At 67.1% G+C, this 53,674-nt stretch carries 44 protein-coding genes and 3 tRNA genes; 30 read left to right on the top strand and 17 right to left on the bottom strand.

Features of this window, described 5'->3' with window-relative positions:
• Positions 1 to 277: winged helix-turn-helix domain-containing protein (locus IHV25_RS09975; protein ID WP_192534979.1), on the top strand; the 277-nt coding region annotated here is incomplete at its 5' end.
• 358 nt (positions 278 to 635) lie between these two features.
• On the opposite strand, the gene IHV25_RS09970 is transcribed toward IHV25_RS09975, so the two are convergent.
• On the bottom strand, positions 636 to 1,334 hold the full coding sequence (locus tag IHV25_RS09970) for an SDR family NAD(P)-dependent oxidoreductase (protein ID WP_192534978.1): 699 nt from the start codon (positions 1,332 to 1,334) through the stop codon (positions 636 to 638).
• A gap of 96 nt (positions 1,335 to 1,430) precedes the next feature.
• On the opposite strand from IHV25_RS09970, the gene IHV25_RS09965 reads away from it, so the two are divergent.
• The gene (locus IHV25_RS09965; RefSeq protein ID WP_192534977.1) at positions 1,431 to 2,018 is read left to right on the top strand and encodes a TetR/AcrR family transcriptional regulator; all 588 of its coding nucleotides are present in this window, start codon (positions 1,431 to 1,433) and stop codon (positions 2,016 to 2,018) included.
• 284 nt (positions 2,019 to 2,302) lie between these two features.
• On the opposite strand, the gene IHV25_RS09960 is transcribed toward IHV25_RS09965, so the two are convergent.
• Positions 2,303 to 2,378, bottom strand: a tRNA-Ala gene (locus IHV25_RS09960).
• 224 nt (positions 2,379 to 2,602) lie between these two features.
• On the opposite strand from IHV25_RS09960, the gene thrC reads away from it, so the two are divergent.
• Positions 2,603 to 4,003, top strand: a complete 1,401-nt coding sequence (thrC, locus tag IHV25_RS09955; protein WP_192534976.1) for a threonine synthase — start codon at positions 2,603 to 2,605, stop codon at positions 4,001 to 4,003.
• A 12-nt stretch (positions 4,004 to 4,015) separates the two neighbouring features.
• Positions 4,016 to 5,293: a M16 family metallopeptidase gene (locus tag IHV25_RS09950; RefSeq protein WP_192534975.1), complete on the top strand. Its 1,278-nt coding sequence runs from the start codon at positions 4,016 to 4,018 to the stop codon at positions 5,291 to 5,293.
• Positions 5,294 to 6,059: 766 nt separating this feature from the next.
• Here IHV25_RS09950 and IHV25_RS09945 read toward each other — a convergent pair.
• From IHV25_RS09945 to IHV25_RS09935, 3 genes are all read right to left on the bottom strand, one after another.
• Positions 6,060 to 7,376, bottom strand: a complete 1,317-nt coding sequence (locus IHV25_RS09945) for a C4-dicarboxylate transporter DctA (RefSeq protein WP_192534982.1) — start codon at positions 7,374 to 7,376, stop codon at positions 6,060 to 6,062.
• A 1,017-nt stretch (positions 7,377 to 8,393) separates the two neighbouring features.
• Complete coding sequence (locus tag IHV25_RS09940; protein ID WP_197975031.1) at positions 8,394 to 9,668, bottom strand: DUF4910 domain-containing protein; 1,275 nt, start codon at positions 9,666 to 9,668, stop codon at positions 8,394 to 8,396.
• Entirely contained in the window at positions 9,658 to 10,449 is a 792-nt protein-coding gene (locus IHV25_RS09935; RefSeq protein ID WP_192534974.1) for an AAC(3) family N-acetyltransferase, read from the bottom strand. The genes IHV25_RS09940 and IHV25_RS09935 overlap by 11 nt, the downstream gene beginning before the upstream one ends.
• 456 nt (positions 10,450 to 10,905) lie before the next feature.
• On the opposite strand from IHV25_RS09935, the gene IHV25_RS09930 reads away from it, so the two are divergent.
• The 5 genes from IHV25_RS09930 (at position 10,906) to IHV25_RS09910 (ending at position 15,628) form a co-directional block, all read left to right on the top strand.
• Positions 10,906 to 10,982, top strand: a tRNA-Pro gene (locus tag IHV25_RS09930).
• An 81-nt stretch (positions 10,983 to 11,063) separates the two neighbouring features.
• Entirely contained in the window at positions 11,064 to 11,654 is a 591-nt protein-coding gene (locus tag IHV25_RS10585; RefSeq protein ID WP_274605268.1) for a methylated-DNA--[protein]-cysteine S-methyltransferase, read from the top strand.
• Between the two features lie 583 nt (positions 11,655 to 12,237).
• Complete coding sequence (locus IHV25_RS09920) at positions 12,238 to 13,878, top strand: S41 family peptidase (protein WP_192534973.1); 1,641 nt, start codon at positions 12,238 to 12,240, stop codon at positions 13,876 to 13,878.
• A gap of 121 nt (positions 13,879 to 13,999) precedes the next feature.
• Positions 14,000 to 14,167, top strand: coding sequence for a 50S ribosomal protein L33 (gene rpmG, locus IHV25_RS09915; RefSeq protein WP_192534972.1), 168 nt, complete (start codon positions 14,000 to 14,002; stop codon positions 14,165 to 14,167).
• A 249-nt stretch (positions 14,168 to 14,416) separates the two neighbouring features.
• Positions 14,417 to 15,628 (top strand): MFS transporter, encoded by a 1,212-nt coding sequence (locus IHV25_RS09910; protein ID WP_192534971.1) that lies wholly within the window; start codon positions 14,417 to 14,419, stop codon positions 15,626 to 15,628.
• A 338-nt stretch (positions 15,629 to 15,966) separates the two neighbouring features.
• Here the strand turns inward: IHV25_RS09910 and IHV25_RS09905 are convergent, their stop codons facing one another.
• Positions 15,967 to 16,383, bottom strand: coding sequence for a GcrA family cell cycle regulator (locus IHV25_RS09905; RefSeq protein WP_192534970.1), 417 nt, complete (start codon positions 16,381 to 16,383; stop codon positions 15,967 to 15,969).
• 547 nt (positions 16,384 to 16,930) lie between these two features.
• On the opposite strand from IHV25_RS09905, the gene IHV25_RS09900 reads away from it, so the two are divergent.
• The 3 genes from IHV25_RS09900 to IHV25_RS09890 all read left to right on the top strand — a co-directional run bounded on the left by IHV25_RS09900 (position 16,931) and on the right by IHV25_RS09890 (position 21,362).
• Positions 16,931 to 18,859 (top strand): peptidyl-prolyl cis-trans isomerase, encoded by a 1,929-nt coding sequence (locus IHV25_RS09900; protein WP_192534969.1) that lies wholly within the window; start codon positions 16,931 to 16,933, stop codon positions 18,857 to 18,859.
• Positions 18,860 to 19,068: 209 nt separating this feature from the next.
• Entirely contained in the window at positions 19,069 to 20,583 is a 1,515-nt protein-coding gene (locus IHV25_RS09895) for an anthranilate synthase component I family protein (protein ID WP_192534968.1), read from the top strand.
• A gap of 254 nt (positions 20,584 to 20,837) precedes the next feature.
• Entirely contained in the window at positions 20,838 to 21,362 is a 525-nt protein-coding gene (locus IHV25_RS09890; protein ID WP_192534967.1) for a DUF1178 family protein, read from the top strand.
• Between the two features lie 349 nt (positions 21,363 to 21,711).
• Here IHV25_RS09890 and ahcY read toward each other — a convergent pair whose 3' ends face one another.
• The 3 genes from ahcY to IHV25_RS09875 form a co-directional block, all read right to left on the bottom strand.
• Positions 21,712 to 23,115: an adenosylhomocysteinase gene (gene ahcY / locus IHV25_RS09885; RefSeq protein ID WP_192534966.1), complete on the bottom strand. Its 1,404-nt coding sequence runs from the start codon at positions 23,113 to 23,115 to the stop codon at positions 21,712 to 21,714.
• A gap of 196 nt (positions 23,116 to 23,311) precedes the next feature.
• Positions 23,312 to 23,794, bottom strand: coding sequence for a Dps family protein (locus tag IHV25_RS09880; protein ID WP_192534965.1), 483 nt, complete (start codon positions 23,792 to 23,794; stop codon positions 23,312 to 23,314).
• Between the two features lie 208 nt (positions 23,795 to 24,002).
• Positions 24,003 to 24,587, bottom strand: a complete 585-nt coding sequence (locus IHV25_RS09875) for an META domain-containing protein (protein ID WP_192534964.1) — start codon at positions 24,585 to 24,587, stop codon at positions 24,003 to 24,005.
• Between the two features lie 345 nt (positions 24,588 to 24,932).
• Between IHV25_RS09875 and IHV25_RS09870 the strand changes: the two genes are divergently transcribed.
• From IHV25_RS09870 to IHV25_RS09830, 9 genes are all read left to right on the top strand, one after another.
• Complete coding sequence (locus IHV25_RS09870) at positions 24,933 to 25,682, top strand: electron transfer flavoprotein subunit beta/FixA family protein (protein WP_192534963.1); 750 nt, start codon at positions 24,933 to 24,935, stop codon at positions 25,680 to 25,682.
• A gap of 2 nt (positions 25,683 to 25,684) precedes the next feature.
• Complete coding sequence (locus tag IHV25_RS09865; RefSeq protein ID WP_192534962.1) at positions 25,685 to 26,620, top strand: electron transfer flavoprotein subunit alpha/FixB family protein; 936 nt, start codon at positions 25,685 to 25,687, stop codon at positions 26,618 to 26,620.
• A 231-nt stretch (positions 26,621 to 26,851) separates the two neighbouring features.
• Entirely contained in the window at positions 26,852 to 28,489 is a 1,638-nt protein-coding gene (locus IHV25_RS09860; protein ID WP_192534961.1) for an electron transfer flavoprotein-ubiquinone oxidoreductase, read from the top strand.
• 139 nt (positions 28,490 to 28,628) lie between these two features.
• Positions 28,629 to 29,471: a 3-hydroxybutyryl-CoA dehydrogenase gene (locus IHV25_RS09855; RefSeq protein WP_192534960.1), complete on the top strand. Its 843-nt coding sequence runs from the start codon at positions 28,629 to 28,631 to the stop codon at positions 29,469 to 29,471.
• A gap of 215 nt (positions 29,472 to 29,686) precedes the next feature.
• The gene (locus IHV25_RS09850; protein WP_192534959.1) at positions 29,687 to 30,868 is read left to right on the top strand and encodes an acetyl-CoA C-acetyltransferase; all 1,182 of its coding nucleotides are present in this window, start codon (positions 29,687 to 29,689) and stop codon (positions 30,866 to 30,868) included.
• Between the two features lie 337 nt (positions 30,869 to 31,205).
• Positions 31,206 to 31,997: a type I methionyl aminopeptidase gene (gene map / locus IHV25_RS09845; RefSeq protein ID WP_192534958.1), complete on the top strand. Its 792-nt coding sequence runs from the start codon at positions 31,206 to 31,208 to the stop codon at positions 31,995 to 31,997.
• 43 nt (positions 31,998 to 32,040) lie between these two features.
• Complete coding sequence (radC, locus tag IHV25_RS09840) at positions 32,041 to 32,790, top strand: RadC family protein (RefSeq protein ID WP_192534957.1); 750 nt, start codon at positions 32,041 to 32,043, stop codon at positions 32,788 to 32,790.
• Between the two features lie 23 nt (positions 32,791 to 32,813).
• A complete protein-coding gene (locus tag IHV25_RS09835; RefSeq protein ID WP_192534956.1) occupies positions 32,814 to 33,200 on the top strand; it encodes a hypothetical protein in 387 nt (128 codons plus the stop codon).
• Positions 33,201 to 33,358: 158 nt separating this feature from the next.
• Positions 33,359 to 33,433, top strand: a tRNA-Thr gene (locus IHV25_RS09830).
• 517 nt (positions 33,434 to 33,950) lie between these two features.
• Here the strand turns inward: IHV25_RS09830 and IHV25_RS09825 are convergent.
• The 3 genes from IHV25_RS09825 to rpoH all read right to left on the bottom strand — a co-directional run bounded on the left by IHV25_RS09825 (position 33,951) and on the right by rpoH (position 36,129).
• Positions 33,951 to 34,637: a DUF6304 family protein gene (locus tag IHV25_RS09825; RefSeq protein ID WP_192534955.1), complete on the bottom strand. Its 687-nt coding sequence runs from the start codon at positions 34,635 to 34,637 to the stop codon at positions 33,951 to 33,953.
• Positions 34,638 to 34,650: 13 nt separating this feature from the next.
• On the bottom strand, positions 34,651 to 35,034 hold the full coding sequence (gene panD / locus IHV25_RS09820) for an aspartate 1-decarboxylase (RefSeq protein WP_192534954.1): 384 nt from the start codon (positions 35,032 to 35,034) through the stop codon (positions 34,651 to 34,653).
• Positions 35,035 to 35,214: 180 nt separating this feature from the next.
• Entirely contained in the window at positions 35,215 to 36,129 is a 915-nt protein-coding gene (gene rpoH / locus IHV25_RS09815; RefSeq protein WP_192534953.1) for an RNA polymerase sigma factor RpoH, read from the bottom strand.
• Positions 36,130 to 36,815: 686 nt separating this feature from the next.
• On the opposite strand from rpoH, the gene IHV25_RS09810 reads away from it, so the two are divergent.
• The 5 genes from IHV25_RS09810 to IHV25_RS09790 all read left to right on the top strand — a co-directional run bounded on the left by IHV25_RS09810 (position 36,816) and on the right by IHV25_RS09790 (position 42,538).
• Positions 36,816 to 37,265 carry a c-type cytochrome gene (locus IHV25_RS09810; protein ID WP_192534952.1) on the top strand — a complete coding sequence of 150 codons (450 nt, stop codon included), beginning with the start codon at positions 36,816 to 36,818 and terminating at the stop codon, positions 37,263 to 37,265.
• Positions 37,266 to 37,519: 254 nt separating this feature from the next.
• Positions 37,520 to 38,668, top strand: a complete 1,149-nt coding sequence (locus tag IHV25_RS09805) for a Ppx/GppA phosphatase family protein (RefSeq protein ID WP_338048626.1) — start codon at positions 37,520 to 37,522, stop codon at positions 38,666 to 38,668.
• Positions 38,655 to 39,413, top strand: coding sequence for an RlmE family RNA methyltransferase (locus tag IHV25_RS09800; RefSeq protein ID WP_192534950.1), 759 nt, complete (start codon positions 38,655 to 38,657; stop codon positions 39,411 to 39,413). The genes IHV25_RS09805 and IHV25_RS09800 overlap by 14 nt, the downstream gene beginning before the upstream one ends.
• A 239-nt stretch (positions 39,414 to 39,652) precedes the next feature.
• A complete protein-coding gene (locus tag IHV25_RS09795) occupies positions 39,653 to 40,423 on the top strand; it encodes a glycosyltransferase family 25 protein (protein ID WP_192534949.1) in 771 nt (256 codons plus the stop codon).
• Positions 40,424 to 40,663: 240 nt separating this feature from the next.
• Positions 40,664 to 42,538: an acyltransferase family protein gene (locus IHV25_RS09790; RefSeq protein WP_192534948.1), complete on the top strand. Its 1,875-nt coding sequence runs from the start codon at positions 40,664 to 40,666 to the stop codon at positions 42,536 to 42,538.
• Positions 42,539 to 42,929: 391 nt separating this feature from the next.
• Here the strand turns inward: IHV25_RS09790 and IHV25_RS09785 are convergent, their stop codons facing one another.
• Entirely contained in the window at positions 42,930 to 43,997 is a 1,068-nt protein-coding gene (locus tag IHV25_RS09785; protein WP_192534947.1) for a glycosyltransferase family 9 protein, read from the bottom strand.
• A 773-nt stretch (positions 43,998 to 44,770) separates the two neighbouring features.
• Between IHV25_RS09785 and IHV25_RS09780 the strand changes: the two genes are divergently transcribed.
• From IHV25_RS09780 to IHV25_RS09770, 3 genes are read left to right on the top strand one after another with little or no spacing between them, the layout of a single operon-like run.
• A complete protein-coding gene (locus tag IHV25_RS09780) occupies positions 44,771 to 45,466 on the top strand; it encodes an SCO family protein (RefSeq protein ID WP_192534946.1) in 696 nt (231 codons plus the stop codon).
• Complete coding sequence (locus IHV25_RS09775; RefSeq protein WP_192534945.1) at positions 45,463 to 46,860, top strand: cobyrinic acid a,c-diamide synthase CobB; 1,398 nt, start codon at positions 45,463 to 45,465, stop codon at positions 46,858 to 46,860. The genes IHV25_RS09780 and IHV25_RS09775 overlap by 4 nt, the downstream gene beginning before the upstream one ends.
• 3 nt (positions 46,861 to 46,863) lie before the next feature.
• Positions 46,864 to 47,424: a YcgN family cysteine cluster protein gene (locus IHV25_RS09770; protein WP_192534944.1), complete on the top strand. Its 561-nt coding sequence runs from the start codon at positions 46,864 to 46,866 to the stop codon at positions 47,422 to 47,424.
• A 353-nt stretch (positions 47,425 to 47,777) separates the two neighbouring features.
• Here the strand turns inward: IHV25_RS09770 and IHV25_RS10685 are convergent, their stop codons facing one another.
• The 4 genes from IHV25_RS10685 to IHV25_RS09750 form a co-directional block, all read right to left on the bottom strand.
• Positions 47,778 to 48,242, bottom strand: coding sequence for an SH3 domain-containing protein (locus IHV25_RS10685; RefSeq protein WP_192534943.1), 465 nt, complete (start codon positions 48,240 to 48,242; stop codon positions 47,778 to 47,780).
• A 327-nt stretch (positions 48,243 to 48,569) separates the two neighbouring features.
• Complete coding sequence (locus tag IHV25_RS09760; RefSeq protein ID WP_192534942.1) at positions 48,570 to 48,887, bottom strand: ATPase inhibitor subunit zeta; 318 nt, start codon at positions 48,885 to 48,887, stop codon at positions 48,570 to 48,572.
• Positions 48,888 to 50,022: 1,135 nt separating this feature from the next.
• Positions 50,023 to 50,412: a hypothetical protein gene (locus IHV25_RS09755; protein ID WP_192534941.1), complete on the bottom strand. Its 390-nt coding sequence runs from the start codon at positions 50,410 to 50,412 to the stop codon at positions 50,023 to 50,025.
• A gap of 76 nt (positions 50,413 to 50,488) precedes the next feature.
• Positions 50,489 to 50,728 carry a zinc-finger domain-containing protein gene (locus IHV25_RS09750; RefSeq protein ID WP_192534940.1) on the bottom strand — a complete coding sequence of 80 codons (240 nt, stop codon included), beginning with the start codon at positions 50,726 to 50,728 and terminating at the stop codon, positions 50,489 to 50,491.
• Positions 50,729 to 51,541: 813 nt separating this feature from the next.
• Between IHV25_RS09750 and IHV25_RS09745 the strand changes: the two genes are divergently transcribed.
• Positions 51,542 to 53,674, top strand: a 2,133-nt coding sequence (locus tag IHV25_RS09745) for an autotransporter outer membrane beta-barrel domain-containing protein (protein ID WP_192534939.1), incomplete at its 3' end; no start/stop codon positions are given.

Here is a 53,674-nt window from a genome sequence, read left to right as displayed (position 1 = left end):
AACACTCACCAAGGAGCAGTTCCTCAACCATCTGTATGGCGGCATGGACGAGCCGGACCTGAAGATCATCGACGTGTTCGTCTGCAAGCTGCGCAAGAAGCTGGCGGCGTTCCTGGACGGCGAGACCTGTATCGAGACGGTCTGGGGCCGGGGGTACATGATCCGCGATCCGGAGCCGTCCGCGTCCCCGGAGGCCCCGGTGGCGGGAACCGCGAAGGCCGGAGCCGCAAAGGCCGCCTCCGCCGGGTCTGACGCCCGGCTTGCCGCCACCCCCTGAGGCCTCCCCTTCCGGGCCTGACGTTCGGGTATGTCCCGGGGCCTCCCCTCCGCACCCGGAACCTCCGCCTGCCGGGCGCGGTGCGCTGGCTCACCCTGAGGGCTCCCTCTCCCACACCCGGATGCCTTCTTCTTTGACGTGTTGCCTGGCGCGGTGATCCCGGGACCATCCCTTCCGAGGCCCGGCTTGCCGTCGCGTCCTTATGCCCCTCCCGGAGTCCGCCGACCTCCCGCACCCTTTATCCGGTTCGCCGCGCCCCCTGCAGGCTCCCGGGCGGCTGCGCGGCGACCACCACGGGGCGAGACAGCCCCTCCCCGTGGCAACGTCGCCGCGCGCGCCTGTATCATGCGGCGTCTTCTTACACCGCAACGGCCTCACCGATGATGACGGAATGCTCCCGACGGGCCTCATACAGCTCCCGGAACGCCTCCGCGATAGCCGCCGGCGCCACCGTGGGGCTCTTGCCAACACCCCCCGGGGTTCCCTCGATAAATCCGTTCACGATCACCTCACCCACGTACACACCCCGGGGCGCGAGCGTCTGAGCGAGAATGCCGGTGGCCTTGTGCTGAGCCGCGACGCCAATCGCCAGAGCGCCATAGCCGATGGCGAAGGCATCAACCCGGGGATCGTCCAACAGCATAATCCCACAGGTCGCCAGGACCGCACCCCTGCTGGCCTCCAGATCCGGAAGGCACGCCCGGACGGCAGCGATGTAGGCCGTCACCCGCAACTCGAAGCTCCCGGTCAGGTCCGAAAGAGGCGCCTCCAGCAGGCCACCCTCCACATCAAGGAACGCGTTCCAATGCAAAATGCCGATGGGCCCCAGCGCGGCGCGCACATCCTCCACCACACGCCCAAGGGACGTGATGTCGGCCAAATCGGCCGGAAAGGCGCGCACCTGCAGTCCCTCGCCGGACAGCTCCTCGACAGCCCCCTCAAGACGCTGCGGATTTCGGGCAACAAGCGCTACGGGATGCCCCGCCCGGCCAAAACGGCGCGCAACTGCCCGAGACACCCCGGGACCGGCTCCACAAACAAGGATCGTCTGTGCCATCACCCACCTCCCATTAAATCCAACTGCAACGTTGGAGTTGACTTTGACACGGTCCGGGGCTACGCACAAGCAAATTGGCACCGGAGAACATTAACAATGGCGTGGGACACCGAAGGAACGAAACGCCGGATTCTGGAGGCGGCAGCGGCAGAGTTCGCCCGCCGCGGACCCGATGGCACCACAATCGAGACGATTGCGAAATCGGCGGGAGCGAACAAAGAGCGCATCTACAACTACTTCGGAAACAAGCGCGACCTGTTCCATGCAGTCCTGCGCAGCGAGTTGGCCAAAGCCGCCCAGGCCATTCCGCTCGCGTCCCCTGCCGTCGAGGACATCGGCGACTACGCGGGCCGGGCCTACGACTACCACCGCGAACACCCCGAACTGAGCCGGCTGATGCGCTGGGAAGGCCTGGTTTTCGAGGGCGAGGTGCCGGACGAGACGCTCCGGAGTCACTACTACGCCGACAAGATCCGGGCCGTGGCCGAGGGACAGAGTCGGGGCGCCCTCACCCGCGCCCTGGAGGCGGACCACCTGGCGTTTCTGATTCTGGCGCTGGCGGGGTGGTGGTCGGCGGTGCCACAGGTGGCCCGCATGTTCACCGGATGTGACGACGATGCGGAGCATGTCCGGCGTCGCGCCTCCGTTGTCGAGGCCGCCCGACGCCTGGCGTCTCCCCCGTGATGCCCGACACACTCCTGTGACGCGCCCGGAGGCTCCGGCCCGAAGAACCAGCCTCACGAAGGGGACGGACCCAATGATGGCCGGGCTTGGGGTCCACCGCCCGGCCGACGCGGGGTCACGGGCCAGGAACCTCCCACGGCGCGGCCGCACGTATCCGACCGCCCTGAATCGTAAGCCACAGAAGGCGAAGGTTCAGAGCTCCGGCGGGACGACCCGAACAACAGCAACAAAAAACCCGCCGTCCGGACAATCGCTCCGAAGCGGCGGGTTTTTCTCTATCTGGCTGGTGGAGCCGAGGGGAATCGAACCCCTGGCCTCAACATTGCGAACGTTGCGCTCTCCCAACTGAGCTACGGCCCCAGACCATGTGTGCGGCGGAATATGACCGCTCGCCCTTCCGGTGTCAAGCGCCTAAAGCGGCTTTTTTTTCACTCCCGCGAAGGCGGCCGCCCGCCCCGCTCCGGCGGTCAAAAAAGACCGCCCCGCGGCCCTTGCTGGCGACGCGCGGGCGCGTTACTTTTAACCTCCCGCACCTTCTTTCGTCTTCCGGTCCCCAAGGAGGGCCGGCCACAGGAGTTTCCGCCTTGAGATATGTCAGCACCCGGGGGAACGCCCCCGAACTCTCGTTCGACGATGTCCTTCTGGCCGGGCTGGCCGAGGACGGTGGACTGTACGTCCCCACCCACTGGCCCACCTTTTCGGACGACGAGCTGCGGGACATGCGGGCCCTGAGCTACCAGGACCTGGCGGTCCGCCTCATGGGCCCCTTTGTTGCGGGCTCGCTGACGGACGACGAGCTGGCCTCCATTGTGAACCGGGCGTGCGAGTCCTTCCACCACCCGGCGATTGCTCCCCTGCGCCAGATTGACCGGGACGACTGGGTGATGGAGCTGTTCCACGGCCCGACCCTGGCGTTCAAGGACTACGCCCTTCAGATGGTGGGCCTGTTCTTTGACACCGTCCTGGAGCGGCGGGGCGAGCGGGTTCTTGTGGTCGGGGCCACCTCGGGAGACACGGGAAGCGCCGCCATTGCCGCGCTGCAGGGCCGCAAGGCGGCGGATGTGGTGATCCTCCTGCCGCGAGGACGGGTGTCCGAGGTCCAGCGCCGCCAGATGACCACCGTGGACAGCCCGAACGTCGAGGTGATCGCCATCGACGGCACCTTCGACGACTGTCAGGCCCTGGTGAAGGCCCTGTTCGCCGACATCCCCCTGCGCGACGACCTGAACCTGGCAGCGGTGAACTCCATCAACTGGGCCCGGGTGATGGCCCAGACCGTCTACTACTTCTGGGCCGGGCTGCGCCTGGGCGCTCCGGACACGCCGATTGGCTTCTCGGTGCCCACCGGGAACTTCGGGAACGTGTTCGCAGGCTGGGTGGCCCGCCAGATGGGCCTGCCCATCGACCGGCTTGTGGTGGCCTCCAACCGCAACGACATCCTGACCCGGTTCTTCGAGACCGGCGCCATGCGCAAGGGGATTGTCCACCAGACCCTGAGCCCGTCCATGGACATCCAGGTGTCCTCGAACTTCGAGCGGCTCCTGTTCGAGGTGCTGGACCGGGACGGCGACGAGGTCGCCCGCCTGATGACCCGCTTCCAGGAAACGGGCGAGTACAGCATCGACAACGACCTGCACCAGGAGCTTCTGGGGCTTTTCCGCGCCTTCCGCCTGGACGACGCCCGAACGAAGGACGCCATGCGCGAGCTGTACGACGCGACCGGCGAGATCCTGGACCCCCACTCGGCCATTGGCGTCATGGCGGGCCGGGAGGTCGGGCACCGGGACGAGGGCACGCCCATGGTGGCCCTGGCCACGGCCCATCCCGCCAAGTTCCCGGACGCGGTGCGCGAGGCCCTGGGCTTCGAGCCCGAGGTGCCCCGGGTCATCCGCGACATCATGGACCGTCCGGAGCGCATCACCGAGCTGCCCAATGACCTCGACGCCCTGAAGTCCCACCTGCGCGCCCGTCGCGCTGCCCAGTAAGGCCGAGCTGACATGATTGAAAACGTGAGGACGACCCGCCTTCCCTCCGGTCTTGTGGTGGCCACCGACCGGCTGGACACCGTGGAAAGCGTCACCGTCAATGTCTGGGTCAACGCGGGAGCCCGCCACGAGCCGGCCGAGATCAACGGCATCTCCCACTTTCTGGAGCACATGGCCTTCAAGGGCACCCACACCCGCTCGGCCCGGCAGATCGCCGAGGAGATCGAGGCGGTGGGCGGCTCGCTGAACGCCTACACCAGCCGGGAGAACACCGCCTACTACGCCAAGGTCCTGAAGGCGGACCAGGGGCTGGCGCTCGAGCTTCTGGCGGACATCCTGCGCAACTCCACCTTCGACGAGGAGGAGCTGGCCCGGGAACGCGAGGTGGTGGTCCAGGAAATCCTCTGGGCCATCGACACCCCGGACGACATCGTCTTTGACTACTTCCAGGAAACCGCCTTCCCCAACCAGGCGCTGGGGCGGCCGGTCCTGGGAACCGTCCCCGTGGTGCGTTCCTTCACGCAGGACACCGTGCGCGACTACATGCGCAACACCTACAGCGCGGACCGGATGATCATCTCCGCCTGCGGCCCCGTGGACCACGACGCCTTTGTGGCCCGGGTGGCGGAGCAGTTCGGCGACTTCCCCGTGACCGCGGCTCCGTCCATCGAGCCCCCCGCGTTCCACAGCGGCGACTGGCGCGAGGAACGGGACATCGAGCAGGTCCACATGGTCATGGGCTTCGAGGGCGTGTCCTACACGGACCCGGACTACTACACCGCGGCGGTCCTCTCCACCCTGCACGGGGGCGGCATGTCCTCGCGGCTCTTCCAGGAGATCCGGGAAAAGCGCGGGCTGGTCTATTCGATCTACAGCTACGTCTCCAGCCACCTGGACTCGGGGATCTACGCGGTCTACGCGGGCACCGGACAGAACGAGGTCAGCGAGCTCATCCCCGTGCTGTGCGAGGAAACGGTCCGGGTGGCCGACACCCTCGAGGACGGCGAGGTGGAGCGCGCCAAGGCCCAGCTGAAGGCGTCGGTGCTCATGGGGCTGGAAAGCCCGTCCTCACGGGCGGAAACCCTGGGCCGCCAGATCCAGATCTACGGACACCCGGTGTCCTCGAAGGAAATGGTCGAAAAGGTCGAGGCCGTCACCCGCGAGAGCGTGGCCGCCTGCGCCCGGCGGATCTTCTCCACCAAACCCGTGACGGCCTTCGTGGGCCCCCTGTCCCGGGTGGAAAGCCACGACAGCATTCTCGCACGCCTGGGGCACACGGCGGGAGCCTGAGCCCCGCCCCACACGCCGCCCCACAGACAACGGGGAGCGCGAGCCGGTGAGGATCCGGCTTTCGCTCCCCCTTTCTTTTGCCTGCGGGGCGGCGGGATGCACCAGTCCCCAGCCGCTGGTTCTGCGGACGCCTGTCCGCGATCCGCCCGCCGGCCGGGCACACCCCGGCCCCCTATGACCGGGCACAGCGCGGGCTCGTATCCCTGCCACACAGCAGGCTCGCAGCAGGGGCGTGCCCCAACGTCTGAGACCTTCCCCCGTCAGTGTTCATGAAGGGGACGAAAAGCGGGCAGAAGGGGGCAACGGTTCCTCCAGCCGGCCAGAGGCGGCGGAGGAACCGGCCACTGATCACGCCCGGGGTGCGCACACCCCGCACGACAGAGCCATGCGCGGGTGCGCCGCCCACCCTGCCCTCAAAGGGCCGGATGCGGCTGCGGGCATCGGCAGCCCCAGCGGACGCCCCGGTGCGCCACAGAAATCGCTCACGGAAACGGGACGTGGGAAGCCCATCCGGGACAGGCACCCCCGTTGGCCATGGACACGACCTGGGCAACCCGGGCGGACCACCGCCCCGGGCTTGCAACGCCGTGGCGGACGGATGCTGCCCGCCCCTGCCCATGCCCCCAGACCAGTTGCCCCTCACCCGGCCCGCGCAGCCCACCCCCGCGTGACACCCTGCATCGCACACCCCCGCGAACCGCCGGCGCCGGGCACAAAAAAAAGGCCCGGAGACATCCCCGGGCCCTCGCTTTCAGGTCTCCAGTCCTCAGACCGGGAGCTTCCGCAGCTTGTGGAACAGCGGCTTGCACGCATGCTTGCCCATAACCGCGTCCAGCTTCTTCTGGTCAAGCTCGCCTTCCCAGCGGGCCACCACCAGAGCGGCCACCGCGTTGCCGGTCACGTTGGTCAGTGCGCGGCACTCGGACATGAAGCGGTCAATACCCAGGATCAGCGCCATGCCCGCGATGGGAATGGAGGGGACCACCGCCAGGGTCGCCGCCAGGGTCACGAACCCGGCGCCGGTCACACCGGCCGCACCCTTGGACGAGATCATGGCCACCAGCAGGAGCGTGATCTGCTCCCCGAGGCTGAGATCATAGCCCACGGCCTGCGCAATGAAGAGAGCCGCAAGGGACATGTAGATGTTCGTGCCGTCGAGGTTGAACGAGTAGCCCGTGGGGACCACCAGACCGACGACCGAGGACTTGGCGCCCGCCGCCTCCATCTTCTGCATGATGACCGGCAGAACCGGCTCGGAGGACGAGGTGCCCAGGACAAGAAGGAGTTCCTCCTTGATGTACTTTAGCAGGCCCGTGATCGTGAAGCCGTTGTAGCGGCACACCAGACCCAGGATCACCAGGACGAACAGAAGCGACGTGATGTAGAAGGTCGCGATCAGGAAGAACAGGCTCCCCAGCGACGCCACGCCGTACTTGCCGATGGTGAACGCCATGGCTCCGAACGCGCCGATGGGGGCGGTGCGCATCAGGATGGACACCAGCTTGAACACCGGCGCCGTCAGGGCATTGAAGAAGTCGACGATGGGCTTGCCCCGCTCGCCAACGAGCCCGAGGGAAACACCAAACAGGATCGAGACCGCAAGAACCTGGAGAATGTTCCCGTCAGCAAAGGCCGAGAACAGGGTCTTGGGGATAATGTTCAGAAGGAACTCGACAATGGTCGCCTTCTGGGCGCCCTCGACGTAGCTGCTGACCCGGCTCGGGTCCAGGGTGGCGGGGTCCACGTTCATGCCCGCACCCGGCTGCAGTATGTTGGCCACAGCCATACCGAGGATCAGCGCCAGAGTGGAGAAGGTCAGGAAGTAGGCCATGGCCTTGCCGGCAACGCGACCGATCTTTTTCAGATCGCTCATTCCGGCAATGCCCGTCACGATCGTCAGGAAGATGACCGGGGCAATGATCATCTTGACCAGCTTGATGAACCCGTCGCCCAGGGGCTTCATTTTCTCGCCGACATCCGGGAAGAAGTACCCCAGAAGGATACCCAGAATGATCGCGAGGATCACGTAGAAGTACAGAAGCGTGTAAAAAGGTCGGCGCTTCTCGGGTAGTTCCGTATCAATGTGTTCTGCAACGGCCACGTCTTCACCTCAGTGTTTTTCACCCCGTCAGCCCCGGCATCATGGACGCCGTGACAACGAAAAATCCCGGGAAAACACGGGATCCTTGGACCCGCGCGGGTGATTTGTCGAAAAAACACCCCTGAAAAAGCCTGCGACCAGTCGCTGCGCGCGGTTTATCGGAGCCGCCGCCCTATGGACGCTCGAACAGGACTTTTCTCCCGAAGACGCCCCGGGTCAAAGGCCGGCATCCGTAGCGAGGGGGTCTTTGCCGCCAGGGTATGCGCGGCAGCCTGGAACAGCGCTGCAACGGGATCCTGCCAGCTCTCCCCTCCAGCCCGAAAGACCGGCAGGTGACGCCAGGTTCTGCTCTCCCCCGCCTCCGTCCCGCCGAACGGGTTGTCCGTTCCGGACCCAACCCCTGTGGCGTGAGCCGGGACACCGGCTTGTCCGGAACGTTTTCCGGGAGTGCAGATTGGAAACCTGCTCGAATGGGGGGACTGTGTCAATCAGCATTATTCTGAAATGACCGGAAAAATCGAAAACACGACAAAAATAACAACGAAAGTGCGGAGACAGCGCCACCAGCGGAATTATCTTTTTAAAACCATTAGATAGTACGGGGTCTGGAATGCATTTCAAGAGGGCGCCAAAGCCCGGCCACGCCAGCGCAAAATCCGTTGGCGAGTCTGCATCCCTGGGGCGGAAGACGGGGTTTCACGGCCGTCCCGGTCGTCTCCCGGACACCCGTCCGGGGCGATCCGGCGGGACCATACCTCCCGTGCGGGCCCCACGCAACATTTCCGTGCGCACCCCGCGCAATACCTCCGTGCGCACCCTGCGCACCCCGTCCAGACACTCGGGGGCATGTGCCTGTAGCCGGAAGGCCAGACCCGGCCCCTCCCAGGGCCCCATGCACACCCTCAGGCCCCACGCTCGCGGCGCTGCCCTGTCGCCCCGCGTCCCCAATACGCGGGGCACACGTCCTTATAGAGCCCGACCCGGACGGGGGACGCGTGCTCACGCCGGGCGCAGAACGCCGTTTTCGGCCAGGACCTCCGCCACCCGGGCAGCGGTGAACACATCCAGACCAATTGTCTCCGCGATATCCAGAAGATCGGTCTGCCCGTCCGCAAACGCCAGAAGGTTCATCATGCTGGCCACGGACTCATCGGTGCTCCCGACAAAGCTCAACGTCGAGTACAGGCCACGCTTGCCCATCTGGGGCTCACACAGGATATCGGTGCCCCACACCCGATTGACCTCGAGCGCCTCCAGGCAACGGCGCAGAACATCGAAACCGCCCTCCAATCCGGCAGGGGTCACAAGGCTCATGTCATCAAGCGAGGTGTGGTATTCCGGGTACACGGCGTACTTCGAGCGCATGACCGAACACACGGGCAGATCCACGCCCGGCGCGCAGTACTGGCGCTCGTCCGACCCCCGGTCCAGAAATGTGTAGCGGGCGAAATCCGGATGGGAATGATTGAGGACATGCAAAGCCACCCGGTCCGCCAGAGTGCCCCCCTTGCGGGACGGAAGGTAGGAGTAGGCCCGTTCATCCCCAAGACAGGTCAGGACGAACCCGGCGACGGTCCGGGGCTTCATAACCTCAAGATTCCTGGAGAGATAGGTGATGGCTCCGATGGTCTCGGGCACAAACACGATCCGGTAGGTGTAGCGCCGTGGGGCCTCTTTCAGCCACTGTACAAGAGCCGCCGCCACCACCGGACCGGACAGCTCGTTGTTCGCCATGGACGGGTGACACACGTAGGTCGAAAGGAGGATCTCCTCGTCGCTCTCGCCCGGCAAAATGACCTCGCCGTAGGTCAGGGATCCGGGCACGAGGGTTGAGTCGATCCGGGCGTGGTAGAGACCGGGCTTGAGGGTCTCTCTTTGCCGGTGCGTCAGGCAGAACCCCCAGCGGCGCTTGTAGTAGGACGTCACATAGGGGATCGCGTCGGGAAGGTCGGCACGGGAGTAGAGGTGCTCCTGAAGCTCCTCCAGCGGCAGGATGATGTCCACCGGTTCAGAGTACCCCATGAGGTGAAGGGTGTGATCGGCGAAATCCACCACAGTTTCGCCATCCGGCCCTGTCAGACGGGCGCCGGTGACATTCCACTCGTCGGGGATGGTCCAGTCAAAGACTGCGGTTCCGCTCGGAACCTCGTGGACCGTCATCTCCGGAACCGTCTCTTTCAGGATGGCGAGGGTCTCGCGGACCCCGTTCCCGGTCAGGGACCGGTTGATCCCCCACAAACGCCCCATAAGGGCATGCATATCGTTACCGTTCACCCGTGTTCTCCAGAACGTAAAGGGTTCCCAACGCCTGGCCCCCGTCAATCAGGGCCGCGACAAAATCAAACATCTCCCGGGCGCGAATGACCCGAAGCCCCGATCCGGTCCCGGGCCTCGCCCCCGCATACAGACCGCGCTTCCACATCAGTTCGCCCGCAGGATTGACGTGGGTCGCGACTCCCTTGTCCAGGTCGCGTACAAAAAGCGTGTAGGTCCGCGACGTGGTCACACCGTTGCGGTCGGTACAGTCTCCGGTGAAGGCCTTGTGATAGCGGTAGTCAACCGCCCGGACCTCCTCGACGTGGTGATAGAACGTCATGCTGCCCTGGTCATCGAGATCCAGAACGCCAATCTTGCCGTCCATGGTTTTCAGGAGACCGAACGGGGAATCGTCGGCGTATCCGCTTGTGTTGTCCACGCCCTCGAACTCCCGCGCCCGGTATCCGAGGGCTGCAAACGAGTAGATCGGATGCCCGGTTCGCACAGCGCCGTCGCGCAGACGCCCCGCCTCGGTGAGGGCCCCCATCCGGGAGGGCGTACTGCGAATGTCAAAAGGAACCCCCGTCGTAAAATCAAAATTGAACAGGGGCAGAAGAAGAGTTCCGCGCGGACCCAGAGCCTCCAGGAAACTGTCGAGGATATCCTGTACCTCAAGGCGATCGCCCTGCCGTCGGGCCTGGACAAGAGTGCGCCGGATACTGCTGTGAAGAAGAAGCGTATCGCCCGGCTCGACGCCAGAGCGTCGCCAGGCGTCTGTGAGCGTCTGAACCATGCCCATGATTTTTCATCCTTGTGGAGTGCACAGCCGGACGGGGTCTGCGGTGTCCCGTTCGGCCGGGTGCACGAGACCAGATTCCAGCCTCCCTGCAATCGATTCTTAACACCGGAAAGCTCCGGATGCAGCATTTTCGTCCCTGCCGCAGGCGTCTTCATCGTTGCCGCAGGCGTCGCCGGGATGACCTCCCACCCGGCCGGCAACGTCGGGCAAACCGGGACACCGACGCCCCTCCCGAACACCGGTCACACTGCAACCGGAACCACGGCACAGCCGAAACCGCAACGCACCGAATCATTCCCGCCCCGGATGAGCACCGTGTTAATTTCCCCTGTTTTCCGGGCTCCGGGAGCACACGCGGAGGGATCTTCCGCCCCGGTTTCAGGAAAAACGACGGGCACGCGCGTTTTCGCTTGCACCCCCGAAGCGGGCGGAGTATACACCGCTTCGCTGGAGGGACGGAGTGTAGCTCAGCCTGGTAGAGCACTGTCTTCGGGAGGCAGGGGCCGGAGGTTCGAATCCTCTCACTCCGACCAGCATACGGTGATAAAAAGGACGATCGGCGGTGCCCTGCACTCCGGTCGTCTTTTTTTTCCGGCTCCGCAGAGGGAGGGACCATGACCCCCACCACCCATGTGCCCGCCACCCATGCGCCCGCCACCCATGTGCCCGCCACCCATGCGCCCGCCACCTGTACCCCTGTCACCTATGCGATTGTGGCCCTGCCCCGGGACCGGGTGCTCGTGGCAATGTCCCCCGCCGGCGTGTGTGCCCTGCTTCTCGGGGACACGGACGAGGTCCTGGAGCAGAACCTCCGGGACCGCTTCGGGCGAACCTGCACCCTGACACGGCTGACCGACTGCCCCGACACGATCCTGGACATCGCCCGGCTGGTGGAGACACCGGCCCGCCCGGTCCGCGTGCCCCTGGACCTCCGGGGCACCGACTTCCAGAAGACGGTATGGGCGGCCCTGCAAACCATCCCCGCCGGAGAAACCCGGACCTACGGCGAGATTGCCGCGCTGATCGGGCGCCCCCGCTCCGCCCGGGCGGTGGGCCAGGCCTGCGGGGCCAACCCGGTCTCCATCATCGTGCCCTGCCACCGGGTCGTGGGGGCGGGCGGACACCCCGGCGGCTACGGCTGGGGACTGGAGCGCAAGCGGAGGCTTCTGGATCTGGAGCGCGAGGCCTCGGGCCGGCCCCGGTAGTCCGGCGGAAGACCCGGGACGTCCGCCCCGACAGCGGAAAGGGCCTGACATCGCAGCCGGCCGCCCGAACGAACGGCCGCCCCCGGCGTGCTGGAGCGACAGACGGCCCCGGGGGCAAGGCCGCCCCCAGCGGGCCCGGCCCCATCACCCCGGATCCACCCGCCCGCACGGGCTCCCTGCACACCCGGACACACCCGCCCGGACGACCCCACACCCCCGAAGGCCCCCGGGAGAACCACCGGCCGGGAGCACGCCGGAGGGGGTTGCGGCACCCCGCTGGCGCCCCGAAGCGCCCAGCCGGAGGCGGAAACCGCACAGCCGGAGGCGGAAACCGCACAGCCGGAGGCGGAAACCGCACCGCCGGGCCCATGGACAGCGCCCGCCCGGGCCGAACACCCCGAACGCCACTCGCCCCGCGCGATTTTCCGGGCCACGCACCCAAAAAGCGGCTCGCGGAGAGGGAAAATAGTGTAAAGTCTGGAAGGATCCTGATCGTCATCGCACCCTCCGGGGAGAGCGGTCGGAGCCCCGGCCTGCTGCGGGCCGGTTTCTCCCTGTCGCCTCCGTTTTGAAAGCCTCGGGCATGATTTCCGCGCTGCATTTCCTCCGCCGCTCTTCCGGACCGCTGGTCCTGCTCTGCGCCGCCCTGGCGTTTCAGCTGTCGGGATGCACGGGAACGGGCTCGGGCAGCGGACCGGGGGCCCCCGGTGGCCCGGACGGCGCCCCGGCCGCCGGCACGCCCTTTTCCCTGTCCGAGGCCCGCGACGTGTTCCGCACCGGACTGCGCGCCATCGACGAGCGCTACATTGAGGCCGTGGATCTGGAAGCCCTGTCCTGCGCCGGGCTCGAGGGCCTGAAAACCCTGGACCGGACCCTGGACGCCCGGTGCGAGCACGGGGATCTGGTCCTGACCCGCACGGACCAGCCCTTCTGGCAGGCTCCGCTCCCCGTGGGGCAGGACGCCACAAGCTGGGCCAACCTGATTGCGGACGGCCTTCAGGCCACCAGCGACACGGACCCGGCCGGTCCGGGACAGACCGAACCCGAAAAATACTACAAGGCCGTTTTCAACGCCCTTCTCGCCCGGCTCGACACCTTCTCGCGCTATGCCTCCCCCCAGGAGGCCCGCATGAGCCGCGGACAGAAGACCCCGAGGGCGGGCATCGGCCTGACCTTCGACGTGTCGAACGGCGGCGCCCGGGTGATCCGGGTCTACCCGGACACACCGGCCGCGAACGCGGGCCTGACGGCGGGGGACGTCCTGCTGATGGTGGACGGCCAGTCCCTGGCGCCCCTGACCAAGCCCCGGATCAAGGATCTTCTTGAGGGCGAGGCCGAGACCCCGGTCACCCTCTACTACCGGCCCGCGGGCGGCGGGGCTCTGCGCACCGTAATCCTGCCCCGGACGGTCACCTCCCTGCCCACCGTGGACGTCCGCTATGAGGACGGCATGGCGGTGCTGACCATTCCCGGCTTCAGCCAGAACACCACCACCGCCGTGGCCCAGGCCATCGCCACCACCTTCCGGGCGCTCCCGGGACAGCCCATCCGGGGATTCGTCCTCGACCTGCGCGGAAACCCGGGCGGCCTTCTGGACCAGGCCGTGGCGCTTTCGGACCTGTTCATGGAGAGCGGCCCCATTGTCTCGACCCGGGGACGCCACCCGGATGCCCGGCAGTTCTACAGCGCCCGCCCCGGCGACCTGCTCAGCGGCGCGCCCCTAGTGGTCCTGATCGACGGGGACAGCGCCTCGTCGGCCGAGATCGTGGCGGCGGCGCTCCAGGACAGCGGCCGGGCCGTGGTGATCGGCACGGCCTCCTACGGCAAGGGGACGGTCCAGACCCTCGTGCCCCTGCCCGACGGCGGCGAGATCTTCCTGACCTGGTCGCGCTACTACAGCCCCTCGGGCTACGTGCCCGACGGCCTGGGCGTCCTGCCGACCCTGTGCACCAGCGGACACGAGAACACCGCCGACGCGGCGCTCATCCTGGACGAGGCCCGGGACCACCCGGACCGGGCCACGGCGGAGGGACTCCGCTGGCGGGCCTCGGTCCCGGGGGACAAGGGGACACGCCGGGCGCTGCGGGAACTCTGCCCGCCCGAGCCCCACGCCATGTCCCGGGTGGAACTCCTGCTGGCGCGCACCTTGCTGGACGACCCATGGTTGTACCGCAGCCTTCTGCGCCCGGACACGGGAGCCCACCACAGCGCCCTTGCTCCGTGAGCGGGGCCTTTTCCGCCGGGATCGGCCCAAAAGGCAAAGGATGTGCTTGACACGGGCGCTTGGATCGCTATTCTCCCGGCTTCCCGACTGGTCCACCACTTAACACATGGGGTTCAAGGCCATGGCCAAACCTGCCACCATTCTGGTCAAGCTGGAAAGCACCGCGGACACCGGTTACTTCTACGTGGTCAAGAAGAACCCCCGCAAGACGACCAACAAGCTCGAGTTCAAGAAGTACGATCCCAAGGTGCGCAAGCACGTCGTGTTTCGCGAGACGAAGCTGAAATAAGGGCTCGGGGGTCATACCCCCGCGTTCAAAAAGAGCAAAACCGCCCCCATCGGGGCGGTTTTTGCGTTCCGGCCCTTGCCTCTGGCGGTCGGGAGGGGGCACTCTGGGAGGGGACGCCGCCCGGTTCGGGGGCGTCCTGGTGCGCCCCTGCCCGCGACGTCTGTTCCGCACCGGAAGACCGGGAGACCGGAGACGATCCGCCAGCCCCCCACCCGCACCGGTCCACCGCAAGCCGCCTGGAGGCACTCCGTGTCCGCACGCTCACTTCCCCTGTCCGTTCACTACGCCCTGCTGTTCGGCTTTCTGGGGGTCTTCACCCCCTTCGGACCGGTCTGGCTGGAGTCCCGGGGGCTCACGCCCTCGCAGATCGCCCTGATCACCAGCGCCACCATCTGGGCGCGCCTGTTCTTTGTCCCCTTCGCAGGCGAGATCGCGGATTCCACCGGGCGCCTGAGGCTGATCATTGCGGTTCTGGCCGTGGGGGCCATCGCGGCCCTTCTGCCCCTGCCCTTCCAGACCTCGTTCTGGCCGATTCTGGCCCTGGGGGCGCTTGCGCTGGGCTTCCACTCGGCCATCACGCCGATTTCCGAGACCATCACCCTCAGCCACACCCGCACGGGACAGATCGACTACGGCCGGGTGCGCCTGTGGGGCTCCCTCGGCTTCTGCGGCGTGGCGGCGGCCATGGGCCCGGTGATCGACACCCTGGGACCGGACGCCATCCCCTGGGCCATGCTGGCCCTGGTCACGGCGCTCCTTCTGGGAGTGGTCACCCTGCCGGCCCGCAGCAGCCCCGCAGGCCGCCTGGCCCAGAAGCCCACCAAGCGGGTGCACCCGACCGGCACCACCCGGGCTCTGCTGACCTCGCCGTTCATGCTTGTGTTCCTGGTTACGTCCGGGTGCCTTCTGGCGAGCCACGCCACCTACTTCGGCTTCTCCACCATCCACTGGAGCCGCACGGGCTCGGACGCGCTGACCAGCGGCCTGCTCTGGAGCGAGGCCCTTCTGGCCGAGGGGGTGCTGTTCTTCTTCGGTGCCGCCATCGTGCGCCGGTTCGCCCCCCTGGGGCTTCTGGGGATCTCGGCGCTGACGGGGGTCATGCGCTGGGTTCTGATGGCCGCCACCAGCGACCCGCTTGTTCTGATGTTCTCCCAGCTGCTCCAGGCCGGCACCTTCGCCTGCGCCCACCTGGGCGCCATGTACATCCTGGTGCGCAACGTGAAGCCCGAGATGTCCGCCCGGGCCCAGGCCATCTACTTCATGGTCTGCCCGTGCCTGTTCCTGGGGGGGAGCATTGTGCTGTCCGGACCGCTTTACGACACCTTCGGACAGAAGGCCTATCTGGCGGACGTGATCTGGAGTGCGGCCGGAGGGCTGGGGGTCATGGTGCTGGCGGTCATGATGCGCCGTCTTCCGACCCAGAGCCGGGCCCTGAGCCACGAGCCCATGGTGCGCAGTTGAGGAAAGGATCCCCCGGACCCGACAAGGAATTGCCTTGGGGCCAGCGGTTAAACGCTTGCGAGCTGTAGTTTGGAGGCTTGACGCCAGGGCCCGGATTTTTGGGGCCGGCGGTTCGGCCCCTGTGTCCCTGGGAGTGGATCCTGAAGAGCCGGGGCCAGGACCGGATGAGGCGGCTGTTCGGACCGGAAGAAACCGGAAACGCCGATGGTACCGGACTGGGAAACCGAGGCCTCGCGCCGGACCTGCCGCTGGCTTCAACCCGCCCCGGAGAGCCGGTGTACCGGGTGCGGCCCGGACTCAGTGGGCGCCCCGGATCCGTCGGGCGCCCCGCAAGCGGATCAGGACTCGGATGCGGGCTCAGCCCCCTGGGCGGGAGCGGTTGCGGCCGGGGCCGCCGGAGCGGGCTCCTCCTCGCGCACACGGCTGGAGCTGACGTAGGCAATCTGGGCATGCTCGGAACAGTACGGCTTGCCGGGAATGGCCGTCTTTCCACAGAAATGGAAGTTCGGGTGACGGGGATCCCCGATGGGCCAGCGGCACGAATCCGCCTTCAGGTCCACGACCGAGCGGATCTTCTCGTCCTTTTCCTTCTTGGTGCGCTTGATGGGGGACGGCCGGGCCTTCAGGCCCAGACGATGGGCCTTGCCCACCACGGCGTTCTTCGAGACCCCAAGCTGCTTGCCGATATCACCGGTCGTCAGCCCGTCGGCCCAAAGCTTTTTCAGCCGCTCAACGGTATCATCGTTCCAAACCATGGCCCCAATCCTTCCCTGTACACCCCACCCGCCCCAAGGGGCAGCGACGATCCGCGCCCGCCCGGTTCCGGGCAGCTTTCCATGAATACCACTCTCAACGAGACGTGCGAAGCATGCTCACGCGACGGCGCGGTTTTTTAATGCATCCGCGAGGGGAGAGATTAAACTCTGCCCACACTCAAATGTAAAGGGCACGAATCCGCAGTTTCTTTCGGGACAGCGGGTGAAGCGAGGCCCGACTCGACCGGAAGTGGACGTCCGCGGGAGACCGACCCGCGCCAGCCGGCAGAGCCCGGGGCCAGCGGCACGGGCCCGCAGAGGCCGGGGCCAGCAGCACCAGCCCCCGCCACACGCCCGCGCCCAACCGGGGAAAACCGGTCCCACCCCTTTGGCTGTTGCGAGCTTGCCCCGGCGCCCGTATTATTGTCGCGCCCGCGCGCCCGCGCGCCGGCTCCCCTGACCGGATGCCCTGTCCTGCGGCGATTCGTGTTCCCCCAGCCCCGGAGCCTGTCCCGGAGCGCTTCCCTGAAGAAAGACGGTTTCTGCCATGCTTGAAGCGATGCGCAACGCCTCCAAAACCTGGCTTGCCAAACTCCTCCTTGCCGTTCTTGTCCTTGCGTTCGCATCCTGGGGTATCACCGACTATCTGAGCCCATCCGGGCGCGCCCCGGCCATCACCGTGGGCAAGGTCGCCTATCCGGACCAGATGATCCGCGACCAGTTCGTGACGCAGCTGAACGCCCTGCGCGCCCAGGGGCTGGAGATGACAACCGAGCAGGCGGTCCAGGCCGGTCTGATGGACCAGGTGGCGGTGAACATCGTGCGCGACCTGGTCTACTCGCAGGCCATCGACCTGCTGGGGCTGCGGGCCAGTGACGAGATCGTCCGTCGCTCCATCACCATGAACCCGGACTTCTTCGGGCCCGAGGGCCGCTATGACCGCGGCACCCTTCAGAACTACCTGCGCCAGCGGGGCCTGTCCGAGGGCGCGTTCGTCGAGAACGTCCGCAACCAGCACGCCCGCGAGTACCTTCTTGCGCCCCTGGCGGCCCGGGTCCAGTACCCGGACATGGGCGTGCGCTCCTACAGCACCTTCCTGTCCGAGCGCCGGGCGGGCGAGGTTCTTCTGGTGGATGCGGCCCGCCTGCCGGCGCCGAAAACCTCCGAGGCCTCGGATGCGGACCTGCGCGCGATCTACGAGCGCAACATCGAGGCCTTCACCACCCCCGAGCTTCGCCGGGCGTCCCTGCTGTTCGTCTCCGGTAAAGACGTGGAGGGCGAGATCGAGGTGACCGAGGCCGACCTTCGGGACTTCTACGACGCCCACCAGGACAGCTTTGCCTCGCCCCAGCGCCGCAAGGTCCGCCAGTCCCTGTTCCCCAGCCGGGAGCAGGCCGAGGCAGCCCGCAGCGCCATCGCGGGCGGCCAGCGCCTGGAGGCCGCCACCACCGGCGCCGGAGGCAGCGGCCCCTTCCTTCTGGGCGCCCTGAGCTTCGCGGACCTGCCCGATTCGGTGGCCCGCCCGGTCTTCTCCCAGCCGGTGGGCGTGGTGGGCGATCCCCTGCGCTCCGAGATGGGCTGGCACCTGTTCCTGGTGGAGTCCGAGACCCCGGCCCGCCAGCGCTCCTTTGACGAGGCGAAGGCCGACGTCCGCGTGGCCGTCGTTGAGACCCGCATCCCGGAGCTGATGCGTGAGCGCGCCATGGCCATCGAGAACGAGCTGGGCGGCGGCGCCTCCCTGGAAGAGGCGGGCGCCCTGTTCAAGGCCCCCGTGATCTCGGTCGTGACCGACATCCAGGGCCGGGACCGGGACGGAAAGCCCGTCACCGCCCTGCCCGAGGATGCGGGCCTGCTGCGTGACCTCTTCGCCATGAGCGAGCAGGACACGGGCATGCTCACCGAGTTCGACGGCGGCTATTACGCCATCAGCCTGACCGACGTCACCCCGGCCACGCCGAAGCCCCTCGAGGCCGTCCGCGACCAGGTTCTGGCCCTGTGGGCCGCCGAGACCCGCGTGACCCGGGCCCGTGCCCTGGGCGAGGCGCTGCTGGAGAAGGCCCGGGCCGGCGAGAGCTTTGCGCGTATCTCCCGCTCCAGCCCGGAAACCCGGGACATCGCCTTCGGCCCCGCCTCCCGCCTGTCGGTCCGCCCGGGCGCGGAGACGTCGACGAACTCGGTTCTCGAAACCCGGGGCGCGACCCCGGACTCCCTGCCGATCCTGGATGCGGTCTTCGAGACCAAACCGGGAGAAATCGCCCTTGTCCAGCTCCCCCAGGGCGCGGCCCTTGTGCGGGTGAGCGAGGTTCTGCCTCCCGACCCCACTCAGGCAAGGGTTGAAAGGGAGACCGTTCGTTCCTATCTGGATGGCTCGTTTGCCCGGGACATCGCCCGTCAGTTTGACGAGAGCCTGGCGCGGACCGTGGGCTACTCCATTAGCCGGGACCGACTGGAAAAGATTGTTCTCCAAGAGTTCTAGCGTCGAGGCCGGGCCCACTGCCCGGCCTTGTCTCTGATTCCCGGATATGGAGCGGGTATCCCCGCTCCAACTCTGTTGGCCCGCCCGGTACAGGCGGCCCGCAGCGGGATTCCCGGTGTCCCCTCACCCGGACCCCGCAGGCGGGTCACCGGCAATATCCGGTGCGGGCGAGCACCACAGACCCCAACGCCCAGAGGGAGACTCAAGGCATGTCCGCGACCTTTCCGGAATTTAACGACGCTTTTGTGCACACTTACAACTCGGGGAAACCTCAACTGCTTCGGACCCGTGTCCCGGCAGACCTGGAAACCCCGGTGTCGGCATTTCTGAAGCTCGCGGAGGGGCAGCGCTGGTCGTTCCTGTTTGACTCGATCGAGGGCGGCGCCCTTCTGGGACGCTACTCCTTCATCGGCCTGAAGCCCGATCTCGTGTGGAAAGCCTGCGGGACCGAGGCCTTCGTGAACCGCCGTCCCCGCATTGATCCCGAGGCCTTCGAGCCCGATGGCGAGGCCCAGGCCTCCTTGCGCCGGCACCTGAAGGACAGCGCCCTCGACATCCCCGAGGATCTGCCCCCCATGGCGGCCCTGATGGCCGGATACCTCGGCTGGGGCGCGGCCCGGTTCACGGACCCCGGCACTCCGGACACCAAGCCCGATCCTTTGGGCGTGCCCGACGGGATTTTCATGCGCCCGACCCTGATCGCCATCTTTGACAACGTCTCCCAGAGACTGTCACTGGTGACGCCTGTTCGCCCGCAGAAGGACATCCCCGCCGCCCGCGCCTATGAGCTGGCCCAGGAACGGCTGTCGGATGCGGTGGCGGACTTCCAGCGCTCGATCCCGCTCCAGCGCGAGTATGCCCGCTCCAGCATGCCCGCCCCGGAGCCCGTCCCGGTCACCCCGCGGGAGACGTTCCTGGAAACCGTCCGCGAGGCCATCAAACATATCAAGGCCGGGGAGATCACCCAGATCGTGCCCTCCCAGCGGTTCAGCCTGCCCTTCCGGCTGCCGCCGTTCCTGCTGTACCGCTCGTTGCGCCGGACCAACCCCTCGCCGTTCATGTTCTACATGGACTTCGGGGATTTCCACCTGGTGGGCTCCAGCCCGGAAATCCTGGTGCGCCTGCGCGGCGACGAGGTCACCATCCGTCCCATCGCCGGAACCCGCCCCCGGGGCGCGACGCCAGAGGAGGACCGCGCCCTTGCCCGGGATCTTCTGGACGACCCCAAGGAGCGAGCCGAGCACATCATGCTTCTGGACCTGGCGAGGGACGATGTGGGCAGCATCGCCGAGCCCGGCTCGGTGAACGTGACCGCCGAGGGCACCATGTTCGTGGAGTACTACAGCCACGTGATGCACATCGTCTCGAACGTGACGGGGCGGCTGCGCAAGGGGCTGGACGCTCTCGACGCCCTGTTCGCAGGCTTCCCGGCAGGCACCGTGTCCGGCGCCCCGCGCGCCCGGGCCATGGAGCTGATCGACCAGATGGAGCCGGTGCGCCGCAGCTTCTATGCGGGCGCCGTGGGCTACTTCAGCGCCGGAGGCTCCATGGACACCTGCATCACGCTGCGAACCTGCCTGATCAAGGACGGGGTTCTCCACGTCCAGTCGGGCGCGGGCGTGGTCGCGGACTCGGTCCCCGAGAAGGAGCACGAGGAGTGCGTCAACAAGGCGCGGGCCATGATCCGGGCCGCCGAGGAGGCCGTCTCGCTCGCCGGCCGCTGAGCCCATCCGTCGGGATCCGGAGCGAGACCGCCCCGGATCCCCTTTTGCCGCCGCTGTCCTGGCCCCGGCCCGGTACGCCCCGGCGCGCGCGTGCCCCCGGTTTCCCCCGCCCCCGGCGGACCCGGACAGGGGCCGGGACGGGGGCCGGGCGCCCCGGTTTTTTAGCCCTTGTGCCGGACGGGGCGTTGCTGCATTTTGGTTTGAAGAACTCTGGGTTCCGATTCGGGACACAACGGGTTGTTCAGGACAGAATCATGATTCGCTACACTTTGATTTGCGAACGGGATCACGAATTCGAGGCCTGGTTTCAGAACTCGGCCTCCTGCGACGAGCAGCTCGGGAGGGGGCTGGTCTCGTGCCCGTTCTGCGACAGCGCGCAGGTGTCCAAGGCGCTGATGACCCCCAGCGTGGTCTCGTCGCGCAGCCGCGAGGCCCGCGCCAGCCACCCGGGTCCGGCGCCGGACAGCGCGCCCGGGCCATCCGCAACCGGAGGCTCTTCCGGACGCGCGCCCGAGGCGCCCGCCGCGGCCGGGTCCTCCGGTGCCCTGGAGCAGCGGATGCAGGATCTCGCCCGGGTCATCAAGGAAATCCGCACCCAGGTCGAGGCCAACTGCGAGAACGTGGGCGAGCGCTTTGCCTCGGAGGCACGCCAGATTCACTACGGCGAGCGTGAGGCCCGCCCCATCTATGGCCAGGCGACCGCCACGGAAGCCTCGGAACTGGCAGACGAGGGCATTGCCTTCGCCGTGCTCCCCTGGAGCGCCGGTCCCCGGAACTGAGGGACCGGGCCCGGTTCGGGCCAGGGCGGGAGCCATCCCCTCCCCTATTCCCGGGGACCGGGCGGCAGTGGCATCGGGAGCACTCCCCGACCCGCGCACCCGGTAGCACTGCGGGCCGCGCCCCGGGCTTCCCAGACCCCACGCCCCCAGGCCCCACGACCCGCGCCCCCGTCCGATCCGCCCCCGACCAGCGCACCCGGCCAGGGCGCATCCCATCTCCCCCTCCTCCCGGGCACCGGCCCTCTCTCCCTCTCCCATCGCCCCGCTGCTCCCGCGCAGACGCCCTGCAACAAAAATGGCCCGCCAACGGGGGCGGGCCATGTCTCTGCGTTCGCGCGGATCCGGGGGATCAGTAGCGGTAGGCGTCCGTCTTGAACGGGCCGCTCACCGGCACACCGATGTAGTCGGCCTGCTTCTGGCTCAGCTGGGACAGCTGGACGCCAAGCTTGGCCAGGTGCAGGGCGGCAACCTTCTCGTCCAGGTGCTTGGGCAGCACGTAGACGTGGTTTCCGTACTTGCCGTCGGCGTTGTTGGCGAACAGCTCAATCTGGGCCAGCGTCTGGTTGGTGAACGAGGCGCTCATCACGAACGAGGGGTGGCCGGTGGCGCAGCCCAGGTTCACAAGACGGCCCTCGGCCAGGAGGATGATGCGGTGCCCGTCCGGGAAGCGGATCTCGTCGACCTGGGGCTTGACGTTGGTCCACTCCAGGTTCTTGAGGGAGGCCACCTGGATCTCGTTGTCGAAGTGACCGATGTTGCAGACGATGGCCCGATCCTTCATGGCGCGCATGTGCTCAAGGGTGATCACGTCCACGTTGCCGGTGGTGGTGACGAAGATGTCACCCCGGGGAGCGGCCTGCTCCATGGTCACGACCTCGAAGCCCTCCATGGCGGCCTGAAGCGCGCAGATGGGGTCGATCTCGGTGACCAGCACGCGGCAGCCGGACGAGCGCAGGGACTCGGCCGAGCCCTTGCCCACGTCGCCAAACCCGGCCACGACGGCAATCTTGCCCGCCATCATGACGTCGGTGGCGCGACGGATGCCGTCCACCAGGGACTCCCGGCAGCCGTACTTGTTGTCGAACTTCGACTTGGTCACGGAATCGTTCACGTTGATGGCCGGGAACGGCAGGGTGCCCGCGCGCTCCATCTCGTAGAGACGGTGAACGCCGGTGGTGGTCTCCTCGGTCACGCCGCGGATGTTCGCAAGAACCGTGCTGTACCAGCCCGGCTTCTCGGCAAGACGCTTGCGGATGGCCGCAAACAGGATCTCGGCCTCCTCGCTCTCCGGATTGGAGAGGACGGACGGGTCCTTCTCGGCCCGGGCGCCCAGGTGGATCAGAAGGGTGGCGTCACCGCCGTCATCCAGGATCATGTTCGGGGTGCCGCCGTCGGCCCACTCGAAAATGCGGTGGGTGTAGTCCCAGTACTCCTCGAGGCTCTCGCCCTTGACGGCGAAAACCGGGGTGCCGGTGGCCGCGATGGCCGCCGCCGCGTGGTCCTGGGTCGAGTAGATGTTGCACGACGCCCAGCGCACGTCGGCGCCCAGAGCCTTCAGGGTCTCGATCAGGACCGCGGTCTGGATGGTCATGTGCAGCGAGCCCGCAATGCGCGCACCCTTCAGGGGCTGCGAGGGACCGTACTCCTCGCGGGTGGCCATCAGGCCGGGCATCTCGCTCTCGGCGATGTCGATTTCCTTACGGCCCCAGTCAGCGAGGGACAGGTCGGCGACGACGTAATCGGTGGTGCTCATGGAGTTCTCCAGCTGGGCTTCGCATCAGGTACCAAATATAAAGATATCTTTATATGTGCGTGGCCCGTTTTATCGGGAAACAGATACCTTGTCAAGAAGCCGCTATCGCCCCCGCTCGACGGGAACACCGCCAACAAAAAAGGGCGCCCTTTCCGGGGCGCCCTGAACGGTGGTCTCCGACCCTTCAACCGAGGGGTCAGGACACGGTGGCCCGAAGCATCCACGCCGTCTTCTCGTGGCTCTCCAGGCGGGTGGTGAGCATGTCCGCCGTCGAGACGTCATGCGCCTCCTCTGCCGCCTTGATCAGCTTGCGGCCCGCGCAGATCACGGCCTCGTGACCGACCAGAAGATCCTTGACCATCTCTTCCGCCGAGATTTTCTCGCGGGCATCAGAGATGCAGGTCAGCTTCTGGAAGGCGGCGAAGCCACCCGGGGCGCGCTCGCCCAGCGAGCGGATGCGCTCGGCCACGCTGTCCACGGCACCGACAAGATCGTTGTACTGCTCCTCGAACATGAGGTGCAGGGTCCGGAAGTGCTCCCCCTCGACGTTCCAGTGGTAGTTCTGCGTCTTGAGGTACAGAGCATAGGTGTCCGCAAGGAATTTCATGAGGTCATGAGCAATGGCCTTACGCTTGCTGTCCTCGATTCCGATGGAACACGAACAACCGTTCTTTCCCATTCTTCGATCTCCCAGAAATTTCGCGAGGGGACCGGCGCACCCTTGCACCGGCTGCCTCCGCATTTTGTAGAATGAGTGTATTTTACAATCGAACGTCCGGGTTTTCAAAGGACCATATTCTAAACTCTTTGACAGGAACGCGGGGATCCGGCCGGCCAGAAACCGCCCGCCGGAGCCCCGTCACCGCGCTCCCGGCACGGGTCATGGATCAGTTGTCCGGCAGGGACTCCACGGCGTGGAACACGAAGTCTCCACTCTTTCCCTTCAGGACAAGGGTCTGGCCGTCGAAGGTGTAGGGCATGCCGTCGGCCAGCGAGAAAAAGAACGTGTTCTCGAGGTCATCGAGCCCCCGGTCAATGCACAGCATGCGGGTTGCCGCCACCTCGGCCTTCAGGACGCCGTCCTCGAATCGCGGAACCCCCATAAACCGGTTGCACACCTGCCCGGTCATGCGCAGGTCCGCGTCAAACTCCAGGGAAGGCTGGCGTCCGGGAAACTCCGCCGGCTCGCCGTTTGCCGTCTGAAGGACAAAAGACCGGCCTTTCAGGGCGTCGCTTGCGTTTTCCGCCACGGCGGCGGGCGCGGCGGGTGCGGTGGTGTCCGCCGGCGAAGGCGTTGCGGCCTGTGCGGGCGCGGCCCCGGAGGCCGTCGGCTGGCCGGAAGAGGCCTCGGCCGGCGCGGCCGCAGCCGGGGCGGACGAGGTGTCGGCGCCGCCCGCCGGAGTCTCCTCCGAACAGGCGCCAAGGGTCAGGACGGTGGCAAAAGCCGCCACAAGCGGGAAACGTGGTATCATGGGGACCGGTCCTCCGGATCTGGGTCTTCAGGAAACCTCCTTTCGCAGCGGGGCCACAGGGGCACCGGGCACGGCGATGAGGGAGGTACGCTTTCAGAGTCGCGGGTTATCGGTTTTTTTTAAAGTAAATTCCCCTTCATGGTGGCACACAGAACGGGCAAAGCCGCCCCAAAAGGCCTTTTTATCCGCCGGTTCGGGCACCCGGACCACCCGGCCAAAAGCGCCGGTTGAAAGGGAAACGCATAACGGGCGCGTTGACACCGCCCGGAGGCCTTTTTATCGTCTGCGGGTGCTGGGAGACTGTCCCGGCCGTGCCGGGCACTTATTACGGAACAGGAACGAAAAATGAAAGCAATGGTCGCTGTAAAACGGGTGATTGACTACAACGTCAAGATCCGTGTCAGGTCCGACGGCTCGGGCGTGGAAACCGCCGGCGTCAAGATGTCCATGAACCCCTTTGACGAGATTGCCCTCGAGGAGGCCGTCCGGCTGAAAGAGGCCGGCACCGTCTCCGAGGTCATTGCCGTGTCCATGGGCGCCTCCGCCTGTCAGGAAACCCTGCGCACGGCCCTGGCGGTGGGCGCGGACCGGGCCATCCTGGTGGAGACGGACGCGGACCTCCAGCCTCTCGCCGTGTCCCGGATGCTGTCGGTCCTTGCGAAGCGCGAGGAGGTCTCCCTGCTGTTCCTCGGAAAGCAGGCCATCGACGACGACGCGAACCAGACCGGCCAGATGGCCGCAGGGTTCCTGGGCTGGCCCCAGGGGACGTTCCTGTCCTCGCTGAAGGTGGACGGTACGCACCTGGTGGTCGAGCGCGAGGTGGACGGCGGCCTGGAGAGCCTGAGGCTCGCGATCCCGGCGGTCCTGACCGCGGACCTGCGGCTGAACGAGCCCCGCTACGCCAGCCTCCCCAACATCATGAAGGCGAAGAAAAAGCCGCTGGAGACCGTGACCCCGGCCGACCTGGGGGTTGATCCCGCGCCGCGCCTGAAGGTGCTCTCGCTTGCCGAGCCCCCGGCCCGCGCCGGAGGCATCCGCGTCCCGGATGTCGCCACCCTGGTTGCGAAACTCCACTCCGAAGCGAAGGTGATCTGATCATGGCCCAGCTTGTTCTTGCCGACCACGACGGCGTCACCCTGCGCCCCGCAACGCTGAACACGGTCACCGCCGCCCTGGCGCTCGGCCCCGAGGTCCACATCCTTGTGGCGGGCTCGGGGGTCGGGTCCGTGGCGCGGGAGGCCGCCGCCATCAACGGGGTCTCGAAGGTTCTCACCTGCGATGACGAACGCTACCGCCATCTGCTGCCGGAAGCCCTTGCCCCGCTCATCGCCTCGGTTGCCGGGCGGTATACCCACGTCCTGGCCCCGGCCACGACCTTCGGGAAAAACGTCATGCCGCGGGCGGCCGCCCTGCTGGACGTGGCTCCCATCTCCGAGATTTCGGCGGTGGTGGACGCCAGCACCTTTGTGCGCCCCGTCTACGCGGGCAACGCGCTCGCCACCGTGCAGAGCGCCGATGCCCTGAAGCTCATCACGGTCCGGGGCACCGCGTTCGACGCCGCCGGAACCGGAGCCGGAAGCGCGTCGCTTGAAAGCGTCCCGGCCGCCGACGCGACCGAGGGCGCCTCATGGCTGTCCGAGCAGATGACCCAGTCGGCACGCCCGGAACTGACGGCGGCGAAAATCATCGTCTCGGGCGGACGCGGCGTGGGATCGCGGGAGAACTTCGCCCTGATCGAGGCCCTGGCCGATGCCCTGAACGCCGCTGTCGGCGCGTCCCGGGCCGCGGTGGACGCCGGGTTCGTCCCCAACGACTACCAGGTGGGCCAGACGGGCAAGATCGTTGCCCCCAGCCTGTACATCGCCTGCGGCATCTCGGGCGCGATCCAGCACCTGGCGGGCATGAAGGACTCGGGTGTGATCGTCGCCATCAACAAGGACGAGGAGGCGCCCATCTTCCAGGTCGCCGACTACGGCCTGGTGGCGGACCTCAACAAGGCGATCCCCGAACTGATCGACGCGCTCAAACGCTAGCGCCGTCCTGCGCCGCCCCGGCGGCGCACCCCATCAGCGGAACAGGGCGGGCCTCCCGGCTTGTCCCTGGACCGTCCGCCCGGGCACCTCCCGGATGTCCGGGCGGATCCCCTGCCGGCCGAACGGGGCGTCCCCTCCCCGCGGCACACCAGAACAAACACCCCGGAACAACCGGGACCGGACACCAGGACGCCAGACACGGCGACCGACTTACAGGGAGAGACTGCGATCATGAGCGAGCGGGAATCGATGGACTTCGACGTCGTCGTCGTCGGCGGCGGGCCCTCGGGCCTTGCGACGGCGATCCGCCTTCGCCAGCTGGCGGAGGAGCAGGGCCGGGACATCTCGGTCTGCGTTCTGGAGAAGGGAGCCTCCATCGGCTCCCACACCCTGTCCGGAGCCGTTGTGGAGCCCAGGGGCCTTGCGGACCTGTTTCCGGACTGGAAGGAGCGCGGCGCCCCCCTCAACACACCGGTCACAAAAGACGTTTTCTATTTCATGACCCGCAAGCGGGCGCTGCGCCTGATGGTGCCGCCGGCCCTGAAGAACAAAGGCAACCATGTGGCCTCCCTGGGGGCCCTGTGCCGCTGGCTCGGCGAGCAGGCGGAAGCCCTCGGGGTGGACGTGTTCCCCGGGTTTGCCGTGACCGAGGCTCTCTACGACGAGCACGGGGCGGTGCGGGGCGTGGCCACCGGCGCCATGGGGGTGAGCCGGGACGGAACCCGCGGCCCGAACTTCGAGCCGGGGGTGGAGATCAACGCGAAAGTGGTCGTTCTGGCCGAGGGCTGCCGAGGCTCGCTGACCCGCACCCTGACAGAACGCTTTGACCTGCGGAAGGACTGCGGCCCCGGAACCTACGGGATCGGCATCAAGGAGATCTGGGAGATCGACCCCGCCAAAGCGCACCCGGGCCGGGTCATGCACTCCATCGGCTGGCCCCTGCCCCGGGACGTCTACGGCGGGTCGTTCCTGTACCACCTCCAGGACAACAAGGTCTCCATCGGCCTTGTCATCGGGCTGGACTACGCCAACCCCTGGCTGTCCCCCTTCAACGAGTTCCAGCAGTTCAAGACCCATCCGGCCATCCGCGCGCTGCTTGAGGGCGGCCGGTGCGTGTCCTACGGCGCCCGCGCCCTGGTGGAGGGCGGTCTCCAGGCGCTGCCGCGGCTCACCTTCCCCGGCGGGCTGATCGTGGGGGATTCCGCCGGCTTCATGAACGTGGCCAAGATCAAGGGCTCCCACACGGCCATCAAGTCCGGCGTGGTGGCCGCCGAGGCCATCTTCACCCATCTCGCCGAAGGGCGCACCGGCGAGGTTCTGGGCTACCCCGAGGCCCTGCGCAAAAGCTGGCTGTGGGCCGAACTGAAGGCAGTGCGCAACATCCGCCCCTCGTTCCACTTCGGGTTCTGGACGGGGCTGACCCTGGCCGGGCTGGAAAGCCATGTGTTCCATGGCCGGCTGCCCTACACCCTGAAGCACAGCAAGGGCGACAACGAAAAGCTGGTCCCGGCGGCCAAAGCAAAGAAGATCGAGTATCCGGCGCCGGACGGGCGGCTCACCTTCGACCGCCTGACCCAGGTCTACCTCTCGAACACCGCCCACGAGGAGGACCAGCCCTGCCACCTGAGGCTCACGGACCCGTCCATCCCCCTGTCCCTGAACCTTGCGACCTACGCCGGCCCGGAGGCCCGCTACTGCCCCGCCGGGGTGTACGAGTATGTCCAGGACGCGGGCTCGGACGCCCTGCGCTTCCAGATCAACGCGCAAAACTGCGTCCACTGCAAAACCTGCGACATCAAGGATCCTGCCCAGAACATTGTCTGGTCTCCGCCCCAGGGCGGCGACGGCCCCAACTACGTGGACATGTAATCCGGGTCTCCGGACCGGGCCGCCCCGACCACGGCGGCCCGGCTCTCCCCCGCCGCAGGCCGTGCGGGGCGGGAGCACCCCGGACCCGAAAGCACCAGAGCCCGAAAACAAACGGGCCGACACACACAGGGAACACAGCATGAAAACAGTTCTTGTTGCCGGAGCGGGCACCATGGGCTCGGGCATTGCCCAGGTCATGGCCGTTGCGGGGTATCCGGTTTTCCTTGCGGACACCGCACAGGAGGCCGTGGACCGGGGTCTGGCCCGGATCGAGAGCAGCCTCGCCCGTCTTGTGGACAAGGGCGCGCTGGAGGCCCCGGCCCGGGATACGGCCCTGGCGCGGGTCACCCCGACGGTGAGCCTTGAGGACGCGGCCCGGGCGGACATCGCCGTCGAGGCCATTCTCGAGGAGATGGAGGCCAAAAAAGCGCTCTTCCAGCGGCTGGACGCGCTTCTGCCGCCGCACGCCATTCTGGCCACGAACAGCTCGTCCCTGTCCATCACAGAGCTGGCGGCGGCCACCCGGCGGCCGGACAAGGTCATTGGCCTGCACTTCTTCAACCCGGCGCCCCTGATGACGCTGGTGGAGGTGATCCGGGGCATGGCCACCGGCGCCGACACCTTCGAGGCCACCCTGGAGTTCGCGCGGCGCCTGGGGAAAACCCCGGTGGCGGTCGACGAGGCCCCCGGGTTCGTGGTCAACCGGATCCTGATCCCCATGATCAACGAGGCGGTCCTTGTGCTGTCCGAGGGTGTGGCCTCGGCGGCGGACATCGACACGGCCATGAAGCTGGGCGCGAACCATCCCATCGGCCCGCTGGCTCTTGCGGACCTGATCGGGCTGGATGTGTGCCTCGCCATCATGGAGGTTCTCCAGAAGGAGACCGGAGACCCGAAGTACCGCCCCGCGCCCCTGCTGCGGCGCATGGTCCGGGCGGGAACCCTCGGACGCAAGACTGGGCACGGCTTCTTCCCCTACTGACATCAGCACGGCGCAGCACGAGACAGCACGGCACGGCACGGGACGGCGCGGCACGAGACGGCACGCCACGCGCGGCCACCGCCCGGATCCTCCGGGACCGGCGGCCTGTGCGGCCCGGACGCGGGGTTCCCCGAAGGGTCCGCCCCGGAGCCCCGTGCCGGACCAACCGCCCACACCGATTTCACGCACTCAACCCGAACAGACAGGACATCGCCATGACGGACATTGTAATCGCGGGAGCGGCCCGGACCCCCATCGGCTCCTTCGGCGGAGCCTTCGCGGGCACGCCGGCCAACCGGCTCGGAACCATCGCCATTGCGGCCGCCCTGGAGCGGGCGGGCGTCGCCCCGTCCGAGGTGGACGAGGTGATCATGGGCAACGTCCTCCAGGCGGGCCAGGGACAGAACCCGGCGCGCCAGATGTCCCTCGGGGCCGGACTGCCGGTGGAAATCCCGGCCTGGACCGTGAACATCCTGTGCGGCTCCGGGCTGTACGCTGTAGCCCTCGCCGCACGCCAGATCCGCGCGGGGGACGCCCGGATCCTTGTGGCGGGCGGGGCCGAGAACATGTCCCTCGCCCCCTATCTGGCCCCGAAGGCCCGGTTCGGCGCGCGCATGGGCAACACAACCCTCGTGGACTCCCTGCTCTCCGAGGGCCTGACCGACGTGTTCAATGGCTACCACATGGGCATCACTGCGGAAAACGTGGCGAAAAAGTACGGCATCTCCCGCGCGGACCAGGACGCCTGCGCCCTCACCTCCCAGCAGCGGGCCATCGCCGCGATTGATGCGGGGGCGTTCAAGAAGGAAATCGTCCCGGTGACCCTCAGCGGGCGCAAGGGGGACGTTGTGGTGGACACGGACGAGTACCCCCGCCGCGAGACCTCCGCCGAGGGTCTGGCCCGGCTGCGCCCCGCCTTCAAGGCGGACGACGGTACCGTCACCGCCGGGAACTCCTCGGGCATCAACGACGGGGCCGCTGCCCTGGTGGTGATGGACGCCGCGCTGGCCCGGGAAAAGGGGCTCAAGCCCCTGGCCCGGGTGGTCTCCTGGGCGGCGGTGGGCAACGACCCGGCCTACATGGGGGTCGCCCCCATCGAGGCCTCGCGCAAGGCCCTGGACCGGGCGGGCTGGTCCGCGGGCGACCTGGACCTGATCGAGGCCAACGAGGCCTTTGCCGCCCAGGCGGTCGCCGTGGCGAGGGCCATGGGCTTCGCCCCGGACCGGCTGAACGTGAACGGCGGCGCCATCGCCCTGGGACACCCCATCGGCTGTTCCGGCGCGCGCATCCTGACCACCCTGCTGTACGGCATGGAGGCGCGGGGCGCCCGGCGCGGCCTTGCCACCTTGTGCGTGGGCGGCGGCATGGGCGTGGCCGTCACGGTGGAGCGGGACTAGCGGCGCCTGCGGCACAGGGGTCCGGCCGACACGGCCGGGCCCCGCTGCCGGAGCGCCTCCGGGCCCCGTGCACGACAGGGGGTGGCCGGCACCGGTCCAGGACCCGATGAGCACCCGGCGGGGGGCTGGCCCAGGCACCGGGTGGGCACGCTCCGGCAGTCCCCGCCCCCCCCTTCAGCCCCGGGGCGAGCGGGGACACCGCCGCCCGCCACAGCATAGAACGCTTCCAGCTTGCGACGTGAGGGGTTTCCCTCTTGCTCCGGATGCTCTAGATAACAGGGACTGTCTTTTTCATTCCGTCTCATTTTGAGCAAAAACAAACAGGAACCCCTGCCCCATGACCAGCGGCGTTACACTCCATGGCCCCGAAGGCTTTGCAGCCATGCGCAAAGCCTGCCGGCTGGCGGCCGAGACCCTCGACTACATCACCCCGTTCGTGAAGCCCGGGATTTCGACCGAGAAACTGGACGACCTGTGCGCCGCCTTCATTGCGGACCACGGCGCCCTCGCCGCACCGCTGAACTACAAGGGCTACCCCAAGTCCACCTGCATTTCCGTGAACCATGTGGTCTGCCACGGCATTCCGTCGTCCGACAAGATCCTGAAGGACGGGGACATCCTGAACATCGACGTCACCACGATCGTGGACGGCTGGTTCGGCGACACCAGCCGCATGTACATCGCGGGCGAGGCCCGGCTTCGGGCCCGCCGGCTGATCGACACCACCTATGACGCCATGATGCTGGGCATCCGGGCTGCCAAACCCGGGAACACCCTGGGCGATGTGGGCCACGCCATCCAGGCGTTCTCCGAGAACCTGGGCTACTCGATCGTGCGGGACTTCTGCGGGCACGGCATCGGCCAGGTGTTTCACGAGCAGCCCAATGTCCTGCACTTCGGCCGCCCGGGCCAGGGGCTGAAGCTGGTCCCGGGGATGATTTTCACCATCGAGCCCATGCTGAACATCGGCCGCCCCGAGGTGAAGGTTCTGTCCGACGGCTGGACCGCTGTCACCCGCGACAAGTCCCTCTCGGCCCAGTTCGAGCACACCGTCGGGATCACCGAGGACGGCTGCGAGATCTTCACCCTGTCCCCGACGGGGATGGACCGCCCGCCCTACTCCAGCTGACAACCCCCGGCTCCGGCGTGGCCCGGGTCGGGAGGAGGCGTTCATGACGAACCGTGAGAACGAGACCCCCGGGCCCACCGAGCCGGAGCTTTTCCCCTCCGGGAAGCCGGCCCGCGCGCCTCGGGCCAACGCGGCCAGCGGCCACCGCTCCCGGCTGCGGGAGCGGTTCCTGACCGAGCCGGACTCCCTGCCCGACTACGAGCTTCTGGAGCTGATCCTCTTCCAGGCCCAGCCCCGGGTCGACACCAAGCCCCTGGCCCGCCGGCTCCTTGCGGAGTTCGGAGACTTTGCGCGCATCATCTCCGCCGGCCGCTCGGAGCTGGAGCGGATCGAGGGGATGGGGCCGGCCGGGGTGGCCGCCCTGAAAGCCGTCGAGGCCGGAGCCCACCGGCTGTTGCGGACAAAGGTGATGGACCGCCCCCTGCTGGCCACCTGGGATTCCGTGCTGGAGTACCTGCACGCGAAACTCGCCCACCAGACGGTGGAGCACTTCCGGCTTCTGTTCCTGGACACCCGCAACCGCCTGATCGCCGACGAGCTCAGCCAGCGCGGCACGCTCAACCAGTCCTCGGTCTATCCCCGGGAGGTGGTCAAACGCGCCCTTGATCTTCATGCCGCCGCCGTGATTATGGTACACAACCATCCGTCGGGTGACCCCACCCCGTCCGCCTCGGACCAGGATGTGAGCCTGAAAGTCCGCGACGCCCTGAACGGCGTCGGGATCCGGCTCCACGACCACCTGGTGATCGGGCGACAGGGCCACGTGTCACTGAAAGCGATGGGGCTTTTCTAACCGCACTCCGGAAAGGACGCAGCATGACCGCCACCTCACAGGACACCATGAGCGAAAACGAGCGCATGACGCTCATTACCCTGTACGCCCTCTACTTCCTTGGGGTGATGACCATCATCACCGGGGTCATCGCCTTCATCATGATCCTGAGACGCCAGAAGACCGGAGGCAACTCGGCCATTGCGGACAGCCACTACACCTACATGGTCCGCACCTTCCTGGTGGTCGCCCCCGCGGGCCTGGGCGCCCTTGTGCTGTACATCCTGACCTGGGGCTTCCTTGCGTTCCTGTTTGCCGTCGTGCTGCTGGCGGTGGCCGTGTGGGCCCTGCTGCGCTGCCTCAAGGGCGTGAGCCTGGCCATCAACGCCAAGCCCATCCCGGAGCCGGAAAGCTTCGGCCTGCCGTCCTGAAACCACACCCGACAGGGGGCATCGCGCGCCTTTGCCCCCTGCTTTTCCGCCCGTCCCGACCCTCGAAACAGGCATTTGCAAAAAAAGAAAAAAAGACGCTTGCACTTCGCGTACGGACGGCTATTATCGCGCCGGTTCGGGGGGCACATGCTCACCACGCCGCTGTAGCTCAGGGGTAGAGCACACCCTTGGTAAGGGTGGGGTCGGAAGTTCAATTCTTCTCAGCGGCACCAGTTTCCCGAATATAAACAAAGCCCTGTGGACACGGTTCACAGGGCTTTCGTTTTGTCCGGACCCCGGGGAGACCACGACCGGCACCCCCGGGGACGACGGGAGCCGAACGGCCCTCCGGACCCGGAGGAGCGCCCCGGCAGGCCCGCCACAGGCACCCGGGCCGAGCGGATCCGGATGAGCGCCGCCAGGCCCGGAGCATGCCCGAGCGGTCCCGGAGCGCCCCTCACAGCGGCCGACGCCCCCGACCCCGCCGCAGACCGGCGGCCCCGGACACCCAGCCCCGAAAGGACGGCTCCGAAAACGCGGGAAGCGCCCGGACGGGTCCGGCAGGTCGGACACATCAGGTTGCACCCGGCCAGGGCCCGGACAAGTCAGCCATATCAAGCCACGCCCGGCCAGTTCCGGCCCAGGGGCCGCTCAGGGGCATTGGAACACGCCACCCCCGGCATGGGCACGCCAGGCCCGGCCAGATCAGGCCCGGGCCCCGTCAGGTTGGTTCAGGATGGTTCCGAACGCTCAGAGAATGCGGCCGCGGCTGCCGGCGTTCTTGCGGCCCCGGGGCTCGAACTCGGGGCAGCAGTGGGTCTCCTGCACGCCAATGGCCTGGGCCATCAGGGCAAAGAACCCGTCCACCGTGCGGGTCTTGCGGTACACCTCGCGGCAGCGGCGGAAACACAGCATGGAGCCGAAGGACGGCGCCCCGAACGGGCTGTAGTCGCCGTAGGTGCAGCCGAAACAGTTCTGCAGGGAGAAACGGCCCCGCATCTGGAAATTCAGGTCGGCGAGGACCGCGGGGAAGGAAAACTCCCGGATCAGGGAGCGAAAGGTCTCGGCGCCGACGGGAATCCAGAAACGGGCCTCGCCGTCCGCCGTCAGGCAGACGTGAAGACGGGTGGGGAGGGGGTAGCCCTCCCGGTCCCGAAGGGTCAGGGGAAAGGTGATCTCGAGCTCGAAGTCCTGCAAGACGAGAACATCCTGCCCCTCGCTCTCGTCGAAGACCCGGCGCACAACAAGGCCGTCCAGGGCCTCGGGGGTGCAGGCGGTGGCGTCGATATGAAAATCCGTGAACGACCGGCCCCGGAAGGTCAGCCCGTCCAGGACCAGTTCCAGATCCCAGGAGCGGGCGCCCTCGACGTAGGTGTTCACGATGGCCGTGTCCACCTCCCGGCGGCCACTCCGGAACCGGCAGGGGTAGAGCGGCATGCGTGTCTGTCCGTCAGACGATATGTCCGTGCTTCTCTTTCTTCATCACCTGGGTGATGCGGTTCTCGTCATCGACAATCACCACCGAGGGCTGGAAGGTCCGGGCCTCGTTCTCGTCCATCTGGGCGTAGGCGATAATGATGACCTTGTCCCCCGGAGCCACCAGGCGGGCGGCCGCGCCGTTCAGGCAGATCACGCCCGAGTCCGGAGCGCCGGGGATCACATAGGTCTCCAGGCGGTTGCCGTTGTTCACATCGACGACCTGGACCTTCTCGCCTTCCAGGATTCCGCTGGCGCGCATGAGGGTCTCGTCAATGGTGATGGAGCCCATGTAGTTCAGATTCGCCTCCGTTACGGTGGCGCGATGAATTTTTCCGTGAAACATGGTGTAAATCATTGCGTTCTCCCCTGTCCGCTCGCCTGTCGGGATTGTATGGCCCCGGCGTTCCCGCGGGAGCCGGGGAAAGATCCCGTCCCGTTGTGAAACGCCGCTTCCGGAGCGTCCGGTCCGGATCCCCTCCTGAAGGATCCGGCCTTCTGATACGTGCCGTCCGGGAGGCGCTTGGACAGATGTCGTCTACGCAATCGCCGGCATCAGCATCGGAGCGATGGGCCGGCCCATAGCCTTGGCCGCCTTGCGCACCGACGCCTGCAACTTCTCAAACGCCCGGTTTTCGATCTGGCGAACCCGCTCGCGCGACACGCCGTATTCCCCCCCCAGCTCCTCCAGGGTCATGGGCTCGGCACTCAGCCGTCGCGCGGTGATAATACGCCGCTCCCGTTCCGTCAAGGTCGCAAGAGCATCCCGCAACAGTTGACGACCGATCCGCTTCTCCTCGCGTTCGACGTAGGCATCCTCCTGGTTGCTGCGGTCGTCCACAAGGAAATCCATGCGGTCCATGGTCTGGTCCTCGCCCACCGGAACGTTCAGCGAGGCGTCCGGTCCGGCCAGGCGGCGGTTCATCATCACCACCTCGTGCTCGCGGACCTTGAGGGTCTTGGCGATTTTCGCCACCAGCTCGGGGGACAGGTCGCCCTCGTCGTAGTGACCGAGCCGGGCCTTGAGGCGGCGCAGGTTGAAGAACAGCTTTTTCTGGGCCGCCACGGTCCCGATCTTCACCAGAGACCACGAGTTGAGAATGTACTCGTTGATGGAGGCCTTGATCCACCACATGGCATAGGTGGCCAGACGGAACCCGCGGTCGGGCTCGAACTTCTTCACGGCCTTCATGAGACCGATATTGCCCTCGGCCATCAGATCCGCAAGGGGCAGCCCGTAGTGGCGGTAGCCCATGGCAATCTTGGCAACAAGGCGGAGGTGGGAGGTCACAAGGGCGTGGGCCGCGTCGCGGTCTCCCTCATCGTGCAGGCGTTTGGCAAGAGCGTACTCCTCCTCGGGAGCAAGTACGGGATAGCGCTTGATCTCGGCAAGATAACGAGACAAACCCCCTTCGTCGGCCAGTGACGGCAGAACATGGCGGGCCTTGGACATTTCGGTTTCTCCCCGTTTTTGCCGCATCCACAATCGCGGACACAGCTCCCGCGCCGGCTTATGAGCACGCTCCGAAGCGGGCAAAAGGGCCATAATGGCCAGGAAAGGCAAGGCTTAAAGTGATCAGGGACGGACACGGACCGTCCGGCTGGAGACCGAGTCGACTCTCCGTGAACAACCGGACACACGAAGCCTCTGTCCCGCCCGCATCACCCGCGCCGCGGCGAGGCCGGGCCCTGCCTCGCCCCCTTCAGGCACAAGGCCGCCACCCGACCTCCGGCGCCTGACCGGAGAGCCGGTTAGAAGTATGCAAAACCGGAGCGTTTCCGTCAAGTTTCCCATGTTTAACAATTATCCATTTCCTGTTGATCTTTAAGCCTCTAGCAACCTGGAGCCCCGACGAAAGAGTCTTGCGTTTCCCGGACAACTCTGATTACATACGAATCGTTCTAAATGTAAATGAAATTCGATTCGTGTGCGCCCGCCCGTGGACAGGGGCATTTTTTCCACGAGGCCCCTTGTTTGAGTTTTTTTTCTCCTGTATCACTTCCCAACCTTTCCGTTTGTTCATACGGGAAGAGGTTATCCTGCCGCGTCCCCGGGTATTTTCCGGTCGGTGGGGGGTTCGGAGCGGGCCGGTCTGAACCGAACATTCAGGCTTCGTAGATCTGAGGAGACTCAAAGCGATGAAGAAAGTTTTCCTGGCTGCGGGGATGGCTGCCGCCGTCGCCCTCGGTGCGGGTTCGGCGGAAGCCGCCGACGCCGCCCGCGGCAAACAGCTGATGCAACAGAAGTGCTTCACCTGCCACTACTTCGAGCCCGGCGGGCCCGGAAAGGTGAAGAAGACCGGTCCCTACCTGTTCGGAGTCTACGGACGGACGATCGGAACCTGGGACAGCTTCAAGTACTCGCCCGGCTACGTGGCCCTGGGCCAGAAGGGCATGACCTGGACGGATGCCAACATCGGCGAGTACATTGCCGACCCGAAGCCGTTCATCCAGAAGAACACGGGTGACCCCAAGGCCCGCTCGAACATGAGCTTCCGCCTCAAGGTTCCCAACGAGAACGCCGAGCAGGCTGCCCAGCGCAAGACCGACACGGATGACATCATCGCGTTCCTGAAGACTCTCAAGTAGTCTCGCGAAACGTCCCGAAAAGACCGCCGTTTCCCATCGGACGCGGCGGTTTTTTTATGCCCTGCCGTTTCGGGAACCGACGGATCCTGTTTTGGAAAAGTGGCGCCAGCGCCGGGGTTTGCACGTCCGCACCCCGCTCCCCCGGCACCCCCGAACGCTCCCGGAGCACGGGTGCGCCGGACAACGCGGGGGTTGCGTCGCGGCCCGGTTCAGAGTATCCGGAAATACCCAGAGATCCATTCGGAAGCATGCCCGTGACGTCCTGTACCGTTTCGACACGCCTGACCAGCGCAGCCGGGGCCCCGCGGGCACCGGACGGTGGCGTTCCGGCGTCATCCGGAACGGGCACCCGGAGCGAGCGGCCCACGGCCTATGGCGCCCTGGATCTGGGCACCAACAACTGCCGGCTCCTGGTCGCGCGCCCTGCCGGGGCCTCCGGCTTCCAGATCCTTGATTCCTTCTCCCGCATCACCCGCCTTGGCGAGGGACTGCGGTCCTCCGGGCACCTGTCCGAGGCCGCCATGGAGCGGACCCTGGACGCCCTGAAGATCTGCGCCGAGCGTCTGGAGCGCAACCACGTCACCTGCACCCGCTGCGTCACCACGGCGGCCTGCCGGGTGGCCTGCAACGCGGCCGACTTTGTGGCCCGGGTCCAGGAGGAAACGGGCCTTGAGCTGGAAATCATCCCGGCGATGGAGGAGGCCCGCCTGACCCTTTCGGGCTGCCTGCCGCTCATCGGCCAGAGCCGCCCCCTGACCTTGCTGTTCGACATCGGCGGCGGCAGCACGGAATTGACCCTGGCCCGGATCACCCCGACCGACGGCGGACCGGTGCAAGGCAGCATCCTTGCGCTCGCCAGCCTGCCCTTCGGCGTTGTCACTATTGCGGAAGCGGTGGGCGGTGGCCATATCTCCGGTCGGATCCACGACGATATTGTGGCCTACGTGACCCGCCGCCTGAAGACCTTCGACCCCCACGGAAGCCTGAGACAGGCCGCCCGCGAGGGTCAGCTGTCCGTTCTGGGAACCAGCGGCACGGTGACCACGGCCGGGGCCATCGCCCTGGATCTGCCGCGCTACGACCGCTCGAAGGTGGACGGGCTGATCCTGCCCGCCGAGCACCTGAGGGCCGTGGGCCAGCGGCTGTTGTCCATGTCGGTTCAGGAGCGTATCGACCACCCCTGCATCCGGCGCGAGCGCGCCGACCTGGTTCTGGCCGGATCGGCGATTCTTGATGCCATTCTGAATTTCTGGCCGGCTCCGGAGATCCGCATCGCGGACCGGGGTGTGCGCGAGGGCCTGCTGACCGAACTGATGCGTCCCGCATCCTTTCACTTCCTCCAGGATCAGCCGCTGTCCTCCCGTCCGGCCTGTGTTGGAGAAACACTTCATGTCATCTCGTAAGCCCACCGGTTCCGGCGGGCGCCGTTCCTCCTCCGGGACCACGCGGTCCGGCGGCCGCAGCGCGCCCACCCGGTCCCGGGATCTGACGGTCAAGGTCCGCTCCGCGCGGGGACGCACCACGTCCTCGACCCAGTGGCTCCAGCGCCAGCTGAACGACCCCTACGTCCAGGAGGCCAAACGCCTTGGCCTGCGCTCCCGCGCCGCGTTCAAGCTGATGGAGCTGGACGACCGGTTCGAGCTTCTGAAACCCGGCCTGCGGGTTGTGGACCTTGGCGCCGCCCCCGGGGGCTGGACCCAGGTGGCCGTCCAGCGCACCCGGGCCCAGGAGGGACAGGGCCGCGTGGTGGGCATCGACATCCTGCCCTGGGAGGGCGTCGCGGGCGCCAGCTGCCTGATCCACGACTTCATGGCCGACGACGCTCCCGACCGCCTGAAAGAGGCCATGGGCGGCCCGGCGGACCTTGTTCTGTCCGATATGGCGGCCCCCACCACCGGCCACCGCAAGACCGATCACCTGCGGGTCATGGCCCTGGCCGAGGCGGCCTGGGATTTCGCCGAGAGCATCCTGGCCGAGGGCGGCGCCTTCTGCTGCAAGGTGTTCCAGGGCGGCACCGAGGACGCCCTGCTCAAGCGCATCAAGATGCGCTGCCGCACCGTGCGCCACGCCAAGCCGGCGGCCTCGCGCCCCGAGTCTCCGGAGGTCTACCTGCTGGCCCAGGGCTTCCGCGCCGACATCGAAAAATAGGGTCCGGGAACACCCGGACGGGCCGGAGCCCCCATGCTCCGGACCACCGGGCCCTGGGACCGTGCATCCCTTCTCTGCGTCGCTTTCCATTTCTCCGGACTCTCCGGACCTCCGGGCCCACCGCACCTCCGGGCCCACCGGACCACCCGACCTCCGGGCCCACCGCACCTCCGGACCCACCACACCTCCGGGCTCACCGCACCTCCGGGCCCACCGCACCAGGACCACCAGGATCCTCCATGACTGTTCCCCTCTATATCGTCTCCCTCCCCCGATCCACCGAGCGGCGGGAGCTCATGCGCTCGGAGCTGGAACGCCTCGGGCTCAGCGCCACCTTTGTGGACGGCATCACCCCCGATGAGCTGACCCCCGAACAGATCGCCCGCTACGACCGGAAACGGGCGCTCGGGATCTACGGGCTCGACCTTCTGCCCTCGGAAAAGGCCTGCATCATGGCCCACGAGCGGGCCCTGCGCACAGCCCTGGCGGACGGCCACGACTGCGCCGTCATCCTGGAGGACGACATCCGCCTTGATGACACGTTCCCCGCGGTGCTGGCCTGCCTTGGCGGGCCCGACGCACCCCTGAGGGATCGCTGGGATGTGATCCGCCTGGACACCTCGCGCAAGAGCTCCGTGCCCCGGGCCGCCGCCCGGTCGCGCACCCGCGCCGACCTGCCCGGGGGGCGGACCCTGTACCGGCTGGACACCCACGTTCTGGGCGCCATGGGCTACCTGGTCACCCGGGAGGGGATCCGGAAAATCCTGGCCTTCCAGGACCGCTACTTCATGCCCTTCGACCAGATGATGGACCGGTTCTGGGAAAACGGCATCGACCCGTTTGTGGTCCTGCCCCCGGTGCTCTCCCACCGCGACGAGCTGTCCTCGGACGTGGGCGAGCGGTCCCTGGACCGGCACAAGACCGCGTCCCGGTGGACCCGCTGGCGCCGGCGCGTAAACCGCTGGAAGGACAGCGTCGGGAAACGTCTCCACCGCCTGCGCCATCCCTGAGCAACGCCCTCCCCGGGCCGCGCACGCACCGGGCCCAGGATTTCTGCCTCAGACCCACGCCCGGCAGACCCACGCCCGGCCCCGCGGCCGGGCCCAGGATTGGACCCCGGATCGGGCCCTCGCCCGGCCCCAAAATCCGTACCCGTCACCGGCCGACCCGGTCCCCCGGAGCCGCCCCCCAAAACGCCCGCGTTCCCCGGAGCGCGTCGTCCCCCCTTCTGATATGTTGCGAGCCCACCCATGACCTCTCCGACTGTGTCCCTTCGTCAGGATATCCAGGGACTGCGCGCCGTGGCTGTTCTCTCGGTTCTGGCCTTCCACGTGGAAAAGAGCTGGATGCCCGGAGGATTTGTCGGCGTCGACATCTTTTTTGTGATCTCCGGTTTCCTGATCTCCTCCATCATCGTGCGGCAGAAAGACCGGGGCGGCTTCTCGTTCGGCTCGTTCTACCTGGGACGCATCCGGCGCATTGTCCCGGCCTACGTTGTCCTCCTGCTGGCCGTGACACTGTTTGCCATCCTGTTTCTGGCCGTGGACGACTTCAAACACTTCAAGCGAAGTCTGGTGTCCGCGCTGTATTTCAACAGCGCCCAGTATTTCGGGAGCTTCGGCGACTATTTTGCTCCCCAGGCCTACGAGCTTCCGCTCCAGCACACCTGGACCCTGGCCATCGAGATGCAGTTCTACCTGGGCCTGCCGATCCTTCTTTATTTCCTGCCCAAGAGGGTGGCGCAGTGGGCCGTGCTGTTCCTGGCGGCGGGGCTTCTGGCCTGGTCCGAGTATGCGCTTCGGGCTCCCCTGGAGGCCCAGGCGATGTACTTCTCGCTGCCCGCCCGGATCCCCGAGTTCATGGCCGGAACCCTGCTTGCCCTGTTTTCGTCGTCCCTGCGCTGGTCGCCGCGGGTTGCGGACGGGGCCTCGCTGGTGGGGGCGGGACTTGTGGTGCTGGCGTGTGTGGGCCTTTCGGAGAGCAGTCCCTTTCCCGGCGTGCGGAGCCTGATCCCGGTCCTGGGTGCGGCCCTGCTGATCGCGGCCGGGAGCCGGAGCCTTGTGGGCCGCGTCCTCGCCACCGGTCCCATGGTCTGGATCGGGGGTCTCTCCTACTCCCTGTACCTGTGGCACTGGCCGGTTCTGGCGTTCACCCGCTACTACCTGGGGGACTACAGCATCCCCGGGCTCTGGATCCCGGTGCTCCTGCTTGTGATCCTGGGACTGTCCTGGCTCTCGTACACCTGCATCGAGACCCCGTTCCGGCAGGGCAGCAACCGACGCCTTGCCACCGGTCTTGCGGCCGCTCTCGGGCTTCTTCTCGCCCTCACCGTCCCCGCCCGCGCCCTGAACGAGGCGGTGGTGATTGAGGATCTGGACCGGGCCGTGGGCAACAGCTACCGCAAGGGCTGCCACGTCACCATGCTGGATGACTGCCGGCGCGGCTGGCTGGAGCAGAAGGACACGCCCTTTGTGCTTCTCGGGGACAGCCAGGCCGAGATGCTGAACCTGTTCTTTGACGAGGTGGGCACGCGCAACCGGTTTGCGGTCAACTCGATCACCTCGAACTCCTGCCTGACGTTCCTGGGGCTCGCCGCCACGGATCCGAAGGGCGAGTGTGCCCTCCAGAGCCGGAACGCGAAACCGTTCCTCGACCGGGCCCGGGTTGTCATCGTGACCGGAAACTGGGCCAGCTGGTACAACAAGCCGAAGTTCCAGAGCGCCATGAACGCCTTCCTCGACGACATGGAGGCTCGGGACAAGAAGGTGGTTATTGTGGTCTCCATCCCCCTTATGACCTCCCATCCCGGCCGGGCCGAGCGCTTCCGCCGCCTGGGCCTGCCCCTGCATACCGCCCCCGAACCCAGCCCGGAATTCGGGCAGATCCGCAGCGCCATGGCGCTCTATGCGGTCGGACGGCCCAACGTTACGTTCCTGGACCTGTCGGAAAGCCCGGTTCTGCAGACCCCGCCCTACTACAACGACCACCTGACCTACAAGGACGAGGGACACCTGAACCGGTACGGCGCCCGGGAGATGGGGATCCTGTCCTCGGACACGATGGGCCCGATGCTGAAGGGCCTGCTGGGCCGGGAGGCTGAAGGGCCTGCTCCGCAGGGACGGTGACAGCTCACGCGACACAACGCGCCGAAGCCGGCCCGACCCCCGGGGCCGTAACGGCAAACACACCCCGGGGCCGTAACGGCAAGGACACCCCCGGCCACGCGCAGAGGGGCGAGCCAGAGGTTTCGGCTGCGCCCCTCACACCCGCACGCCGCAACGCACCTCCACCCCACCTTGCCCCAACATCACCGGGGGGCTCCCCCGGCCGGGCAACACCGCCCGCGACGCGTCCGCGGCAGGCAAAACCGCCGGCGGCACGGACCCGGGCCCGGGCGTTACCGGTGTCTGCACGGAAGGCCCCGGCCTGCTGGCGGACGGGGTCCGCCACCGCAAGTCTCGGGGATCGGTTTGGTTTGGTTTGAGCGTGGGGACGGCGTCGGAACCGCCGTCCGGCCTACGACGCCGGCCAGGCCAGGGCAGGGTCCGCCAGAACGGACTCCAGCGCGCTCCGGACACCGGGAAGGGGGATGTCCCCCGGCGCCCACTCCTGCCCGCTGAAATCTTCCGGAGACAGGGCCACAACCCTGGCCGTGCGGGGGGTGAATTTCTTGCGCACCCCGTGGGAGCGATAGAGGATCACCAGCGGGCGCCCGCCCTCGGCGATCAGGTGCGCGCCACCGCAATCCCCGGCGAGGGTGCCGCGCAGACGCGCCCCGAGGGCCATGGTCAGGGCCGGATGGGGATTGACCGCCTCCTGAAGCGGAAACCGCGCCTCCGGCACCGCCTCCCTGACGGGGTGCTCCATCTCGGTTTCGTTGGGCCCAAGGATAAACACCGGCACCCGCCCCGCGGCCACCTGCTCCCGGGCCAGGGCGATAAACCGCTCCAGAGGCCAGCGCTTCGCCGGATCCCCCGATCCCGGAACGAACCCGACATACTGGGCACCGTCCGGAAGCAGGCGCCGGGCCTCCGCCTCCCAGACCGGGTCGGGAAGAGGAACCGGCTCGAACGGGACCGGCCTCTTCGCAGCAAGCGAAATCAGAACGAAGAAATAGTCAATCACGGGAGCCGGCCGCCGAAGCCCAAGCCAGGGCCTGCGGGTCGAGAACAGGTACTTCCAGGTACCCGAAATGAAGGTCCGGTGGCGGGTCGCCCCGCGCAGCCAGAGCGTCTTGCGCCGCTTCAACTGGGTGTCGATCACCACATCAAAATGCTGCTCGAAAAAGGGGCCGGGCTTTCCGTCCGGCGCCACATCATCCAGGCGGTGGAACTCGTCAATGGCCTGCCGGGTAAAGTCCCGAAGCGCGCTCGCAAGCACCGTGTCCCCTTCGGACAGCCACACAATCCGGGCATCCGGAAAAACGCGCCGGAGCGCCGCCACAAACGGAAGGCGGATGACCCCGTCCCCCATGATTTCCCCGACCGAGTACACCAGAACCCGGCGGGGGCCATCGGCCTGCCGTCGGTTCAGAAAGGGGAACCGGACCGGGCGGTCCGGGCGTGTGGTTTCGGAAGCGTTCATGGAGCCGGGCCTCTCGGTGGGACGTGTGGGGATTTCACCCGGTTTTTCGACACTCGAAACCGGAGATGCTGGAGCATAATGCCGCGCAAAACGCCGGGTCAACCGGTTCCCGCCGCGCGATGAGGGGACCGTATTGAGTTTCACGCGCCGGGCCGAAAACCGCGCCGAAAGCCGACCAAGGACCGGGTCGGGCTCGGGGAGAGCGTGCCCGCTCCCGACAGGCGTGACCCGACCGCCGGCAGGGACGGCAGCGGACCGCGCCCGGCCACCCGTTGGCCCGATCACTCCGCCCTGTGCGCCCCCCATCCCGGCCCCACCCAATGCGCCTGACGCACCGGCAGCGCGCAGAACACCCCGCAGCCCTCCCGGCCCCCGGGGCCGTAACGGCAAAGGCACCCCCGGCCATGGGCAGAAGGGGCGAGCAAGAGGATCCGGCTTCGCCCTTCACACCCGCACACCGCCCCCGGGTCCGCACCCGCCCGGCGGCGGCTGCCCCAACCACCCCTTGCCCCGGCCACCCGTTGGCCCGATCACTCCGCCCTGTGCGCCCCCCATCCCGGCCCCACCCAATGCGCCTGAGGCACCGGGAGCCGCGGGGCACAGCCATCGGTCCCGTCGCCGCCCCCGGGCCCCCGCACAATCCGCACCCGGATACCGCGCCCCGCCGCCCTCCTGTTGCGTTGAAAGCCGCCGACCAGTATATCGTTGAGGGACCGGAGCGTTCGGGCTCCGGGCCGCCGTCCCCTTCCCGCGCATGTCGAAAGAGAGCCCCGATGAGTTGCGTTCCCCCGCCCCCGGAGACCCCCGACCGACCGTCCGCCGACCGGACGAAACGCAAGGGCGGTTCCCTGACCGGCCGCATTGTCGGCACCCTTGTGGCCTCGGCCCTGTTCCTCGCGATCCTGTACGGCGGGGAGGGCTTCCTTCCCGGCCTGGGTGGCCCGGGCAGTGGCATCGGCGGCCCCTTCCAGCTGAGCGACGCCAGCGGCGAGGCCTATACGGACCAGTCCTTCCCCAACCGGCTTCTTCTGATCCAGTTCGGCAAGCCCGCCCCCATGGTGGACGGACACCCGGAGACCCCCGGCTGGCTGGCCCCGGTGGGCGAGGCCCTGGCGCGCCTGAGTGCGCAGGAACGCGCCCGCGTGGCCGCCGTCTTCGTGGGCCTGGACCCGGACGCCGACAGCCCGGACGATGTGGACGCCTACGCCCGGGCCACCAGCCCGGATATCCTTGGTCTGACCGGAACCCCCGACCAGATTGACAGCGTCCTCAAGGAGTACCGGGTCGAGGTCCGCCGCGACACGAACCCGGACGGCTCCCCCGCCGCCATCACCGCCTTCAGCGCGAACACGTACCTTCTGAGCCCCGAGGGGCGCTACATCACCTGGTTCCCTCCTGGAGCCTCGCCGGATGACATCGTCTCGGTCCTGCGCAAAGTCATGGGCACGGAAAGGGCGCAGACACCTTGAGCACGCCCGCACCCGCCCCGTTTCCCGGTATCATTGTTGCCGCCCCGGCCTCCCGCTCCGGCAAGACCACCTTCACCCTGGGCCTGCTGAGGACGCTCCGGAACCGGGGGCTCCGGGCGACCGGATTCAAGGTCGGCCCGGACTACCTGGACCCGGCCTATCACGCCGCCGCCGCCTCGACGCCCTGCTACAACCTGGACACCTGGGCCAACCCGCCCGAGGCCATCCGGGCCACCATCGCCCTCGGGGTCAGGGACAGCGACCTGGCCGTGGCCGAGGGGGCGCTCGGCCTGTTTGACGGCGCCATTGGCGTTCCGGATGCGGAACAGAACGGGTCTGCCGCGGCCCTTGCCCTCCAGACCGGCTGGCCCGTGATCCTGGTGGTGCCCGTCAACGGCATGGGAGCCAGCGCGGCCGCCGTCGTCGAGGGGTTTGCACGACACCGCCCCGATGTCCATATACGGGGTGTGGTGCTGAACATGGTGGGCTCGGAGCGGCAGGGAAAAGCCCTGACCGAGGCCATCGAGGCCGCCACCCCGGACATCCCGGTTCTTGGCCTTCTGCCCCGGGACGCGCAGCTTGGCCTCCCCGAGCGTCACCTGGGGCTGGTGCAGGCCCGGGAACATACCTCCCTCGAGGAGTTTCTGGACGGAGCGGGCGCGCTTGTGGGACAGAACGTGGATGTGGCCCGTCTTGTGGCCATTGCCCGGGCCGGAACCCGGGCCCGGCCGGTGCCCCTGCCCCCGCCCGGGCAGGACGAGGCGGTCTGCCTTCTGCCTGCGCCGGGGAACCGGATTGCCGTTGCCCGGGACGACGCCTTTGCCTTCGCCTACCCCGCTGTCCTGGAGGGCTGGAGAGCGCGCGGTGCCGACATCGTGTTCTTCTCCCCGCTGGCGAACGAGGCGCCCGCCCGGGATGCGGACGCGGTCTATCTGCCGGGGGGCTATCCCGAGCTTCACGCGGAGACCCTTGCGAACGCCGGAACGTTCCTCGCGGGCCTTCGGGAGGCGGCCGGGCGCTCCCTCCCGGTGTACGGGGAGTGCGGCGGCTACATGGTTCTGGGAGACCTGCTCACGGACTCCGGCGGAAAAAGCCACCCCATGGCGGGCCTCCTGCCGGTGGAGACCAGCTTTCACAACCCGAAGCGCCACCTGGGCTACCGGGAGGTGACCGTGCTGGAGGACAGCTGGCTCGGTCCCGCCGGAAGCCTGTTCCGGGGACACGAGTTCCACTACTCGATCATCCGCGAGGCCGCGAACGGACACCCCCTGTTTGCCTGCCGGGCAGCCGACGGAACCGACCTCGGAGCCATGGGCCACCGGCGCGGGTCGGTCTCGGGGAGCTTCGTTCACCTGATCGCACACCGCACCTCACCCAACCAGGACAAGGGCTGACACATGAGCGACGCTCTCCTCCCCCGCGGTACGGACGCCGGCACCCCGGCCTCCGACGGGTCTGCCAAAAACCGGACATCCGGGCCGGACACCCGGGCAACCGAACCCAACCCTGCGCCCGCAGGCCCCTCCCCACGGTTCTGGGAAACGAAGGCGCTGCGCGACATGACGGACGCGGAGTGGGAGAGCCTCTGCGACCATTGCGGAAAGTGCTGCCTCCACAAGCTCCAGCACGAGGAAACCGGCGAGATCTTCTACACCAACGTGGCCTGCCATCTGCTGGACCTGAAAACCGGGCAGTGCTCGGACTATGCCAACCGCTGGAAAACCGTCCCGGACTGCATCAAGCTCACCGCCGACAAGCTGGAGACCATCGCCTGGCTCCCCTCCACCTGCGCCTACCGGCTGCTGGCGGACGGCAACCCCCTGCCCCCCTGGCATCCCCTGGAAACCGGAACCCAGCGCAGCGTGCGCAAGGCCAAGGTCAGCGTGCGGGGCCGCACCATATCGGAACACGACGCCGGCCCGCTCGACGAGCACATCGTCAACTGGGACGACCTCTGAGCCCCTGCCCGCCCCGGCGCTCCGCAGCAGTGACCCGAGCGGCGCCCTGAGCGGCAGGGACCGGATAACGGACACAGGGCAGGAGCCCCGGTGGAGAGGCACGGTCAAGAGCGCGGTGGGACGCGTGGTCAGGGCCCCGCTGGAGGAGACCGCGGGGGAAACGGCCACTGTCAGCCGGACCTGATGGCAAGGCGCCCGGTGGTGCGCACGGCGTGAAAGATCACAAAACGGGATAATACGGGGGACACCCTCACCTGACGGCAGCACGGAGGGCGTCCTGTCAGGGGCGGCCTGGGGCGGCCCGCCAGAGGCACCCCGGGCGTCTCCCCCAGTCCGCGCGTCTCCCGCGGACGTCAGTCCACCACCTCTCCCGGATACAGGCCCCAAAGGGCAGCACGGGGGATCCAGCCCTCCACCTCGCCCAGACGGACGCGACAGAAAGCCTCCTCTTCCGGGCATTTCAGGATCCGGATCACCACACCGGTGCCGACCTTCACAAGGGGGCGCGAGGTGGCCTCGGGCTTGCGGCGCACGACCCAGTCCCCGTCGCGGGTCAGGCCGTGCCGGTTTCCGGTCAGCATGGAGCGGTGAACCCATCCGGTCACGCCGTCCACATCCCGGATCATCCGCCACAGATCGTATTCGGCCACCACCTCCACCGGGAGGTTGATCCGGCGGTAAACCCAGGCGCTCGGGTAGCGCTTCCCCGGTCCGGTCCGCAGGTTGACAACATTGAAGCGCAGGGAAACGAAACGGGGGACCGGCTGGCCGGACGGCGTGCGGGAACCGGGAAGGGCCTCGACCGGGACATCCGGCACCGAAGGCACCGCGCCGGTCCCGGACTGTGCGACAGGCCCGGCCCCCGGCCCGCCCTCGGCGGCTGCCACTGCCCCGTGAGGCGGGGCCAGAACCACAGACCCTGCCAGAACACCAGCCAGCACGAGCGCACCCCCGCGCGCGCGAAGGGCCGTCACCGGAGGGAGCGAACGCAGCCGGGACACGGGGGCCGCCGGACCCCCGCCGCCAAACAACACCAGAGACCGGAGCCAGACCGTCCGGAGCCGGCTGAATGCCATGTCAGAAGACCCCTCACCAACGCGGGCGGCGCAAGCGGAGCGGACACCTCAGGGTCCGCGTCCGGACGCTCAGAGCGCCGCGGCCCTCGCCTGGGCAAGATAGCGCTGGTACTTCAGGCGGATACGCCCCTCGGTCATGTCAATGCCGCTGGCCTTCAGATCCGCCAGCAGCCTCGACTCCATGCGCGAGACCGCATCCGGCTCCACCGCCAGATCACCGGCCCGGCGCACGTAGATCATCGACGCCTCCGCGTTCAGGCCCATCTCGCCCGCCGCCCAGCGGGCCAGAGAGCGGATCGCCTGCGAGGACAGGCGGAAGGCCTTCTCGCCCTGACAGGCGAATTCGGTCTCGAAAGCACGCTCGCGGTCGCTAAAAACGTTGTTCATCCCCGGAGACTTTCCTGCTGGACAGAAACGAGAACATCAAGGTGCCAGAGCAGAGTGTGACGTGTCCTGCATGGCCCGACAAGGACTGGTTCTATTCGACACCTTCGCCAACGTCAAACCCAACAACGCCTGCGCGGCCTCCCATGTGCAACGGACCGGGGAAATCCTCGGGTTTTCGTGGCTCCGGGCCCCGGTTCGAGACCTGATAAAAAAAATCAATTCATGATTGCCACCCGCCGGACCGGCACCCGAAAAGGGCGGCAGGACGAGAATCGGAGCGAAGGGAGCCTCCGGGAGATCGCCCGACCGCAGCCACGATAACGGCCGAACGCCAGGAAACGCGGGCACTGCCCTGAAATCACCCGCCCCCGGACCCGCCAGACACCCGGCCGCACACCCCGGCAGGGGACCGGAACGCGGCAGCCCCGGGACGCGGGCCGACGGGCAGACCCAACGGACATTTCACACCGAAAACGTGTAATGATTGGGCAACCGCGGCGCACTGGGCAAAGCCTGAACCGGGAGCGGCCGGGCCGGTTACCGCGCGCCGAACGTGAAGGAGGAAAGCGCCGCCAAACCTCGGCAAAAGAAGGCAGCCGGCTCGTGGACGGACCCCACCCGCTCCCGAGGAAGGGGTATCCTGATCCCTCGGGAGGCCGGCCGCGCCCGGGAAGCCGGGGAACGCGCCCGATCCGGGAACCGGGCACGAGAGACGCCGCCCGATCCGGGAGCCGGGCGGACCGGGACCGGACCCAGCCAGGCTGTACAACAGCACGCAAGCCTCCCCACCCTCCCCCGCACCCGCGGGAGCCACGCCCGGGGGCCGTCCATCAGGAAAAGCCCGGGACCACGGGGGACCACCGCCCCACCCCCGGCATCAGCGAACGCACCCGATGCCAGGGCGAATGCCTCCGCTGGCCCTCACGGAGCCGGAGCACACACCCGCCGCCACAGCACGCCGGAGAGCCCGGCTCCCCTCGTCCCGCCGCAGCCTCTCCGGGCACAAAAAAACCGGACAGGCCGCTCAGGGCCCGTCCGGACACACATCGTGTTTCAGCAATCAACCTCACACGGCACAAACAGCGGTCCGGGATGCCCGAAGGGCCGGTCTGTCCCGCGCCCGGACCGCAGGCCCCTACTCGAGTACGCGGTACCCGCGCCCGGCCATGCAGCGATTGATAATGTCTTTCTGGGACAGGGCCGTTCCGGTGCCGACGGCCGCGCCGGTCCCGATACCGCCAATGGCAGCGCCCATGGCCGCGCCCGACCCCGGGCTGCCCGCCACCGCGCCAACAGCGGCGCCAAGAGCCGCACCGACGGCCGCACCGCCCAGCGTGCCCAGAACCGTATCCTGGCCCACACTTTTCTCACCGGCGTAGGACTGGCACTCGGCCAGGTCGCGCTCGTACTCGGCCATGGTCTTGTTGGACATGCGGTAGTCGATGACGGGCTTGTGCCCGGTGCATCCCGACAGAACCAGCGCGCTCACGCCAATAACAACGGCGCAATGTTTCGAGAACTTCATGAACACCTCTGTTGAAACCGGAGTAAAGAAAACCTGCTCCCGTCGATTCAAGCCCGGAGGCGGAGACGAGTTCAAGTTACGAGGCGGTAACAAACCCCTGCGCAGCGCGCCCGGACACGGGAAGGACACTCTGCTCCTCCCGGGCGTCAAAAACGAAGCGACACGAGCAGTAGGGGCAGACGACCTCCTGGCACGCCGGAGGGATCTTGAGGAAGACGCGCGGGTGTCCCAGAACCGGATGGCCTCCGTCGCAGCAGACGACAAGCCGGTTGACGCGGCGGGTCTCGAGAATACGAACGCTTGAGTGGTGGGTCATGGCACATTATCCGGACAAGGGATGTTCAGTTCATCCAGTTTGAATAATGATACCAAAATGACGTAAACGCGCAACAGAAACCCCTCCTTTCTTATCCTTTCGGCCTACACGCCCCGGAGAAGGCGGACTTTTGACTACCCTCGCGATCACAAAAACCCGCTCCTCCGACCCGGGACGCGATGCCCCTGAGCGAGACGGAACGCTTCCGAAGTGTGACAGCTCTCCCTCACCCGCCCCCGGGTTCCCGGCCCCACAGGCCCGACGGCCGGGAGACTCCAAGCGCGCCACAGCGTAACGAGAGCCCCAGGTATGTCCCAGAGATGGCCTTTTGGGAGGCGCCCCCGAGCGATGCCGCGCCGCTCTTGCCGGGCGGATGCAAGCTTCGCTGCCCGGCCGGGCTTCGGGACATCAGGGCCAGGGGCAACACTCCGGACCGGGTGACGTCACGGCTCGCCCCTCGCCCCTCACACCTCAACCCACGCGATGCCCCGGCATAAACCGGGGCTTTTTGTGCCCGGACGGGTGCCGGATCACGCCCGCCAAACCCGCGCGCCGATGCGCACCCGAGGCCGTGGAAAGCCCTTCAGGGCCCGAAAACACTCCCCTCCGAAGCACGGGAAGCGGACACCAAAGGACAGTAAAAATAGCGATTAATATTTAACAGTCTGACATTGCTAAACAACAATCAGATATACGTGTGCAATGTGTATTAATAAAGAAAAGAACAAAAAACACTATCTATTGAATCCGGCTTATTAAAGAACTAACATTTTGATCGCTTTTGCTTTGCGTGAAAACATCGGAGATTTAGGCATGTCCATTTGGAGACACCACCGAACGTCCTTTGCTTGCAGGCCTGCCCGCAAGCGCAGTCGCGCGCTTTCCGGCGTGGCCCTTGCTCTGGCGCTGGGCGCCACCGGCGCCGGGCAGGCGACAGCAGCGGACTATGAGTGTCCCCCCAGTGCTGGCGGAAAATGTACCGTGACGGGTGCGGTGACCTGGGAAAAGCTGGGGCAGGCGGGCTTCAGCGGACTGCTGTCCGACCTGGCGTTTTCCGGACCGGGCGGAAAGGTAACGTTTGCCGACGACACGACCCTCCAGGCCACATCCGGTAGCGCGGACCAGCGTCTGGTCGTGGGGGACGGTGTCACCGCGACGCTTTCTGTTGCAGATGGCAAAACCCTGACGATCAAGGGGGGGACTCTGGAAACATCCAATGCAAATGCCTGGGGCGGCGCGATTCAGTCCATAAAGAGCACCCAGGCGCCCACACAGACCGCGTTGACAATCGACGGCACCTCCATCTTCACCGGGAACATGGCCAAAAGCGAAAAGGGCTTTGCCAGTGGGGGGGCGATTTATAGTGGTGGATGGGGGCCCGTTTTGACCTTCCTCCGGGATGCTACCTTTACCGAGAACTCGGCCGTAAGCGGCTCAGGTCGATCCTGGGGCGGGGCGATCTTTAATTCGGGTCCATTGCGTGCCTACGGCGCTACTAAATTTTCGGAGAACAGCGTCACAAGCCAATCGAACGAGGCCTACGGTGGGGCGATGGCCAATGGTGGGTTCGTAACTTTCTTCAAGGATGTCACATTCTCTGGAAATAGAGCTTTCAGCATATCAGGTGCTGCTGTGGGAGGAGCAGTTTACAACAGCACAAGCACAGTCACCCTCTCCGGGGGAGCTGTCTTTAGCGGAAACAGGGCTCAAAGCGATACGGGTAATGCTATGGGTGGCGCGATTGCCAGTATCGGTATTGTGAATCTCTCCAAGGCCGTTACATTCTCTGGAAATATAGCCGAAAGCCGTTCAGGCGAAGCCAGAGGAGGAGCGATTTATAACACCGTCAACGTAAACCTCTCCGGCGAGGCCACCTTCACCGGGAATTCTGCGACAAGCGCTTCGAGCAATGCCTATGGTGGCGCGATTTTCAGCGGGGGGGGGAGCAAAATCACTTTGGAGCCGGGGGAAGGCAAGACCATTCTTTTTAGCGGTAACACGGCCAACGGCGTTGCAAACTCGATTTATCTGCAAGCGATCGATTGGAGAGATGCATGGGTTCGGGTCGTTGAGGCCGGCACGGTGGACATGAGGTCCGATCCCATGGCGGGGCAGACACTGGATGGAGGGAGCATCACTCTCTTCAAGGACGGGACCAGCACCTGGTGGCTTGGGGGTGAGAACGTCTTCGCCGCGGATGACAACGCGGACAGCCGGACGGATTTCCGGGTCAAGAACGGAACCCTTGCCTTTGCGGCCGGAGCGTCCGGCGGCACAACCGTCGATCTCCGGGGCCTGAAGTCCGCCTTTGCCCCCGAGGCCCCCGCCACCCTGCGCCTGGAAGGCGACAGCCACAAAATTCTGGCCGGAAACGGCGGTCTGAGCCCCGCCACCGGAACCGGCGGGACCATCACCCTGGCCGCAGGCTCCACCCTGACCTTTGATCTGGACGCCGCTCGGCAGAAAACCACCGTTCTCACCCTGCGGGCCGAAAACGTGGTCCTGCCGACCGCGTCGGGGGAAACCGTCAACCTGGACGTCCGGTCCTTCAAAAACGTGGTGGGCGCCGAGTACTGGCTTCTGGACGCGGGCGTGGACCTCACGGACCGGGTCACGCTGAAGTACCGTGGCGAGACGATTGTGGGCTCCAGCCTGGAGGGCGCTCTGGTCGGGGAGCTGAGTGCCGACAAAAAGGTCCAGAAGCTCATTGTCAAACAGCTGCCCAACCGGAAGCTGACCTGGGTCGGGGACAGCAACACGTGGAACACGACCATCGCAGACAAGTGGCGTCTGCCGGACGGGACAACCCTGACCGTGTTCCTCCCGGGCGACGCGGTGGAGTTCATCCCGGAGCATACGGGAACCGTCGACATCAATGCCGGTGGCGTGGTCGTGGCCGGCATGGAGATCAAGGGCGGCACGTTTGTGTTCAAGGGCGGCGAGATC

Origin of the sequence: Phaeovibrio sulfidiphilus, from assembly GCF_014861485.1 — a bacterium.
In the GTDB taxonomy this organism is placed as follows: domain Bacteria; phylum Pseudomonadota; class Alphaproteobacteria; order Rhodospirillales; family Rhodospirillaceae; genus Phaeovibrio; species Phaeovibrio sulfidiphilus.
This window is presented reverse-complemented; position numbering and strand designations above follow the sequence as displayed.

Bases quoted from the DNA above. Each gene is read 5' to 3' on its own strand.
- IHV25_RS09970 (WP_192534978.1), bottom strand. From the start codon at position 1,334: ATGGCACAGACGATCCTTGTTTGTGGAGCCGGTCCCGGGGTGTCTCGG.
- IHV25_RS09965 (WP_192534977.1), top strand. From the start codon at position 1,431: ATGGCGTGGGACACCGAAGGAACGAAACGCCGGATTCTGGAGGCGGCA.
- IHV25_RS09950 (WP_192534975.1), top strand. From the start codon at position 4,016: ATGATTGAAAACGTGAGGACGACCCGCCTTCCCTCCGGTCTTGTGGTG.
- IHV25_RS09935 (WP_192534974.1), bottom strand. From the start codon at position 10,449: ATGGGCATGGTTCAGACGCTCACAGACGCCTGGCGACGCTCTGGCGTC.
- IHV25_RS10585 (WP_274605268.1), top strand. From the start codon at position 11,064: ATGACCCCCACCACCCATGTGCCCGCCACCCATGCGCCCGCCACCCAT.
- IHV25_RS09920 (WP_192534973.1), top strand. From the start codon at position 12,238: ATGATTTCCGCGCTGCATTTCCTCCGCCGCTCTTCCGGACCGCTGGTC.
- rpmG (WP_192534972.1), top strand. From the start codon at position 14,000: ATGGCCAAACCTGCCACCATTCTGGTCAAGCTGGAAAGCACCGCGGAC.
- IHV25_RS09905 (WP_192534970.1), bottom strand. From the start codon at position 16,383: ATGGTTTGGAACGATGATACCGTTGAGCGGCTGAAAAAGCTTTGGGCC.
- IHV25_RS09900 (WP_192534969.1), top strand. From the start codon at position 16,931: ATGCTTGAAGCGATGCGCAACGCCTCCAAAACCTGGCTTGCCAAACTC.
- IHV25_RS09895 (WP_192534968.1), top strand. From the start codon at position 19,069: ATGTCCGCGACCTTTCCGGAATTTAACGACGCTTTTGTGCACACTTAC.
- IHV25_RS09890 (WP_192534967.1), top strand. From the start codon at position 20,838: ATGATTCGCTACACTTTGATTTGCGAACGGGATCACGAATTCGAGGCC.
- ahcY (WP_192534966.1), bottom strand. From the start codon at position 23,115: ATGAGCACCACCGATTACGTCGTCGCCGACCTGTCCCTCGCTGACTGG.
- IHV25_RS09880 (WP_192534965.1), bottom strand. From the start codon at position 23,794: ATGGGAAAGAACGGTTGTTCGTGTTCCATCGGAATCGAGGACAGCAAG.
- IHV25_RS09875 (WP_192534964.1), bottom strand. From the start codon at position 24,587: ATGATACCACGTTTCCCGCTTGTGGCGGCTTTTGCCACCGTCCTGACC.
- IHV25_RS09870 (WP_192534963.1), top strand. From the start codon at position 24,933: ATGAAAGCAATGGTCGCTGTAAAACGGGTGATTGACTACAACGTCAAG.
- IHV25_RS09865 (WP_192534962.1), top strand. From the start codon at position 25,685: ATGGCCCAGCTTGTTCTTGCCGACCACGACGGCGTCACCCTGCGCCCC.
- IHV25_RS09860 (WP_192534961.1), top strand. From the start codon at position 26,852: ATGAGCGAGCGGGAATCGATGGACTTCGACGTCGTCGTCGTCGGCGGC.
- IHV25_RS09855 (WP_192534960.1), top strand. From the start codon at position 28,629: ATGAAAACAGTTCTTGTTGCCGGAGCGGGCACCATGGGCTCGGGCATT.
- IHV25_RS09850 (WP_192534959.1), top strand. From the start codon at position 29,687: ATGACGGACATTGTAATCGCGGGAGCGGCCCGGACCCCCATCGGCTCC.
- map (WP_192534958.1), top strand. From the start codon at position 31,206: ATGACCAGCGGCGTTACACTCCATGGCCCCGAAGGCTTTGCAGCCATG.
- radC (WP_192534957.1), top strand. From the start codon at position 32,041: ATGACGAACCGTGAGAACGAGACCCCCGGGCCCACCGAGCCGGAGCTT.
- IHV25_RS09835 (WP_192534956.1), top strand. From the start codon at position 32,814: ATGACCGCCACCTCACAGGACACCATGAGCGAAAACGAGCGCATGACG.
- IHV25_RS09825 (WP_192534955.1), bottom strand. From the start codon at position 34,637: ATGCCGCTCTACCCCTGCCGGTTCCGGAGTGGCCGCCGGGAGGTGGAC.
- panD (WP_192534954.1), bottom strand. From the start codon at position 35,034: ATGATTTACACCATGTTTCACGGAAAAATTCATCGCGCCACCGTAACG.
- rpoH (WP_192534953.1), bottom strand. From the start codon at position 36,129: ATGTCCAAGGCCCGCCATGTTCTGCCGTCACTGGCCGACGAAGGGGGT.
- IHV25_RS09810 (WP_192534952.1), top strand. From the start codon at position 36,816: ATGAAGAAAGTTTTCCTGGCTGCGGGGATGGCTGCCGCCGTCGCCCTC.
- IHV25_RS09800 (WP_192534950.1), top strand. From the start codon at position 38,655: ATGTCATCTCGTAAGCCCACCGGTTCCGGCGGGCGCCGTTCCTCCTCC.
- IHV25_RS09795 (WP_192534949.1), top strand. From the start codon at position 39,653: ATGACTGTTCCCCTCTATATCGTCTCCCTCCCCCGATCCACCGAGCGG.
- IHV25_RS09790 (WP_192534948.1), top strand. From the start codon at position 40,664: ATGACCTCTCCGACTGTGTCCCTTCGTCAGGATATCCAGGGACTGCGC.
- IHV25_RS09785 (WP_192534947.1), bottom strand. From the start codon at position 43,997: ATGAACGCTTCCGAAACCACACGCCCGGACCGCCCGGTCCGGTTCCCC.
- IHV25_RS09780 (WP_192534946.1), top strand. From the start codon at position 44,771: ATGAGTTGCGTTCCCCCGCCCCCGGAGACCCCCGACCGACCGTCCGCC.
- IHV25_RS09770 (WP_192534944.1), top strand. From the start codon at position 46,864: ATGAGCGACGCTCTCCTCCCCCGCGGTACGGACGCCGGCACCCCGGCC.
- IHV25_RS09760 (WP_192534942.1), bottom strand. From the start codon at position 48,887: ATGAACAACGTTTTTAGCGACCGCGAGCGTGCTTTCGAGACCGAATTC.
- IHV25_RS09755 (WP_192534941.1), bottom strand. From the start codon at position 50,412: ATGAAGTTCTCGAAACATTGCGCCGTTGTTATTGGCGTGAGCGCGCTG.
- IHV25_RS09750 (WP_192534940.1), bottom strand. From the start codon at position 50,728: ATGACCCACCACTCAAGCGTTCGTATTCTCGAGACCCGCCGCGTCAAC.